The sequence below is a fragment of the Pantoea sp. EA-12 genome, assembly GCF_030053355.1.
In the GTDB taxonomy this organism is placed as follows: domain Bacteria; phylum Pseudomonadota; class Gammaproteobacteria; order Enterobacterales; family Enterobacteriaceae; genus Pantoea; species Pantoea vagans_C.
Genome location: NZ_JASGBY010000001.1, coordinates 519,044 through 575,692, shown reverse-complemented (window position 1 = coordinate 575,692; position 56,649 = coordinate 519,044). Strand labels below are relative to the sequence as shown.

At 55.1% G+C, this 56,649-nt stretch carries 57 protein-coding genes (1 of these 57 running past the window's edge); 21 read left to right on the top strand and 36 right to left on the bottom strand.

What is annotated here, in order from left to right; all coding sequences use genetic code 11:
* Positions 1-826: the 5' portion of an SDR family oxidoreductase gene (locus QMZ30_RS02690; protein ID WP_283226286.1), read on the bottom strand. 242 nt of this gene lie to the left of the window's left edge; only the first 826 of its 1,068 coding nucleotides appear in the window; the start codon lies at positions 824-826; its stop codon lies beyond the left edge, outside the window.
* A 100-nt stretch (positions 827-926) separates the two neighbouring features.
* On the opposite strand from QMZ30_RS02690, the gene QMZ30_RS02685 reads away from it, so the two are divergent.
* Entirely contained in the window at positions 927-1,829 is a 903-nt protein-coding gene (locus QMZ30_RS02685; RefSeq protein WP_283226285.1) for a LysR family transcriptional regulator, read from the top strand.
* A gap of 143 nt (positions 1,830-1,972) precedes the next feature.
* Here the strand turns inward: QMZ30_RS02685 and QMZ30_RS02680 are convergent, their stop codons facing one another.
* From QMZ30_RS02680 to QMZ30_RS02655, 6 genes are read right to left on the bottom strand one after another with little or no spacing between them, the layout of a single operon-like run.
* Positions 1,973-2,623, bottom strand: coding sequence for a methionine ABC transporter permease (locus QMZ30_RS02680; RefSeq protein WP_058973160.1), 651 nt, complete (start codon positions 2,621-2,623; stop codon positions 1,973-1,975).
* The gene (locus QMZ30_RS02675; protein WP_283226284.1) at positions 2,607-3,707 is read right to left on the bottom strand and encodes a methionine ABC transporter ATP-binding protein; all 1,101 of its coding nucleotides are present in this window, start codon (positions 3,705-3,707) and stop codon (positions 2,607-2,609) included. Before QMZ30_RS02675 ends, QMZ30_RS02680 begins: the two co-directional genes overlap by 17 nt.
* A 2-nt stretch (positions 3,708-3,709) precedes the next feature.
* Positions 3,710-4,510, bottom strand: a complete 801-nt coding sequence (locus QMZ30_RS02670) for a MetQ/NlpA family ABC transporter substrate-binding protein (protein ID WP_283226283.1) — start codon at positions 4,508-4,510, stop codon at positions 3,710-3,712.
* 19 nt (positions 4,511-4,529) lie between these two features.
* Positions 4,530-5,891 carry an LLM class flavin-dependent oxidoreductase gene (locus QMZ30_RS02665; protein WP_283226282.1) on the bottom strand — a complete coding sequence of 454 codons (1,362 nt, stop codon included), beginning with the start codon at positions 5,889-5,891 and terminating at the stop codon, positions 4,530-4,532.
* The gene (locus QMZ30_RS02660) at positions 5,888-7,090 is read right to left on the bottom strand and encodes an SfnB family sulfur acquisition oxidoreductase (RefSeq protein WP_283226281.1); all 1,203 of its coding nucleotides are present in this window, start codon (positions 7,088-7,090) and stop codon (positions 5,888-5,890) included. The genes QMZ30_RS02665 and QMZ30_RS02660 overlap by 4 nt, the downstream gene beginning before the upstream one ends.
* Before the next feature lie 9 nt (positions 7,091-7,099).
* The gene (locus QMZ30_RS02655) at positions 7,100-8,305 is read right to left on the bottom strand and encodes an SfnB family sulfur acquisition oxidoreductase (protein ID WP_283226280.1); all 1,206 of its coding nucleotides are present in this window, start codon (positions 8,303-8,305) and stop codon (positions 7,100-7,102) included.
* Between the two features lie 417 nt (positions 8,306-8,722).
* On the opposite strand from QMZ30_RS02655, the gene QMZ30_RS02650 reads away from it, so the two are divergent.
* Together QMZ30_RS02650 and QMZ30_RS02645 are read left to right on the top strand one after the other, a co-directional pair.
* Entirely contained in the window at positions 8,723-10,117 is a 1,395-nt protein-coding gene (locus tag QMZ30_RS02650; RefSeq protein WP_283226279.1) for an amidase, read from the top strand.
* A 117-nt stretch (positions 10,118-10,234) separates the two neighbouring features.
* Complete coding sequence (locus tag QMZ30_RS02645) at positions 10,235-11,170, top strand: helix-turn-helix domain-containing protein (RefSeq protein WP_283226278.1); 936 nt, start codon at positions 10,235-10,237, stop codon at positions 11,168-11,170.
* A gap of 6 nt (positions 11,171-11,176) precedes the next feature.
* On the opposite strand, the gene QMZ30_RS02640 is transcribed toward QMZ30_RS02645, so the two are convergent.
* The 6 genes from QMZ30_RS02640 to QMZ30_RS02615 form a co-directional block, all read right to left on the bottom strand.
* A complete protein-coding gene (locus tag QMZ30_RS02640) occupies positions 11,177-11,764 on the bottom strand; it encodes an ANTAR domain-containing response regulator (protein ID WP_283226277.1) in 588 nt (195 codons plus the stop codon).
* Between the two features lie 148 nt (positions 11,765-11,912).
* Entirely contained in the window at positions 11,913-12,617 is a 705-nt protein-coding gene (locus QMZ30_RS02635) for an ABC transporter ATP-binding protein (protein ID WP_283226276.1), read from the bottom strand.
* A complete protein-coding gene (locus tag QMZ30_RS02630; RefSeq protein WP_283226275.1) occupies positions 12,610-13,341 on the bottom strand; it encodes an ATP-binding cassette domain-containing protein in 732 nt (243 codons plus the stop codon). Before QMZ30_RS02630 ends, QMZ30_RS02635 begins: the two co-directional genes overlap by 8 nt.
* A complete protein-coding gene (locus QMZ30_RS02625) occupies positions 13,338-14,366 on the bottom strand; it encodes a branched-chain amino acid ABC transporter permease (protein WP_283226274.1) in 1,029 nt (342 codons plus the stop codon). Before QMZ30_RS02625 ends, QMZ30_RS02630 begins: the two co-directional genes overlap by 4 nt.
* Positions 14,366-15,235, bottom strand: a complete 870-nt coding sequence (locus tag QMZ30_RS02620) for a branched-chain amino acid ABC transporter permease (protein WP_283226273.1) — start codon at positions 15,233-15,235, stop codon at positions 14,366-14,368. The genes QMZ30_RS02625 and QMZ30_RS02620 overlap by 1 nt, the downstream gene beginning before the upstream one ends.
* 12 nt (positions 15,236-15,247) lie before the next feature.
* Entirely contained in the window at positions 15,248-16,483 is a 1,236-nt protein-coding gene (locus QMZ30_RS02615; protein WP_283226272.1) for an urea ABC transporter substrate-binding protein, read from the bottom strand.
* Positions 16,484-16,903: 420 nt separating this feature from the next.
* On the opposite strand from QMZ30_RS02615, the gene nthA reads away from it, so the two are divergent.
* From nthA to QMZ30_RS02585, 7 genes are all read left to right on the top strand, one after another.
* Positions 16,904-17,488, top strand: a complete 585-nt coding sequence (nthA, locus tag QMZ30_RS02610; protein ID WP_283226271.1) for a nitrile hydratase subunit alpha — start codon at positions 16,904-16,906, stop codon at positions 17,486-17,488.
* A 13-nt stretch (positions 17,489-17,501) separates the two neighbouring features.
* Positions 17,502-17,804, top strand: coding sequence for an SH3-like domain-containing protein (locus tag QMZ30_RS25835; RefSeq protein WP_052206269.1), 303 nt, complete (start codon positions 17,502-17,504; stop codon positions 17,802-17,804).
* Between the two features lie 9 nt (positions 17,805-17,813).
* Complete coding sequence (locus QMZ30_RS25830; RefSeq protein ID WP_052206271.1) at positions 17,814-18,182, top strand: SH3-like domain-containing protein; 369 nt, start codon at positions 17,814-17,816, stop codon at positions 18,180-18,182.
* Positions 18,175-18,627, top strand: a complete 453-nt coding sequence (locus QMZ30_RS02600; protein WP_283226270.1) for a nitrile hydratase accessory protein — start codon at positions 18,175-18,177, stop codon at positions 18,625-18,627. Before QMZ30_RS25830 ends, QMZ30_RS02600 begins: the two co-directional genes overlap by 8 nt.
* A gap of 13 nt (positions 18,628-18,640) precedes the next feature.
* Positions 18,641-19,630: a HoxN/HupN/NixA family nickel/cobalt transporter gene (locus QMZ30_RS02595; protein ID WP_283226269.1), complete on the top strand. Its 990-nt coding sequence runs from the start codon at positions 18,641-18,643 to the stop codon at positions 19,628-19,630.
* A 224-nt stretch (positions 19,631-19,854) separates the two neighbouring features.
* Positions 19,855-22,146 (top strand): TonB-dependent siderophore receptor, encoded by a 2,292-nt coding sequence (locus QMZ30_RS02590; protein WP_283226268.1) that lies wholly within the window; start codon positions 19,855-19,857, stop codon positions 22,144-22,146.
* Between the two features lie 175 nt (positions 22,147-22,321).
* Complete coding sequence (locus QMZ30_RS02585) at positions 22,322-23,137, top strand: alpha/beta hydrolase (protein ID WP_283226267.1); 816 nt, start codon at positions 22,322-22,324, stop codon at positions 23,135-23,137.
* A 64-nt stretch (positions 23,138-23,201) separates the two neighbouring features.
* Here the strand turns inward: QMZ30_RS02585 and QMZ30_RS02580 are convergent, their stop codons facing one another.
* The 5 genes from QMZ30_RS02580 to QMZ30_RS02560 form a co-directional block, all read right to left on the bottom strand.
* Positions 23,202-24,311 carry a lactonase family protein gene (locus tag QMZ30_RS02580; protein ID WP_283226266.1) on the bottom strand — a complete coding sequence of 370 codons (1,110 nt, stop codon included), beginning with the start codon at positions 24,309-24,311 and terminating at the stop codon, positions 23,202-23,204.
* Between the two features lie 343 nt (positions 24,312-24,654).
* On the bottom strand, positions 24,655-25,674 hold the full coding sequence (locus QMZ30_RS02575) for a C45 family autoproteolytic acyltransferase/hydrolase (protein ID WP_283226265.1): 1,020 nt from the start codon (positions 25,672-25,674) through the stop codon (positions 24,655-24,657).
* Between the two features lie 11 nt (positions 25,675-25,685).
* A complete protein-coding gene (locus QMZ30_RS02570; protein ID WP_283226264.1) occupies positions 25,686-26,234 on the bottom strand; it encodes a carboxymuconolactone decarboxylase family protein in 549 nt (182 codons plus the stop codon).
* Positions 26,231-27,559, bottom strand: coding sequence for an aspartate aminotransferase family protein (locus QMZ30_RS02565; protein WP_283226263.1), 1,329 nt, complete (start codon positions 27,557-27,559; stop codon positions 26,231-26,233). The genes QMZ30_RS02570 and QMZ30_RS02565 overlap by 4 nt, the downstream gene beginning before the upstream one ends.
* 129 nt (positions 27,560-27,688) lie before the next feature.
* The gene (locus tag QMZ30_RS02560) at positions 27,689-28,546 is read right to left on the bottom strand and encodes a MurR/RpiR family transcriptional regulator (protein WP_283226262.1); all 858 of its coding nucleotides are present in this window, start codon (positions 28,544-28,546) and stop codon (positions 27,689-27,691) included.
* Positions 28,547-28,702: 156 nt separating this feature from the next.
* Here QMZ30_RS02560 and QMZ30_RS02555 point away from each other — a divergent pair, with 156 nt between their 5' ends.
* On the top strand, positions 28,703-29,341 hold the full coding sequence (locus QMZ30_RS02555) for a LysE family translocator (RefSeq protein WP_283226261.1): 639 nt from the start codon (positions 28,703-28,705) through the stop codon (positions 29,339-29,341).
* Here QMZ30_RS02555 and QMZ30_RS02550 read toward each other — a convergent pair.
* The 5 genes from QMZ30_RS02550 to QMZ30_RS02530 form a co-directional block, all read right to left on the bottom strand.
* Positions 29,312-30,112: an AraC family transcriptional regulator gene (locus QMZ30_RS02550; protein WP_283226260.1), complete on the bottom strand. Its 801-nt coding sequence runs from the start codon at positions 30,110-30,112 to the stop codon at positions 29,312-29,314. The two genes, QMZ30_RS02555 and QMZ30_RS02550, sit on opposite strands and share 30 nt — an antisense overlap.
* A gap of 690 nt (positions 30,113-30,802) precedes the next feature.
* Positions 30,803-31,603, bottom strand: a complete 801-nt coding sequence (locus QMZ30_RS02545; RefSeq protein WP_283226259.1) for an inositol monophosphatase family protein — start codon at positions 31,601-31,603, stop codon at positions 30,803-30,805.
* Positions 31,604-31,617: 14 nt separating this feature from the next.
* Positions 31,618-32,679, bottom strand: a complete 1,062-nt coding sequence (locus QMZ30_RS02540) for an ABC transporter ATP-binding protein (protein WP_058972935.1) — start codon at positions 32,677-32,679, stop codon at positions 31,618-31,620.
* Positions 32,676-34,898 (bottom strand): ABC transporter permease, encoded by a 2,223-nt coding sequence (locus tag QMZ30_RS02535; protein ID WP_283226258.1) that lies wholly within the window; start codon positions 34,896-34,898, stop codon positions 32,676-32,678. The genes QMZ30_RS02540 and QMZ30_RS02535 overlap by 4 nt, the downstream gene beginning before the upstream one ends.
* Positions 34,899-34,991: 93 nt before the next feature.
* Complete coding sequence (locus tag QMZ30_RS02530; RefSeq protein ID WP_283226257.1) at positions 34,992-36,020, bottom strand: ABC transporter substrate-binding protein; 1,029 nt, start codon at positions 36,018-36,020, stop codon at positions 34,992-34,994.
* A 217-nt stretch (positions 36,021-36,237) separates the two neighbouring features.
* On the opposite strand from QMZ30_RS02530, the gene QMZ30_RS02525 reads away from it, so the two are divergent.
* Positions 36,238-37,272 (top strand): LacI family DNA-binding transcriptional regulator, encoded by a 1,035-nt coding sequence (locus QMZ30_RS02525; protein ID WP_283226256.1) that lies wholly within the window; start codon positions 36,238-36,240, stop codon positions 37,270-37,272.
* Position 37,273: 1 nt separating this feature from the next.
* Here QMZ30_RS02525 and QMZ30_RS02520 read toward each other — a convergent pair whose 3' ends face one another.
* Positions 37,274-38,176 (bottom strand): LysR family transcriptional regulator, encoded by a 903-nt coding sequence (locus QMZ30_RS02520; protein WP_283226255.1) that lies wholly within the window; start codon positions 38,174-38,176, stop codon positions 37,274-37,276.
* Positions 38,177-38,308: 132 nt separating this feature from the next.
* On the opposite strand from QMZ30_RS02520, the gene QMZ30_RS02515 reads away from it, so the two are divergent.
* A complete protein-coding gene (locus QMZ30_RS02515) occupies positions 38,309-38,989 on the top strand; it encodes an SDR family NAD(P)-dependent oxidoreductase (protein WP_283226254.1) in 681 nt (226 codons plus the stop codon).
* Between the two features lie 136 nt (positions 38,990-39,125).
* Here the strand turns inward: QMZ30_RS02515 and QMZ30_RS02510 are convergent, their stop codons facing one another.
* The 3 genes from QMZ30_RS02510 to QMZ30_RS02500 all read right to left on the bottom strand — a co-directional run bounded on the left by QMZ30_RS02510 (position 39,126) and on the right by QMZ30_RS02500 (position 41,299).
* On the bottom strand, positions 39,126-39,938 hold the full coding sequence (locus tag QMZ30_RS02510) for a DDE-type integrase/transposase/recombinase (protein ID WP_283226253.1): 813 nt from the start codon (positions 39,936-39,938) through the stop codon (positions 39,126-39,128).
* A 138-nt stretch (positions 39,939-40,076) separates the two neighbouring features.
* Positions 40,077-40,277 carry a helix-turn-helix domain-containing protein gene (locus tag QMZ30_RS02505; RefSeq protein WP_283226252.1) on the bottom strand — a complete coding sequence of 67 codons (201 nt, stop codon included), beginning with the start codon at positions 40,275-40,277 and terminating at the stop codon, positions 40,077-40,079.
* A 98-nt stretch (positions 40,278-40,375) separates the two neighbouring features.
* Positions 40,376-41,299: a LysR family transcriptional regulator gene (locus QMZ30_RS02500; RefSeq protein WP_283226251.1), complete on the bottom strand. Its 924-nt coding sequence runs from the start codon at positions 41,297-41,299 to the stop codon at positions 40,376-40,378.
* An 82-nt stretch (positions 41,300-41,381) separates the two neighbouring features.
* On the opposite strand from QMZ30_RS02500, the gene QMZ30_RS02495 reads away from it, so the two are divergent.
* Positions 41,382-42,203: an MBL fold metallo-hydrolase gene (locus tag QMZ30_RS02495; protein ID WP_283226250.1), complete on the top strand. Its 822-nt coding sequence runs from the start codon at positions 41,382-41,384 to the stop codon at positions 42,201-42,203.
* A 4-nt stretch (positions 42,204-42,207) separates the two neighbouring features.
* Positions 42,208-43,563 carry an amidase gene (locus QMZ30_RS02490; protein ID WP_283226249.1) on the top strand — a complete coding sequence of 452 codons (1,356 nt, stop codon included), beginning with the start codon at positions 42,208-42,210 and terminating at the stop codon, positions 43,561-43,563.
* Between the two features lie 153 nt (positions 43,564-43,716).
* Here the strand turns inward: QMZ30_RS02490 and QMZ30_RS02485 are convergent, their stop codons facing one another.
* From QMZ30_RS02485 to QMZ30_RS02470, 4 genes are all read right to left on the bottom strand, one after another.
* The gene (locus QMZ30_RS02485) at positions 43,717-44,124 is read right to left on the bottom strand and encodes a DUF2000 family protein (protein WP_058972943.1); all 408 of its coding nucleotides are present in this window, start codon (positions 44,122-44,124) and stop codon (positions 43,717-43,719) included.
* Between the two features lie 34 nt (positions 44,125-44,158).
* Positions 44,159-45,016, bottom strand: a complete 858-nt coding sequence (locus tag QMZ30_RS02480; protein ID WP_283226248.1) for an AraC family transcriptional regulator — start codon at positions 45,014-45,016, stop codon at positions 44,159-44,161.
* Positions 45,017-45,050: 34 nt separating this feature from the next.
* Positions 45,051-46,349 (bottom strand): SLC13 family permease, encoded by a 1,299-nt coding sequence (locus QMZ30_RS02475; protein WP_283226247.1) that lies wholly within the window; start codon positions 46,347-46,349, stop codon positions 45,051-45,053.
* A gap of 79 nt (positions 46,350-46,428) precedes the next feature.
* The gene (locus tag QMZ30_RS02470) at positions 46,429-47,331 is read right to left on the bottom strand and encodes a LysR substrate-binding domain-containing protein (RefSeq protein ID WP_283226246.1); all 903 of its coding nucleotides are present in this window, start codon (positions 47,329-47,331) and stop codon (positions 46,429-46,431) included.
* A 98-nt stretch (positions 47,332-47,429) separates the two neighbouring features.
* Between QMZ30_RS02470 and QMZ30_RS02465 the strand changes: the two genes are divergently transcribed.
* Positions 47,430-48,200, top strand: a complete 771-nt coding sequence (locus QMZ30_RS02465) for a HalD/BesD family halogenase (RefSeq protein ID WP_283226245.1) — start codon at positions 47,430-47,432, stop codon at positions 48,198-48,200.
* Here the strand turns inward: QMZ30_RS02465 and QMZ30_RS02460 are convergent.
* Together QMZ30_RS02460 and QMZ30_RS02455 are read right to left on the bottom strand one after the other, a co-directional pair.
* Positions 48,185-49,273, bottom strand: coding sequence for a DUF2817 domain-containing protein (locus tag QMZ30_RS02460; protein ID WP_283226244.1), 1,089 nt, complete (start codon positions 49,271-49,273; stop codon positions 48,185-48,187). The genes QMZ30_RS02465 and QMZ30_RS02460 overlap by 16 nt on opposite strands.
* A gap of 25 nt (positions 49,274-49,298) precedes the next feature.
* Positions 49,299-50,069: a transporter substrate-binding domain-containing protein gene (locus tag QMZ30_RS02455; RefSeq protein WP_283226243.1), complete on the bottom strand. Its 771-nt coding sequence runs from the start codon at positions 50,067-50,069 to the stop codon at positions 49,299-49,301.
* A 251-nt stretch (positions 50,070-50,320) separates the two neighbouring features.
* Here QMZ30_RS02455 and QMZ30_RS02450 point away from each other — a divergent pair, with 251 nt between their 5' ends.
* The 3 genes from QMZ30_RS02450 to QMZ30_RS02440 are packed head-to-tail and all read left to right on the top strand — an operon-like array spanning position 50,321 to position 53,160.
* Positions 50,321-51,082 carry an alpha/beta hydrolase gene (locus QMZ30_RS02450; protein WP_283226242.1) on the top strand — a complete coding sequence of 254 codons (762 nt, stop codon included), beginning with the start codon at positions 50,321-50,323 and terminating at the stop codon, positions 51,080-51,082.
* Positions 51,083-51,109: 27 nt separating this feature from the next.
* Positions 51,110-51,784: a heavy metal response regulator transcription factor gene (locus QMZ30_RS02445; RefSeq protein ID WP_283226241.1), complete on the top strand. Its 675-nt coding sequence runs from the start codon at positions 51,110-51,112 to the stop codon at positions 51,782-51,784.
* Entirely contained in the window at positions 51,781-53,160 is a 1,380-nt protein-coding gene (locus QMZ30_RS02440; RefSeq protein WP_283226240.1) for a heavy metal sensor histidine kinase, read from the top strand. The genes QMZ30_RS02445 and QMZ30_RS02440 overlap by 4 nt, the downstream gene beginning before the upstream one ends.
* A 59-nt stretch (positions 53,161-53,219) precedes the next feature.
* On the opposite strand, the gene nfsB is transcribed toward QMZ30_RS02440, so the two are convergent.
* Both nfsB and QMZ30_RS02430 read right to left on the bottom strand, forming a co-directional pair.
* A complete protein-coding gene (gene nfsB, locus QMZ30_RS02435) occupies positions 53,220-53,873 on the bottom strand; it encodes an oxygen-insensitive NAD(P)H nitroreductase (RefSeq protein WP_039331112.1) in 654 nt (217 codons plus the stop codon).
* A 77-nt stretch (positions 53,874-53,950) separates the two neighbouring features.
* Positions 53,951-54,952 (bottom strand): zinc-binding alcohol dehydrogenase family protein, encoded by a 1,002-nt coding sequence (locus QMZ30_RS02430; protein WP_283226239.1) that lies wholly within the window; start codon positions 54,950-54,952, stop codon positions 53,951-53,953.
* A gap of 130 nt (positions 54,953-55,082) precedes the next feature.
* On the opposite strand from QMZ30_RS02430, the gene QMZ30_RS02425 reads away from it, so the two are divergent.
* Positions 55,083-55,988, top strand: coding sequence for a LysR family transcriptional regulator (locus QMZ30_RS02425; RefSeq protein WP_283226238.1), 906 nt, complete (start codon positions 55,083-55,085; stop codon positions 55,986-55,988).
* A gap of 111 nt (positions 55,989-56,099) precedes the next feature.
* Complete coding sequence (locus tag QMZ30_RS02420) at positions 56,100-56,288, top strand: YjfB family protein (RefSeq protein WP_039331118.1); 189 nt, start codon at positions 56,100-56,102, stop codon at positions 56,286-56,288.
* 107 nt (positions 56,289-56,395) lie between these two features.
* On the opposite strand, the gene QMZ30_RS02415 is transcribed toward QMZ30_RS02420, so the two are convergent.
* Entirely contained in the window at positions 56,396-56,554 is a 159-nt protein-coding gene (locus QMZ30_RS02415) for a hypothetical protein (protein WP_283226237.1), read from the bottom strand.
* Positions 56,555-56,649: the final 95 nt, after the last annotated feature.

Genomic DNA, 56,649 nt, shown 5'->3' with positions numbered 1-56,649 from the left:
CTTCCAGTGGCATCATCTGCGCGGGGTAAGCCGCAGCTTCAACACCGAAGTAAGCAGCCAGACGCGGCCACAGCCAGTTCCAGCGGAACACATCACCGTTAACCGCGTTGAAGTCCTGATTGGCGGCTTCATCCGCTGTCGCGGCCCACAACAGTTGTTCGGCCAGCAAACCGGCATCGGTCACATCAGCTAAACCGTTCCACTGTTCTGGCGAGCCAGGGAAAATAAAGGGCCAACCCTTCTCACGGCACAGCGTGGCATACACCGCCAGGGTCTGCCCCATGTTCATGGCATTGCCTAACGCATACCCAATAATGGTATGCGGACGATGCACGCTCCAGCGGTAGTCGTGCTTTTCGGCCCCTGCAAACACCTCATCCTCCTGCGCGTAATAGAAATTATCGACAGGTTGACGTCCTTGTTCTTCACGGAACGGCGTAACGGGCACCGCGCCTTTGCCGTAAGCTTCGAATGGCCCCAGGTAGTGTTTGAGTCCCGTGACCAGTGCCACATGCGCGCCCTTTAATCTTTCGCCCAATGCTTCGATCACATTGCGCACCATGCCGCCGTTGACGCGAATATTCTCTTTTTCATTTTCCTGACGTGACCACACGCTAAAGAACAGTGCATCGGGCTTCTCCTGCGCCAGTACCGCGCGCACCGCATCAGTATCGGTGAGATCGGCAGTGAGGCTGCAGCACCCCTCAGGGATCGCGCCGCGCCCACGCGATAACCCCGTGACCTGCCAGCCTTCTCGTTGCAGTTTCTCTGCCAATGCGCGACCAATCACACCGCTGATGCCAACAATTAACGCCTGCTTTTGCATTTCAATTCTCCTCAGTTTCAGTGATTATTAGCCTAATAGAGAATTGAATTCCTATCTCTGGCTTTAATTCACATCATTCATAACCTGGATTCACGAATCAATGCACGATCAGCGCCTGAAAGACATCGTTCCCTTTGTTGCTAGTGTGGAAAGCGGAAGCTTTGCGGCGGCGGCAGAGCGTCTGCATCTGACCGGTTCGGCCGTCAGCAAAAGCGTCACCCGGCTGGAGTCGCGCCTGGGTTCGCGTCTGCTGGAGCGCACCACCCGCAGCCTCAAACTGACGGATGCCGGTAACGCCTATTATCAAACCTGCTTGCGCATTATGGAGGAGTTGGCCGAAGCGGAAGCCGTATTGGCGGCACAGCGTACCATTCCTTCCGGACGCCTGCGTGTGGCGGTCCCCAACACCTATGGCCGTTTGGGCGTGATGCCGGTCTTGATCCCCTTTTGCCAACAGCATCCTGAGCTGGAGTTAAATCTCACCTTCTCCGATCGCTTTATCGATCTGTTTGATGAAGGAATTGATGTTGCGGTTCGTATTGGCGGCTCGCCAGATGTGCCCGCCTCTTTGGGGTGTCGTCAGATGGGTCGCGAACGCATGGTGTTTTGCGCCTCACCCGGCTATTTAGCGCGAGCGGGACGCCCGAGCAGCGAAAACGAACTGTTACAGCATCAGGCCATCATGTATGAGCGTGTGGATGGCAGCACCAAACCCTGGCTGTTCACCACCGCCGACGGGCATCCACACTGGCGCAATGTGCCACACCGCATGGCGCTGGGTGATGTGGACGCGCAGGTGCAGGCGTTATGTGGTGGATTAGGGGTGGCGCAAATGCCGTCATGGCTGATCAGAGAACCACTGGCACGCGGCGAACTGGAGATTATCCTGCCCGAACAGCAGCCTGATGGCCTGGCGCTGACCTTGATTTGGCCACGCCGTAAACAACTATTACCGAAGGTAGATGCGCTGTTGACAGCGTTGGAGGGATTACAGATTCGGTGAAAAAAGCGCAATAAATTGCGCAATTACTGGCCCGTGCGCATAAATGCGCACCCTACGAAAACGGTGCATTACCGGTGTAGGGTTGCCATTTATGGCGACCGAAAAGCGTCTGACTGAAATATATTGCGCGATGCTCCTCATCATCAGCGGTGATTCAACCGCCGCGACAGCCGGTCGCCGAAAAATTGCAGCACCGTCACTAACGCCACCAGCACCACAATCACCGTCAGCATCACCTGCATATCAAAGCGCTGATAGCCATAACGGTAGGCAAGATCGCCCAGACCACCGGCACCAATAGCACCGGCCATCGCCGAGGCATTGATCATCGTCACCAGCGTAATAGTGAAACCGCTGACAATGCCAGGCCGCGCCTCAGGTAACAACACATGCCAGACAATATGCCAGCGATGAAAACCCATCGCCTGCGCCGCCTCGGTTAAGCCTTTATCCACTTCACGCAAACTCACTTCAGCGATGCGAGCGAAGAACGGCGTGGCCGCTAACGTCAGAGGCACCACGGCGGCCCATACACCATAGGTGGTCCCGACAATCCAGCGGGTAAAAGGGATCAACGCCACCATCAGAATTAAAAACGGAATCGAGCGGAACAGATTCACCACCCAGCCGAGCACACGGTTGAGCAGCGGATGGGGAAACAGATCGCCGCGTCCTGTCACCACCAAGATCACCGCCATGGGCAAGCCCAGCGCCAACGCAAGGAGCGATGACACCCCCACCATCAGCAAGGTATCCAGCAACCCGGTCCATAAACGATCAATAGTCAGTGACATAGCCTACAACCTCCCGTTGATCCGACTGTGTGGCCAACAGGTCAAGCGCCTGCGAAGCATCATGTTGTGCATCCAGTAAAAGCAACATCTGGCCAATAGGCTTGCGATCAACCCACTCCACCGCGCTGTAGATCAAGGTTAACGCTCCCGGCACGCGCGCACTGATGGCCGCCAAATCCGGTTGCGCCCCCTGTCCGTTGTAGCGCAGCCGCAGCAGCACGCGTGAATCTGCGCGCCGACGGGTGTTGGATAGAAGTGCCTGTAGCCCCTCCGGCAGCGCACTGAACTGCGGATTGAGCAGTTGCCGCGTGGTTTCGTGTTGAGGATTGCTGTACACCTGCCACACCGGGCCACGTTCAATGATTTCGCCCTGGTCGATCACCGCCACTTGATGACAGAGATCGTGCATCACATCCATCTCATGGGTGATCAACACGATGGTGATATGCCGCTGCTGATTAATGGTCTTCAGCAATGCCAAAATCGAGCGCGTAGTTTCAGGATCAAGCGCCGATGTCGCCTCATCACACAGCAGCAACTCCGGGTCATGCACCAACGCACGCGCAATGCCGACACGCTGCTTCTGCCCGCCGGAGAGTTGCGCGGGCCAGGCATGCTGACGCTCCTCCAGCCCCACCAGCGCCAGCAGTTCATCGACTTTCTGCCTGCGTTGCGGTGCAGGCACACCCGCCACTTTCAGTGGCAACTCAATGTTTTCCCGCACCGTTTTCGCCGACAGCAAGTTAAAGTGCTGAAAAATCATACCGGTACGCCGCCGCCACGCGACCAACTCGCGATCCGGCAAACGGCTAAGATCGATGCCATCAATCACTACCGAACCTTGCGTGGGATTTTCCAGCCGATTGAGGCAGCGGATTAACGTCGATTTGCCCGCCCCGCTGCGGCCGATAATGCCGAAGATCTCACCGCGTTTAACCTGCAAATCAACCTCTTTAAGTGCCTCCTGGGTCTGCCCGGCATAGCGTTTACTCAACGCCTTAATCTGGACATGCACCTTGCCGGGTACGTCCTGTTGAGGTGTTAACAGCGCATCATGCTCGCCAGGCAACGTCAGGCTAACCATGGTTACTGACTCCAACCCGGCTGATACAGCTTGCCGTAGAAATCATCCAGTTTGGCGCGCACTACCGGTGAATGCTGATAAATATCAACAAACTTCTTCAAACGTGGATCATCCTGATGCCCCTCACGAATCACAAACTGGATTACATATTCAGGATGTTCGAGACCATCAAATAACAGAGCACTGTTGGGATCGATGGTTTTCGACAGGCGCAGATAGTGCGGATACCCTTGCGCTAAATCGACCTCATCCAGCGACCGCGATAACTGCACCGCCTCCACCTCAATGATCTTCAGGTGCTTGGGATTGCTGGCGATATCATCCACGGTGGATTTCAACCCAGCGCCCGGCTTGAGGGTGATCAGCCTGGCTTTCTGTAACAGCAGCAATCCCCGCGCACCGTTAATCGGATCGTTGGCAATCGCGACCGTTCCACCATCGGGGATCTGGTCAATGGCGGTGTGTTTTTTCGAATAAAGACCGATGTTGTTGATGATGGCCGGTGCATAGGGCACAAGGTGGAAACCGCCCTGCTGATTAGCGTTCTCCAGGAAGGGTTTGTGCTGGAACAGGTTAACGTCGATATCACCGTTTTCTACGCTGACATTCGGCGCAGTCCAGTCAGTAAATTCCACTAGCTGCACCGCCAGCCCCTGCTTTTTGGCTTCAGCGACGGCGGTTTCCAGTGGTGGCGCGAAAGCAGCGGTGGTGCCCACTTTCAACGGGCCGCTGTAATCGTTGGCGGCGAAAACAGTGGTGGTCAACATGGCGGCACTGAGAATCAATAGTTGTGCAATTTTCATGTAAATCCCTGAGGTTAAATTAACGAATATGATTAGACAGCCGCCAGCGTGCCGCCGGATGGCGATCGGGCAGACGGTCATGCTGCTGGAAAATTTTTTGTCTTAAGCTGCCCGGTTGATAGGCGGTTTTATAACGACCGCGCTGTTGTAATTCCGGCACCACCAGATCGATAAAATCGCGGTAGCTTTGCGGATTCAGAATGCGTGTCAGGTTAAAGCCATCGATATCACCTTCATCGATCCACTGGATCAACGCATCCGCGACCTGTGAAGGATTGCCCACAATCAACGGGTAACGACTCCCCATCGCGTGCTGCTCCAGCAAGCGACGGCGCGTCCAGCCACTAAAGGCTTTGCTGACGGATTCGATGGCGCGGGTATCACCGCTCTGGATCGGTTCATCCAATCCAAAAGCGGCCAGATCGAGGCCAATCGAGCTGGAGAAATGGGCGATCCCTGCCTCCGGGCTGGCGTATTCGAGATAGCTGCGATGCTTCTCCTGCGCTTCGCGTTCGGTCGGTGCCACAATCACGCTGACGCCCATAAAAATGCGCAGATCCTCAGCATGGCGCCCTGCCGCGACGGCAGCCTGACGCAGACGCTGAGACTGCTCACGCATCGCGCCGGGTGAAGCGGCATTCACGAACGAGCATTCGGCATGACGCGCGGCAAACTCTACGCCACGCGCCGATGATCCCGCCTGGAATAGCAGCGGCGTGCGTTGCGGTGAGGGGCTGCTCAGGTGATAGCCCTGCACCTGATAAAACTCCCCCTGATGATTGATCGCGTGGATTTTGCTGGCATCCGCATACTGGCGTTTTGCCTTATCGGCTTGCAGCGCATCATCCTGCCAACTGCCTTCCCACAGCTGGTAAGCCACATCCAAAAACTCATCGGCCTGGTCATAGCGGCGATCGTGCGCCTGCAACTGTTGCTGCCCCATGGCGCGCGCCGCACTGTCGAGATAACCGGTGACGATATTCCAGCCAATACGCCCCTGAGTAAGATGATCCAGCGTGGAGAAGCGACGCGCGAAAGGATACGGCGCTTCATAGCTCAGGTTGGCGGTGACACCAAAGCCCAGATGCTGCGTGACGCTGGCCATGCCCGAGATCAGCATCAGCGGGTCGTTAACCGGCAATTGAATCGACTCACTCGCCGTCAAGCCAATCCCCTGCTGGTAGACATCGTACACACCCAGAATGTCGGCAATAAACAGCCCATCAAACAGGCCGCGCTCCAGCAACCGTGCCAGATCCAGCCAGTAGGAGAGTGAGTTGAAATCTACCGACCGATCCTGCGGATGCGTCCACATACCGTGATGAATATGTCCAACACAGTTCATGTTGAACGCGTTGAGCAATATCTGCTTCTGACTCATATCGTCCCCCGGCGCGGCGGCAGCACACCGTTAAGCAAATAGTTGCCGATGGCTGGATATTTCCAGCGCAAGGGATCGTGCAAAGTGTGAGTGCGCGCATTGCGCCAGTGGCGATCGAAATGGTTTTCCCGCAAGCTGGCTCGCGAACCGCCCAGCTCAAACAGCAGGTTTCCGGCTTCCAGCGAGATCTCAGTGGTCCAGGCGCGTGCTTTCGCCACTTCTACTGACGCCTGCGCCACGTTTGCCGCACTGCTGTCGCGCTGCGCAGTGTCTACTGCCTCTCCGGCCATCGCCAGCAGTGCATCCCCTGCGCTCAGCCGTGCCGCCAGCCGTCCAATACGGTCCAGCGTTAAGGGGTCTTCACTGGCGTGCGCAACGCCGCTATCTGGCCACGGACGCGCCCGTTCCCGCACAAACACCAACAGATCATTAAAGGCTTCACGGGCGATACCTTGATCGACCGCCGCATGCATAATCTGGGCAAATGGACCAACGGTGGTGGGACGTTCAAAGGCGCTTTGGAACGGCACCACATCTTCAGTAGCAACCGTAACATCGCGGAACTGCACGCTACCGCTGCCGGTGGTGCGCTGGCCGAAGCCGCTCCAGTCGTCAATCACCGTCACGCCCGCCTGATGACGCGGCACGAACACCAGTTGCTCTTTGCCGTCATCGGCCAGTGCCAACGTCGGAATACGATCGGCGAACAGCGCCCCGGTGGCGTAAAACTTATCGCCGTTGAGGCGCAGCCCTTCAGGCTGCTGCACCACGGCGGTTGAACGTTGATGTGCCGCAGGTGAGCTGAATTCAGCCAGTGCATTGCCCAAATGCACCCCGTCCAGCACTTCGGCATATAAGCGCTGCTTTTGTGCTTCACTGCCGTTAATACGCAGGACTTCCAGCGCGTAAAAATGGTTTTGCGGAACCTGACCGATTGAACCATCGGCCGCACTCAGCACGACAAATATCTCGGCTAAGGCAGCGGTGGAGAGCGCAATGCCACCATACTCATGCGGCACAGTAATGGCTCCGAGACCCGATTGAAAATAACGTTGCAACTCCGCATGCGGTAACCTGCGCTGATGATCGCGCTGTGCTGCACCGCTGCGATAAAGCGATGCCAGTTCTTGTGCCACCTGCAAAGCCTGTGGCGCACTGGTGATGCGCTGGGCTTGCTGTTTCGGTAAAACCTGGGTCATAGCCGCTCCTTAAATCCACGCGTGACGCGCAGGGTGCTCACCGTTGAGGTAGAAATTTCCGATGGCATGCGTTTTCCAGCGGACAGGATCATGCAACGTGTGCGTCCGCGCATTACGCCAGTGGCGATCAAGGCCATGGCGCAGCAGCGTGGCGCGGCTGCCACCCCATTCGAGGAGCTTCTCGCTGGCACGCAGGGCAATCTCCGTGGTGAGCACTTTGGCTTCGGCAACCGCAATCGACGCCTGTGCGCAGTTTTCGGCAGTGAGCGCGCGCGGGTCGATGCTATCGAGCACCCGTGCGGCACGCACTAACAGCGCGTTTGCCGCACTCAGTTCGGTGCTGATCCGCCCCACGTCAGCGAGGATGTAAGGATCATCAGCATTGCGGCTGACGCCCGCATCCACCCAAGGTCGCGAACTGCTGCGGACAAATTCCAGCGCTTCATCCAGCGCCCCTTGTGCAATACCGGCGTCAATCGCTGCCTGTATCAGTTGGGAGACGGCACCACGCAGCGTGGGCTTTTCAGACGCAGGCAATGGCATCGTCAGCGTGTTATCAATCAACACCTGTTGCAGTTTCACCGTGCCGCTGGCGGTGGTGCGCTGCCCGATTCCCGACCAGTCATCGACGATCTCTAACCCTTCGGCAGGCAGCGGGATAAACGTCATCACCGGTTGTTCATCGTCAATTGCGGTGGTGACGAGAATGTCCGCGAACAATGCCCCCGTGGAGTAAAACTTCTCTCCCATCACAACCTTTCCACGTGACGTTGTCACGATAGATGCCTGTACGTCCCGCGTATGCTTGCTGTTTTTCTCCGGCCCGCCGTTTCCAAGACGCTGCCCATTGACCACCGCGCTGAGCAACTGCTGTTGCTGCTGAGGTGTGCCTTCACCGAGGATAAACTGGATTAAACCAAAGTGATTTTGCGGAATTTGGCCCAGTGAAGGATCGCTGGCAGAGATCAGTCGAAAGACTTCCGCCAGGTTCTGGAACGACAATCCCGCCCCGCCAAACTGGCGTGGCACACTGATACTGCCCAGCCCCAATTGCGTGAACTGATTCAACAGTTCCAACGGATAAATACGCTGCTGGTCGCGCTCCACCGCGCCAGCCTTCGCTTGTTCAGCAATATGGCGTGCGGCAGCCAGAGCATCCGCATCGCTGGCCAGTACCGCAGCGCGCGGATTTGCATAATGATTATTTTGCGTCATGGTCAATTTCACTTTTTTACGGCGCAGTGAATAACAAGCCCGCATGAAATGAATCAGCGAGCTGGGGCATAAATAACGAATTGAAAGGGATGATAATCAGCGGGAATAAAACAAGTAAATAGCGTGGTTATGCTATATCCGGCAATCGGTTTCTGTTTATTGGCTAAATAACATTAACCTCAGACCAGTACAGGCATCATGCGAGATAAATAAATAAAAACTCACACCAAATTCTTAATATCAAATAACGCAATAGATAGAGGAAAATAACATTCCTCCCTTATTCCACGCCGCTGGCACATCTGGCACAGCATCTGTCCGCTTTAACACAGCCGGTTAAACGTGAGTGATTTACGTTGTTGATCAACACATTGTCTGCTCAACCGCAGCCCGTCTTTCACCGGAGGTAACGTCGCGATGAACAACCTGCATTACAAAAGCTTGCTGGAAATTGGACGCCTGATTCAATCTGGCGACATCACCTCAGTTGCCGTCACCGAAGCATTGCTGACGCGCATCGACACCCTGGACAGCGACTTGCATAGTTATTTCTATGTGATGCGCGACAGCGCGCTAAAACAGGCGGCAGAAGCCGACGCGGAGATTGCAGCAGGTAAGCTGCGTGGCCCGTTGCATGGCGTCCCGATTGCGTTGAAAGATCTGATCTGGACCAAAGATGCCCCCACCAGCCACGGGATGATCATTCATAAAGATCGCTACCCGACGGAAGACTCCACGGTGGTCGACCGCTTCCGCGCGGCAGGTGCGGTCATTCTGGGTAAACTCACGCAAACCGAAAGCGCCTTTGCCGATCATCATCCGGAAATTACTCGCCCAAATAACCCGTGGGGCAACGCGCTCTGGACCGGGGTCTCCTCCAGCGGTTCCGGCGTCGCGACGGCTGCGGGCCTGTGCTATGGCTCCATCGGTACCGATACCGGCGGTTCGATCCGCTTCCCTTCCAACGCCAATGGTCTCACCGGTATCAAACCTACCTGGAGCCGTGTGACGCGCCATGGTGCGTGTGAACTGGCCGCTTCGCTCGATCATATTGGGCCAATGGCACGTTCCGCTGCCGATGCCGCAGCCATGCTGCAAGCGATTGCAGGACGTGATGACAAAGATCCCACCTCCAGCAGTGAGCCAGTGCCGGATTATCTGGCTTTGATGACGCGCGGTATCAGTAAGATGCGCATCGGGATTGATAAAGCCTGGGCACTGGAAAAGGTCGATGCTGACACACGCGCCGCACTGGAGTCCGCCATGGTGACCCTGACCTCTCTGGGCGCAACCCTGGTGGAGATCACCATCCCGGATACCGAGAAAGCGGCGGCAGAGTGGAGCGCGCTCTGCGCGGTGGAAACCGCCTTAGCCCACGAAGACACCTATCCCGCGCAAAAAGATCAGTACGGTCCAGGGCTTTCTGGCTTGCTGGATTTGGGACATCAGGTGACCGCACTGGAATATCAGCGTTTGCTGTTAAGTCGTGCGGCGCTGCGTGGCGATATCTCGGCGCTGTTCAGTCAGGTTGATTTGATTCTCGCCCCCGCCACCGCCTATGCCGGATTAACCTGGGACACCATGACCCGTTTTGGTACCGATCAGGCACTGTTTAACGGCGTGCTGCGCTATACCAGTGCATTTGATGCCAGCGGACACCCCACCATTACCTTGCCCTGTGGTATGACTGCCGCCGGTGCGCCCATTGGTTTCCAGTTAGTCGCCGCGCATTTTGATGAAACCGCCATGATTCAAGGCGCCTGGGCTTTCCAGCAGGTCACTGACTGGCATAAAAAACATCCCACCCTTTAACCCCTCTCGCCAGCCCGCATCTATAGCCCGGTGCGGGTTCACCACCCATTTATGGCCTGATAATTGCTTAATTTGTGGTGATTTCGCCCTTTTTCGCCATGTTTAGGGGACGTAGCTATGAAAGAAAATTTCACCACGGATCATTTAGACAATCGTCATCGTTTTGATGCCTGGCGCGATGCGGTGTGTTCACGCTTAATTAAAGCTGAAGCCCGGCAGGTACAGTCCGGCGCGTTTTCCGGCAGTTTTGGCTATTCGATGCTGGGACACGTTGATATTGCGCATCATGTTTCGCAAACCGCCCTGGTGTGGCAACGCACGCCAGAGTGTATCCGTCGCCATCCTAACCATGACTTTTACCTGGGATATGTACGTTCCGGTCACGGCACCTTGCGGCAGAACGATAATCAGTCCCGTGTTAGCGCCGGTGATGTGGTGATTTACGATGCCGCCACGCCGTTTGATTTCGCCATGGAAAACGTGGCCATCAATATTGTGCATTTACCGCGTCAGATGATTGAGAAAGAGGCACCCGCGATTGCCAAACTGGCAGGCAAAACGCTGGACCTCAGCCGCCCCGGCATGACCTCGCTGAAGCAACTGCTGCAGGAGGCGTTTATCTTTAACGCCGAATGTGAGAACCCTTTCCTTGCAGAGCAGTTCGCCAACACGCTGATCAATATGATTTCGGTGAGTGTGAATCTGCAGAAAGGTGATGACGCCTTGAAACCGGATCTCTATTCACGGGTAGTGAGCTATTTGCGGCAAAACTTGCAGGAGGCCGATTTATCGATGGTGCAGATCGCCAACGCCCACCATGTCTCACCGCGCACCATCAGTCGGGTTTTTGCAGCGCACGGGACGACCCCGATGAATTTTGTCTGGCAGGAGCGTCTTCTGGCGTGTCGTAAAGCGCTGGCAGAGGGGAAAGCCCGCAACATCACTCAAGTGGCGCTGGATCATGGTTTTAGCGATATGTCGCACTTCAGTCTGGCATTCCGCAAAGCCTTTGGTTGCACCCCCAGCAGCTTGCTGCGCCAGACTGAGAGCTGAGGTCGACTATTTCTGCAACTGATTGATCACACGTTCAGCAGTAAATTCCAGACTGCTGCGCGTGTTCATCGCCTCTGTGCGCATAAAGCGATACGCGCCTGATTCATCCAGACCAAAGGCTTGCATCAGCACGCCTTTCGCCTGCGCCAGTCGGTCATGCCTCAGCTGACGCTGCTGACGTGCTGACAGTTCAATGCGCAATTGCGCGCTCTGCTGTGCGGCCTGCCAGGTTCCAGTCATCTGCACAATCAACGCAAAAGGGTTGAGGGCGCGTTCAGCGATGGCGTTGGGTTGAAGCTGCAATAGCAGCGGAAACAGGCGTGCATCCTGGCAATTTGCCAGCGCAATCGCGGGGATATGGTGCTGTTTCAGGGATTTGAATAAGCGTACAAGTGGTGCCTGGTGTTGCGATTCAATCGCCACCAGCAGCATTTGCGTACCCGCAGGGACGTCCGCTTCAGGTGGCCAACTGTGCTGCGCCTGGCATCCCAGCTGCGTCAGCGAGGCGCAAAACGCCCGCACGCTCTGAGAATCAGGATGGAAAATATGCAGCCGAACGCCAGAAAGTGTTGCCAGCAATGATTGCTCGTTCATGTTTCACCTGTGTGCCACCTGATAAGGGAAGCATCACAGTAGAGCAGTCCCGTTTGATCTGCTGTGTTGTTACAGTCGGGTGCTGTGTCGGTAGGGACAGAGTGCGAGCGGATGCCCACACTTTGCCCCTCTTCCGCCTAAAGACAATCTAAGCATGAAAACCCAAAAACTGTTCCGCGACGCTGGCGCTGGGCTGCGTGCGCGGATCAATCTGCTGCACGATCTGCCCCTTCTCAATCACATGGATCCGATCCGACAGCGCGTAGAGAAACTCAATATCCTGCTCCACCAAAATAATCGAAATATCCATTTCATGGCGCAGACGCTGCAAGGTTTCAATGATCTCCTCACAAATGTTGGGCTGTATCCCTTCCGTTGGCTCATCTAACAGCACCAGTTGAGGTTGCCCACATAAGCAGCGTGCCAGGGCCAGCAGTTGCTGCTCGCCGCCGGATAGCGATCCTCCCGGCTGCGCCAGCAAACGTTTAAGCCGAGGGAAAATTTCCAGCATCTGCTCGATAATCTGCCCCGCTCGGGAAAAATGCTTCACACAGCCCATACGCAGATTCTCTTCCACCGTCAGCAGCGGGAAAATCTGCCGCCCTTGCGGCACAAAGCCAATACCGGCCGCCGCCCGCTGGTGCGCCTGATAGCGAGTAATATCGATGCCGTTCAGCGCAATCGAACCCTGCCATGCTGGCAACTCCCCCATTATCGTGCGCAATAAAGTCGTTTTCCCCATGCCATTGCGGCCCAGCACGCCGGTGAAGGATTTTGCGCCGACAAACAACTCGGACAGGTGCAAAACTGGAATTTTGTTGTACCCCGAGACCATCTCTTTTATTTCAAGCATGTTTAATCTCCAGATTGCCGAGATACGCCTCTTTGACCAATGGATTCTGCGTCACCTCGCGGAAACTCCCCTCCGCCAGCACCGCGCCCTGATTAAACACTGTGACCTGCTGTGCAATCATGCTGATGAACTCCATGTCGTGCTCCACCACCACCACTGTACTCTGCTGGTTGATGGCTTTAATCAGTTGCGCAGTTTTACGCACTTCCTGATGCGTCATACCCGCTGCGGGTTCATCCAGCAACACCAGTTGCGGGCGGGAAATCAGGATCATCCCCAGCTCCACCCACTGACGCTGACCGTGTGCCAACTCCGAAAGCACGGCATCCTGAAGATCCACCAAACCGATATCCACCAGCACCCGATCAATCGCCTTCGGCAGTTCAACCTTCGTTAGTTTGTTCGCCGCCGCCTGCCAGAGATTTTCCCGCACGCTTAACCCTTCAAAGACGCTCGGTACTTGGGTCTTGATGCCAATCCCCAGCCGGGCAATATCCCAGGGGCGCTTGCCCGAAATCACCTGATCGCGGTAACGACACTCACCCCGCGTGGGCGTCACCTGACCACTGAGCATTTTAAAGAAGGTACTTTTGCCCGCGCCGTTGGGGCCAATCAGGCAGCGTAGTTCACCTTCATGCAGCGTGAAATCCACCTCTTTCACCGCATGCACGCCACCAAAGCTGACGCCCATTTTGCGCGTTTCCAACAAGATGTTAGCCGTCATTGTTTCACCTCACTCACCTGCGCCGCACGCGTCGTCGCCATGGGGCGCTTACGCCGCCACAGTCGTTGCAGCGTTGGCAAAATGCCGCCGGGGATTAGCAGAACAAACGCCGCCAGAATCACGCCGAGTACCAGGTTAACGTCAACGGTTTGCTGCGCGCCCAGGCGTGTGACCATCCACTGCAACAGCACACAGCTGATCACCGGACCGACCAACGTGCCGCGACCGCCGACAATCACCCAAATGATGATCTGCGCCGACTGGCTGATGCTGAACACGCCGGGGCTGACAAACGCGCCCCAGTTGACATAAAGACATCCCGCCAGACCGGCAATCGCCGCCCCGATGGCAAAGGTACCCAGCTTGTGGGCGGGCACGTTATAGCCGAGCAGACCCGCACGCTGTTCGTTTTCACGAATCGCCACCACCGTTTTGCCAAAACGACTCAGCAGCACGAACTTCAGTAGCGCATAGCACAGCGCCAATGCCCCGGCGGTGACCATAAAGATCGCTTCCGGCGAGAGGATCGCATCGGGCTGGAACGGCATGTTAAGCGTTGGCACCGAGGGTATTCCGTTAAAGCCGCCCAGCAGCGCGTCACCGATATGGTATTCACTGCCGGAGGTCGAGTTCACCCAGTTGAATAACACCAGGCTCACAGCTAAGGTGATCGCCCCAAGATAGACGTCGCTGACGCCACCATAAAAAATCACGTAGCCCAGCAGCAGCGAGAACAGAGTTGGCAGCAAAATCGCCATTACCACCGCCCAGGTGGAATCCCCCCAGTTAATAGCGCACACCGCGTAGGTATAGGCACCCAGGCCAAAAAAGGCCGCCTGCCCAAAACAGAGGATCCCGCCATAACCCCAGATAAACGCCAGGCTCAGTGACAGCAGCCCCATCACCAAAAACACGGTAATCGACAGCAAGGTGTACAGCTCAATGGCGCCAGAGAGCCACAGCGCCACGAATACAAACGCCAACGCACCCAATAAGATGCGCATTTTTTCCGGTAACAGTTTCATTACAGCGATCTCCTGAAGAAGCGACCGGTGATGCCCTGCGGTAACAGACGAAGCAGTACAATGGCGCTCAATAGCAGCGCCACCGCGCCAAACACCGGTGTGGAGAGATAGGTCACCAGTTGCGAGATGGTGCCAAACAGTGCAGAGGAGGAGAGTGTGCCAGCGATGATCGCGCTGCCGCCACCAATCACGGTGATAAAGGCTTTGGCGATGAAGCTCACGCCGATTGTCGGGATCACCCCGGTGATGGGGGCCAGTAGTGCGCCACCCAGCCCCGAAAGTGCGGCACCCAACCCAAAGGTTAAGCTGTAGATTTTGCCGGGATTACTGCCCAACGCTGCGGCCATGCGCGCATTCTGCATGGTGGCGCGGGCGCACAGCCCCAGCGTGGTAAAACGCAGTAGCAGCCACAGGGCAGTCACCAGACAGAGCGCAAACACAATCATAAACAGCGAGTAGCCGCTGGTACTGTAGCTGCCGACGCTCACGCTTGGCAGCGGCGAACTGATGCCCAGCGTGGTGTTGCCAAACAGCATGGTGGCCGCGCCAATCAGCGCCAGGCTTAAGCCCCACGTCGCCAGCATGGTGTCGATCATCCGGCCATACAGATGGCGAATGATGACGCGCTCAATCACCATGCCGAAAACGCCAACGCTGATCGGTGCAATCACCAGCATCGAAATCCAGATCGGCACGCCAAAGTGGTTCGTCGCCAGGATGGCACTGTAGCCACCCAGCATCATAAATTCACCGTGCGCCATGTTGACGATTTTCATCATGCCAAACACCACCGCCAGGCCCAGGCTCATGATCACCAGCACCGCGATGGCATTGAGCACTTCAATGCCGTAGATAATCGACAGATCCATAAATGACTCCTGTTACAGCTCGATCTGATACTGTTTGGTATCACGCGGATTTTTCTTCAAATCGCACACCATGGCGGTATCAACCGGGGCTTGATCGGTGAAGGTCTCGAGGATCTTCATCTGGTGGTTCTCCACCTCGGCGATATGCACATCCAGCGAACAGTGGTGCGTGGCGGGGTCGACGGTTAATTTACCGCTCGGTGAGGTCAACGAAACGCCCGACTCCAGCGCTTCAATCACCTTCATGCGATCGATATCCCCGGCTTTGCGCACCCCTTCGGCCCAGATCAGCATGCCCTGATAAGCCCCCATCGCCAGATCGCTGATGTAGATGTCGCCGTAGCGCGCATGGAATTTGTCCACGAAGGCTTTGTTTTCTGCCGAAGGGATCTCCTGCATGTAGTTCGCCGCCACCAGGATGCCGTTGCTCTCTTCAGGTGACAGGATGATATGTTCGTTGCCGCCACCAAACACCGTGGACGCAATCGGGATCTTGCCGCTCATCCCCGCCGCGTGCCATTGGCGATAGAACGAGATATGTGCGCCGCCCACCAAGGCTGACCACACCATGTCGGGTTTAGCGCTCTGGATTTTGGAAATCGCCGCGCCAAAATCGGTGACGTCGAGCGGGAAAAACTCCACCGTCATCACTTCACCGCCGTTGTCATGCACCGACTTTTTCACCCATGACGAAACGATCTGCCCGTAGTTGTAATCGGCGGCCAGCACATAGACTTTTTTGCCCCACTTTTTCATCGCATAAGGCACCAGCTTCTCCACCGTTTGTGCCGGTGTGGAGCCGGATGAGAAGTAGTTGCGGTCGCACACGCCGCCTTCGTATTGCGCAGGATAGAAGTAGAGTGAGCGGAAACGATCTAACACCGGACGAATCACTTCGCGTGATGCAGAAGTAATCCCGCCATGTACCACCGCCACTTTGTCTTTCAACGCGGCCTGTTGCGCGTATTGTGCATAGAGTTGCATGTTGGACTGCGCATCATAGTTGATGATTTGCAGCGGTCGGCCCAACAACCCTCCGGCAGCATTGATCTCTTCGGCTGCCAGATTGATGGCGTCCGACATCGGTTTACCGTAAATATCCAGCCCCCCCGAAAGATCGAGAATACTCGCCACTTTGATGGCGTCTTTACTGTCGGCGGCAAACGTCAATTTTGGCGCCACGCCCGCCGCTAAACCCAACGCTGAAACAGCTGATCCCTGAAGAAAAGAACGACGACTAATAGCCATAGCACCCTCGCAATGAAGTTAAATTAAATAGCAGGTATGGGAATAAAAAACAGAAGAGAACGGCAGACAGCGTTGTCTGCAGGAGTGCGAGAAAAGAGCCACGACACTGGGGCTTGTAATTTAGATTAGCAATAAGCGGGCCAGATTTAAGGTTTGTAGTGATATTTAAGCTAAAAGCAGTCCGAAGGCCTATCCCTATACCTTTTTGCACGCTTTAATTTCACGACCAATATTAACCCCATCTGGATAAATGCACTTTAAAATAGCAATCAGCACTATTTAAGTGCAGAAAGAGTGAGCTGCCACACCTGTCCGATATAACACAGCAGATGGCAATATCAACAAAGAGTAAATTATAAAATTAGTTAACGTCATTAGCGATGGCTGTTTTTCCACTCACCTAAATATTGAGGAGTCGCTATGTCAGACCATTCGGTATTACCCGCTGATGCCGCGTTGAAAATTCGGGCTATCCAGTCGCTGCTGGCAGAAAAAGGGTTTCTGAGCCAGGAGGTGACAGACACTATCGTGGACTATTTTGAGACCAAAGTCGGCCCACGCAACGGTGCGCAGGTGGTCGCCAAAGCCTGGCGCGACCCCGAATTTAAAGCCCGCCTGCTGGCTAATGGCCGCGATGCCGTTAATGAATTGGGTTTTTCCGGTTTCGAAGGCGCCACCCTGCATGTGCTGGAGAACACTGCCAGCGTGCATAACGTGGTGGTGTGTACGCTCTGCTCTTGTTATCCCTGGCCGGTACTCGGCCTGCCGCCAATCTGGTTTAAATCAACCCCCTATCGCTCACGCGTGGTGATCGATCCGCGCGGCGTCTTGGCCGAATTCGGCACCGATATTCCCGCCAACAAAGAGATTCGCGTGTGGGACAGCAACGCCGAAATTCGTTATTTCGTGCTGCCGGAGCCGCCCGTCGGCTGCGAAGGGTTAAATGAAACCGAACTGGCCGCGCGGGTCACACGCGATTCAATGATTGGTACACGTCTTCTTTAAACGGAGCATAGCCATGAATAATATCCATGATTGCGGCGGCATGCAGAATTTAGGCCCAATAGACATTGAAGCAGACGAACCTAATTTTCACAGCGATTGGGAAAAAGATATTTTCGCCACCACGCTGGTGTTTTTTATGAGCGGAAAAATCGTGCTTGATGATTTTCGTTACGAGATAGAGAAGATGACGGTGACGGAATATCTGCAATCCAGTTATTACGAACACTGGCTGTTCGCGATTGAACAATTAATGTGTAAGACCGGTGTCTTCACCGAGCAGGAATTACAACAGCGTCTCGCCGAACTCTCCGCCTGAGGACACAAGATGAATACATATACTCCACAGGGTTATCTTGATTTAATTACCACCCCTCCTAACTATCATCGCCCGGTCGAGGTCGCGCCTGAATACCAGCCTGGCGATACCATCATGACGCACAACTTGAATCCGCTGAGTCACACCCGCCTGCCCCGCTATGCGCGTGGTAAGAAAGGAGTGATCGTTGAGAATTACGGCGCTTGCGTATTCCCTGACGCACTGGTTGCTGAACAGCAGGAAAAGCCACAATACGTTTATCTGGTGAAATTCAGCGCCAGCGAGTTGTGGGGGGAGACGCATGAGAATTTCAGCGTCCATCTCAGCGTCTGGGCCGATTATATTCAGGGCAAAATCGAGGATGCGCCACATGGATGAATTAAACGCCATCATTGCTCAAGTCAGCGAAGCCGATCCGTCCTTTGCCCAGCCTTGGGAAGCGGATGCTTTTGTGATTGCTGTTGCCCTGTCACAGCGCGGTTATTTTAGTTGGCCGCAATGGGTAGAACAATTTGCCAGCGAGATCCGCACGGCCCCACAGCGCAGCGATGAAAGCGCGCACACCGCCTACTATCGCCAATGGTTGAGCTGTCTGGAAAAAATGCTGTCACAACACCAGTTGATCCCAATGTCGGAACTGTTGGTGCGTGAAGAGCAGTGGCGTCAGGCTTTCCTCAATACCCCGCACGGCAGCCCGGTGGAGTTAGCCGCCGCGGCATGCCCGCCCGACCATCCACACCATCATGATCACCACCACCATGATCATCATCACGACGCGCAGCCGGTGATTGAACCCCTGCGCGTGTTTGCTGCCCTGAGCTGATGAAGGAGCTTGTATGAAGGTGCTGAGTAACAAGCAAAAAGGCGGTGCGGTGATTGGCGGTGCGCTGCTGTTTAATCTGCTGGTGATCGGGACAGCCCTGGTCACCTTTCAACACTCACCCGCTGCTTTAAGCGTGGCGCTGCTTGCCTACCTGTTTGGTTTGCGGCATGCCGTTGACGCCGACCACATCGCCGCCATCGACAATGCCACGCGCAAGTTGAGTAATGAAGGCAAAAGCCCTTTTACCGCAGGCATGTGGTTTTCACTCGGCCATGCCTCAGTGGTGTTGGTTGCCTGTCTGATCTTTGCCTTAACCACCCAACCGTTACAGCAGATGTTTCCCGGTGTGAAAGAGATAGGCGGCATGGTCAGCACGCTGATCTCAGGCGCATTTTTACTGCTGCTCGCCTGGGCTAACAGCCGGACCCTGTGGCAATGCTTTAAAAAACGCCAGCGGCTACTGCAGGGCCATACCGCATTGCAGCCCGAGGAAGGTCATCATCATGGGGTATTGACCCGACTGTGCGCGCCGCTGTTTCGCATGGTCAGCAAGAGTCATCATCTGTTCCTGATCGGTTTTCTGTTCGGCATCGGCTTTGATACGGCGACCGAAGTGGCGATTTTCGGCATGTCCGCCAACCACGCCGCAGGCGGTGAGGCCATGCTCCACATCATGCTGATGCCACTGCTGTTTACCGCAGGCATGATGCTGATCGACACCACCGACGGCGTGATGATGTTGAAGCTGTATCGCTGGTCGCAGTTTGATCCGCTGCGCAGCGTTAACTACACCATCGCCATCTCCTCACTGTCGATCATCGTGGCCTTCGCCATTGGGTGTTATGAGGTCTCGACGGTGTTGCTATTGAATACCCTGCTTTCACCCGCACTGGATGGCGTGATGGAAGCGGTCATCAGTCAGATGGGTTGGGTGCTGATCGCCAGTTCGATTGGCGTGTGGCTGCTGTTTTCCCAGCGTGCCCGGCGGCGAGGCGTCGCTTAAAGATTGATTGTCATGCTGGGGTACATATTCTTGTGCCCCATTCACTAAACTCTCCTCTCCACCGAAGGTGTTAATGAATAATCACCTTCGCGACCAAGAATATTCTGAGCATCACTCCTTTTCCAAAATATGCTGCCAAAGTGCAAGCACCAAGTTGAAACTAAGAATCATTCTCACTAAGGTGTTTCCACTTTTTCTCCTCTACAAGGAAGTGGTTGAATACCATGGCAAAGCCTCACTACGCCCGTTCTCTGCTGAGCACATTAGTCACAGCAGCACTCTTCATTCCTGCGGTTCAGGCCGAAGAGAACCCGATTAATGACGCCACACCCAATGCGTCAGGTCAGCAGAAAGCACTGACTATTTCGGATAAGAAAAGCACAAGCGATAACACCATGGTGGTGACCGCCCGAGAGCAAACTTTACAGGCACCCGGCGTCTCCACCATTGACAGCTCGGCGATTAAAAAGCACCCCATCCAGCGTGATGTCGCGGAAATTATTCGCACCCAACCGGGGGTGAATTTGACCGGCAATTCGAACAGTGGTCAGAGAGGTAACAATCGTCAGATTGATATTCGCGGCATGGGACCGGAAAACACCCTGATTTTAATTGATGGCATGCCGGTCAGCAGCCGTAATTCAGTACGCTATGGCTGGAGCGATGAACGTGACACCCGTGGGGATACCAACTGGGTGCCGCCCGAGATGATTGATCGTATCGAAGTGATTCGCGGCCCAGCGGCAGCGCTCTATGGCAATGGCGCGATGGGTGGCGTGGTCAATATCATCACTAAGCCCGCCACCGATGAATGGCATGGTAATTTCAATACCTACTTCAATGCGCCAGAACATAAAGATGAAGGGGCTACCAAGCGTTATAACGCCAGCCTCAGCGGCGCACTGGCCGATAATCTGACATTGCGGTTATACGGCAACTGGAATAAAACCCAGGCCGATGCGCAGGACATTAACGAAAGCCATACCACACCGCGCATTGGGGCTTATGCTGGTAGTTATCCTGCGGGGCGAGAGGGGTTTATTAATAAAGATATCCACTCTGCCCTGCGCTGGGAATTTATGCCACGTCAGGCGCTGGAATTAGATGCCGGTTTTAGTCGTCAGGGCAACCTGTATGCGGGTGATACCCAAAACACCAATACCAATGCGTTAGTACAAAAGTATTACGGCAAAGAGACCAATGTGCTTTATCGCCAAACCCTGAGCCTGAAATATACCGGTGCCTGGGATAACGGCGTGACCACCAACAACTATGTGCAGTTTGAAAAAACGCGCAATACCCGACTCAATGAAGGTTTGTCGGGGGGGATTGCCGGGATCTTCAATGCCTCCGATGAAGGCTTCTCCACTATTACGCTGTATGACACTAACCTACACTCAGAGGTCAACATTCCGCTTGATGCCTGGGTGAGTCAGACGCTGACGTTTGGTGCGGAGTTGAATCATCAGGCAATGCGCGATCCAGCCTCCAATACAGAAACCACCACCACCGGTGGTGCAGTGAACGGTATATCCAGTGATGGCCGCAATCTTTACAGCTCCGCCGATATTTATGGCATCTACACCGAAGACAATATCGAACTCACCGACTCCACACGCCTGACACCAGGCATTCGTTTTAATCATCAGAGCATCAGTGGCAGCAACTGGAGTCCAGCACTGAATCTGTCGCAAGAACTCGGTGATGACTTCACGCTGAAACTCGGCATCGCACGCGCCTGGAAAGCCCCTAATCTGTATCAAACCAATCCCAACTACCTGCTGTTCAGTAAAGGCCAGGGCTGCTATGCCAGCGCCAGCTACTGTTATTTGCAAGGTAACAGTGATTTAAAAGCAGAGACCAGCGTCAATAAAGAGATTGGTATTGAGTATCACCATGATGATATTCAGGCCGGATTGACCTGGTATCGCAATGACTACCACGACAAAATTGAAGGCGGCTATAACCCCGAATACAACAACGGCACCTCCGATGTTTATAAGTGGGAGAATGTGCCAAAAGCCGTGGTACAGGGTCTGGAAGGTACGCTGAATTTCCCAATCAGCGATGCGTTATCCATGAAGAACAACTTCACCTACATCATCGATAACGAGAATAAGACCACGGGCGACTATCTGTCGATCATCCCGAAATATACCATTAACTCCACGCTGGACTGGCAGGCAACCAACGATCTGTCCGTGCAGGGCACGCTGACCTGGTATGGTCGCCAGAAACCTAAGAAGCTTAACTACAAAGGCGAAGCCACTTCAGGCAGTGAAACGCGTCAGGTTTCCCCTTATGCGCTGGTCGGCATGAGCGCCACATATAGCGTGACCAAGTATCTCGATGTCACGGCAGGTATCGATAATCTGTTCGATAAACGTCACTTCCGTGAAGGCAATGCGCAAAGCACCGGCAATGCTACCACCGGGGCTTATTTGTGGGGTGCAGGCGCCAATACCTATAACGAGTCAGGACGGACGTACTATATGGAACTGGGCATGCATTTCTGATTGAAACATCGACGGTCATCGCCATTAGGTGACCGATACCTTTGCAAGGTGCGTAAGCATGCGCACCCTTTAACCCGCATTTAGGATCTCAATGTACCTGCGATTTTTATCAGTTTTTCGGCCATTAACATTGCTGCTCTTGTTTATTAGCAGCAGCTCGTTCGCTCGCCCGGATATGACGCCACTCGGACCCAACATTGCCGATAAAGGCTCGGCCTTTTACCATTTTTCTACCCGCATGTTCGATTCTGCCGATGGCATGCGACACTACAAAGTGTGGATCGGCGTGCCTGACAAAGCCCCGCCGCCAGCGGGCTATCCGGTGATCTATATGCTAGATGGCAATGCGGTAATGGATAAACTGCAGGAGCCGCTGCTGGAGAAACTGTCAGCAGACCATCCGCCGGTGTTAGTGGTGGTGGGCTATCAAACCACACTGCCGTTTGATGTGAAGTCTCGTACCTTTGATTACACGCCGCCCGATAAAGAGCACGGCGAGGCTGGGTATACCTTTAGCCGAGGTCGTACCGGCGGCGGCAGCGTGGCGTTCCGCACTCTGCTGGAGCAGCAGATCGCCCCCGCAGCGGAGCACGGTTTAGCGATTAACACCCAGCAGCGCGCGTTGTGGGGCCACTCGTACGGGGGATTGTTTGTGCTGGACAGTTATCTCTCGTCGCACTTCTTCACGCGTTTCTATGCCACCAGCCCTTCCATCGGTCAGGGCTATTTTTCATTGCTGAGTCAAATGCAGGGGCTGGAGCCGGACCAGGCTCAAGCAAAAGATCTGACGCTGATGGAAGGGAACGGCGACCGCCGTCGTGACAGCAATACCGCCGAACCCGACGTGCTGCGCGCGGTGCGTTCGACCATCAATCGCATGGCCTCAAACGGCATTGCGGCACGCTATCAGCTTTATCCGGGACTGACGCATGGGCAGATGTTCGGAGCCTCGCTGGAAAATACCCTGAGCAAGGTTGCTCAGGATAAATAATTACTGGCTGGCATAGACGGCGTTAACTTCCGTTATTTCGGTGCGCATTTCTGCGCACCTCCCATCAATTAAAAAACTTAATATCCGTTGGCGTGGAGATTTTCGCCGCATCGCCAGCCGCTTTTAACTCACCGCTATTCTCATTGAAATGGAACAGGGAAATATTGTTAGTAAACACATTGGTCACATAGAGATATTTTCCGCTGCCATCAAAAGCAAAGGCGCGGGGTTCAATGCCGTTGACCTGATAACTCACCGGTTTGCCTGGCATACCATCCGCCTCAATTTTAAACACCAGCAACTTATTATCAGAACCACGATTCGCCGCGATAATATATTTACCGTTCGGGCTGAGAATAATCCCGCCACCGCTGCGATATTCCGCACTGCTGTTTTCGCTGTTCAGCTTAATATGAGCAGCCGGTTCCAGACGATCGTCCTTAACCGTAAACACCACCAGTTCACCGGCCATCTCGGTGGTGACGTACGCATGCTTACCATTCGGGGCAAACACCATATGACGCGGCCCGGACCCGGCAGTGAAATTCACATCGCGGGCGCTGTCCGCTTCCAGCGGCTGGGCCTTATCGGCGTGATAACGGTAAGCGTGCAACTTATCTCCACCGAGATCGGCTGCGTAGAGCACCTTGCCATCATGGGTAAAGGTGGTGGAGTGCGCATGACCGCCATCCTGACGCCCTTTTACCGCACCGGTTCCGTGATCAAACGGGAAATGCTGTACTTGCTCGCCCAGCTTGCCATCGTGATGAATTGGGAACACTGACACCCCCGCACCGCCCTTCGCCACCGAATAGTTCGCCACAAACAGGAATTTACCGTCTGGGCTAATGGTCGCATGGGTTGGCTGCTGGCCGTGGCTATCCACCACATTCAGCACCTGCACCTTTCCGTCTTTGGCCACACTCAGTGCGGTAACGGCCCCGGCATTTTCTTCATTGGTGGTGTAAGCGAAACGTCCATCATGCGATTTCACAATCCATGACGGACTTTTCATTTTGATCACCTCCACAGGCGTCAAGGTGCCGTCACTGTTCACTTTCAGACGATATAAACCTTCGCTGGGATGATCCGGTTTTTGCTCTAAAGGCGCATCAGGAATCGACGTCCAGGTCCCCACTAATGCTGTTTGATGATGTTCCGCGGCATTTGCCATAGCGCTCCCCGCCAGTGAAAAAACAGCTAAGGATAATGCCATGGTTATGTTTGTGGCTAAACCGCTGCGTACGGCTTTTTTATTTCTATTCATGTGAATACCCCACCATAATCGGAATGTTTAACGACTATACCCAAAATAATTCGAGTCCCCTCATGGGGCCTACTCTTGGTTCAGGAAGGCGGCAAGTGCATGAATCCTCAGGAGCTTACTGAAGTAAGTGACTGAGGTGAATGCACGTAGCCAACGCACCTGCAACTTGAAGTATGAAGGGTATATAGTGGGATTAATTTGAATAACGCCCGGCCAGGGTGACCGGGTTCACAATAACGCAGATTAATATTTAGGAAATCGTGCCATTTAATTCTGGCTCATCGCGAACCAGGGTAAATATCTGCCAGTCAACCTGTTCAGCCTGCAGCGTAAATAGCGCGGTCGCCAGCGTATTCTCGTCATCGGGGTCCTGCGGCGAGAGCCGATAAATCGGCAGCACGGCATCATGCTGGTCAGAAAGAATCGCTTTCGCTGCAACACCATCAAGCTGCATTTGCGTCTCTAGCCACTTAATTAAACGTTGCTGGCGTGAACCTGAGCTTGCGGTAATCACCTGCTCTACCGCAGCCAGTTGCGGATGAATGAGATGGTTGGCATGGGCAAATACCCCGGTCAACGGCATCACGGAACATCCTGACCCCGTTGCTTCCACACTGAACAGGCGGCTATCGCCCCTTTGTCCCAGCGTATGATGGAATGCCCCGGCACGCGGTTCGGTGGTAAGGATGGCAATCGCCTCGTCCAGGGTGGTCGCATTGAGCGCTGCGCGCGCCAGAATCTGGCGCGGCATGCCGTCAGGACGGTGCAGCGCACGAATATTATTGACCGTGTTCACCACTCCCTTCTCGTTTACCGCAACGGTGTGACCGCAGATCGATCCCGGATAGGCAAAACTGGTGAAGGCGAGCCCCTCATCAGGTGTAATGCTGACAATGGCACAGTCATCACGCAGTTGCGGGAAACCGTCTTCATTGTGCGCGATAATCAACTCGCCATTAGCGCCTTTCCCCGCCACCGTGGTACAGCCATCCGAGGTGGAACGTACCAGATCGCCACGACAGTTCCAGGCAAACACCTCATCAATCGGCGCCTGTAAACCTTCAGCCAGCCCGACCAACTCTTGCCAGATGAGTGGATACTGTGCCTCAACCTGCTGGCGCATATTGACGGTCTGCGGCGCATCTTTCATGGCGGTAACGGTTTGCCACAGCGCCGTTTGCGTCAGTTTTTGATGCCAGGCCGTGCGGCCAAATTCACCCAGTTGCTGACCCACAGCGAAGGCGGAACCACGAATTGCGAGTTTTTTCATATTGTTGGTTTCTATAAAATGACGTCAGATGAGTCAGGCGTTGGCGTCTGCGCGCCATTCATTATCATCGAGAGAAAACTGTAATAACCGTTAATGCCGATCAAATCCACCACCCCTTTTTCGCCCCATAAATCGATGGCTTGCTGCCAGGTGGCGTCACTGACCTTCTGCTGCTGATGCAGTTGCTGGCAAAAGTGGTAAATCACCCACTCATCCGGCTGTAAATCTTCCGGCAGCTGTTTTGCGTTAATCGCCTGTACCGCTGCGGCTGAAATCCCTTTTTCACGGGCAATCGGTGCATGAATCGCCCACTCCACCGGCTGCGACCAGTGGCGCGCCGTCATCAAGATCGCCAGTTCTGATAAACGCTGGCCAAGCGCACTGCGGTAGCGCAAATATTCCCCCATGCGCTGCGCGTGTGCCATCAACTCAGGGCTACGCAACAGCGGTTCAAACGGGGGCAACAGCGCACCGCGCGGCCCATTGATGATCTCTTGCGCCAGCGGACGTTGCTGATCGTCCCACTGGTGTTCCGCCAAAGGCGGTAAGCGGTTAGTCATAATTTGCCGGTCTCTTCACGAATCACCACCCTCAGGGTATCGACCACAAAATCGAGCTGGCTCGGGGTGATAATAAACGGGGGGGCGATCAGAATATGGTCACCATATTGTCCGTCAATCGTTCCGCCCATCGGATAAACCAGCAATCCGCGTGCCATGCAGTTGGCCTTGATTGCCGCATGAAGTTTCAGTGCGGGGTCAAAGGGCGTTTTGCTCTCTTTATCGCGCACCAATTCAACCCCGGCGAACAAGCCACGACCGCGTGTGTCACCCACGTGTGGTAAATCACCCAAAACCTCACGCAGTGCGTTTTGCAGATATGCGCCCTGTTGTTTCACCGCATCTAACAGGTTATCGCGCTCAATCACCTGTTGTACGGCCAGTGCAGCCGACGCGGCGGTGGCGTGACAAATATAAGTGTGCCCATGCTGGAACAGTCCGCTGCCCGCTTGCAGCGCTGACACAATCTTTTCGCTCGCCAGCACGGCGCCAATGGGTTGATATCCGCCACCCAATCCTTTAGCGATGGTGACCAAATCGGGAATCACGTCGTCTTGCTCAAAAGCATGCAAGGTGCCGGTACGTCCCATACCGCACATCACCTCATCCGCAATGTACAAAATGCCATATTTGTCACAAAGCGAACGCACTCCTTTCAAATAGCCTGGCGTGGGTGGCGTCGCGCCGGTGGTGGCACCGACCACCGTCTCTGCACAGAAACCAATGATCGTTTCCGGGCCGGCATCCAGAATTGCCTGCTCCAGTTCGTTTAACAGACGTGTGGTGTATTGCTGTTGACTCTCGTCCGCACGGCGATCGCGATACTCATTGCAGGCCGACACGCGAATCACATCAATCAAAAGCGGCGCGAACTGACGACGACGCCATTCGTTGCCGCCCACCGCCAGCGCCCCCAGCGTGTTGCCGTGATAGCTCTGCTTACGCGCGATAAATTTGGTGCGTGACGGTTGGCCGATCTCAACAAAATACTGACGGGCCAGTTTTAGCGCGGTTTCAACCGCTTCCGAACCGCCAGACACGAAGTAGGCATAGTTAAGATCGCCCGGTGCGGTGCGGGTCAACTGTTCGGCAAGTTGTTCGACCGTGTCACTGGTAAAGAAACTGGTGTGGGCATAGGCCAGTTGATCGATCTGGCGATGCATCGCCGCCAGCACATCAGGATGGGCGTGCCCTAAGCAAGAAACGGCAGCGCCACCGCAGGCATCAAGATACTGTTTTCCCTGTGCATCGAAGATGTACGCCCCTTGTGCGCCTTTCGCCACGGCGGGCGTGGTGCGCAAACTGCGGTGGATGATGTGGCTCATAACTGGGTCCTGCTCCTGAATACGCTACGGTAGTTAAGCGCATCTTGCAGGATCCATTTGAATCACGTCAACGCATTTATGATTCAAATGCATTCTATTTTCTTATGACAGATGCAAATGAATCATTTATCAGGATTTACCGGGCACCACGTAAGCACCTGAATCGATCAGATAGCGTTCGGCACTTTCGATTTTGTTGACGGCCTCACGGCCATGACGAGCGACCAGCATCGCCAGTAAACACTCTGCCAGCCCCATGCCAGAGACCACTGAAGGGAAAAATGACGGGCTATCAATGGAGAACAGCAGCGTACAATCGGCAGCTTGCGCCAGAGGTGAAACCGGGGAATCGGTGATGGCAATAATCTTAGCCCCCGCATCTTGAGCTGCGTGTAAAACGTCCAAAGACTCACGTGAGTAAGGCGCAAAACTGGTCAACAGCACGCTATCTTTTGCCGTCAGTTCACGGGTGAACACTTCAATATTGCTCGCCAGGCCATCAATCAGTGACACCTGACGATTAAACAGCCGATAGACGTAAAACAGTGACCAGGCGATAGGGAAACTGGCGCGAAAGCCACAGATATAGACATTGTCTGCCGCATCCAGCAGCGTCACCGCCTGCTCCATCGCCTGATGATTCTCATTGCGCGTATACGCCAGGTTGGCTTGATGCGCCTGGAACACCTCTTCATATAGTTGCGGCTGAGTGCCTTTGGCGATCAGTTTCTCCGCTTTGGATACGTATGTATCATTGCGCAGACCGATGTCATCGATAAAAGCATCTTTGAGTTCACCCCAGCCGTTGTAGCCTAGTCTCTGCGCCAGTCGCAGCAGCGTCGCGGGTTTGACACCCGCCTCACTGGCAAAGGCACGCATTGATTGCACCACCAGTTGATTGGCATTTTGCAGTGAGAATTCGGCGGCGCGTTGCAGTTCAGGCGACAATACACTGAACTGGCTGACAATATTTTCCCGAAGATTCATGGCGTTTGGTCATTGGTAACGGATGGATGCATATAATCATAATTGGGACGATGAGAAAACAGCGTGCAAAGAATTGCGCAATTCTTTCCAATACCACTTTCCTCACCACGTGCTTTAATGCCGTCAACACAATAAATACAGAACGGATTGTTCGCTATGCTTCAGTTTTCAAATGGTTTTTTACTGAGTTTATCGCTGTGTCTGGATATTGGGCTGGCCAATATCGCCATGATCACCCTGGCGATGCAAAGAGGTTACTTTCACGGCTTCTGGCTCGGCATTGGGACCTGCGTAGGCGATCTGATTTACGCCTTGCTGGCGCTGGCGGGTATGGCCGTGGTGCTGCAGTTCACCGCCGTGCGCTGGGTGTTGTGGATTGGCGGGGGCGTCTTGTTGCTGTGGTTCGCCGCAAAGATGCTGATCGCCGCACTGCGCAAAGATGCCACCCTACCGCAGGCAGAGCAGCAGCCCTATCGTTCGCTACTGCGTGAATTCCGTCGTGGTGTGGTACTGGCGATGTCATCACCGACCGCCATCCTGTGGTTTGCCAGTGTTGGAGGCGCATTGATAGCGCGCATGGGGCACGGCAGCGTGAACGCGACATCATCGTTCCTCAGCGGATTCTTTATTGCGGGTGTGGTCTGGACCTGCGTGCTGTGTCTGGTGGGTAGCATGGGAGGGAAATTGCTGGGTCAGCGCCTGCTGAAGTATTCGTATCTCGCTTCGGCGCTGATTTTTTGCTACTTCGCTGCCTATGTGATGGTTTCAGGCTATCGGGAATTTATCCTGCGCTGAGGCGATCTGTTGCGCATAGTGATGCGGTGTGGTGCCCATCACTTTGCGAAACGCGTTGATAAAGTGGCTCTGATCGTAGAAACCTAGCTGCAGTGCCGCCTCCTGCGGATGCACCCGCTGACGCAGCAAATCGCGGGCCTGATGCAAGCGCAACTGCATGTGATACTGCAACGGCGGCATGCCGGTTAGTTGGGTAAATCGACGCACCAGATGGTATTTACTCAACCCAGCTATCTGCGCCAATACCTCTAGCTGAGGCTTCTCGTGCAGATGCTCACGCAGAAACTGTTTTACCTGCTGGATAATCTGCACATCTCCCTGCTGCAAACTGGCCTCATCATCCAGCAACTCTCCACACAACCACAGCAGTTGCTGTTCCAGCAAGGTCTCATCGGCCTCACGAGCCAGTTCGTCAAAGCGACAAATGGCTTGAAACAGGCGAGCGTCGTTGAACACCCCTTCACGCAGTGCAGGCGCTTCTGCTGTTCCCAGCAGATTGCTTAACGTCGATTGCGTCAGGTGCAGGCTAATGAAGCTCACCGCCTCAAGGCTAAACTGAGAGGACTGAATCGAACTCGGGTTATACAGGGTGACCTGTCCGGCGAACACTTGTTCGACTTTGCCATCCAGCCAGATCTCTTCACGCCCGCTTAGATTGGCGCACATCACATATTCATCATGCAGATGGCGTGGAAAGCGACTGCCGCTGGCACTGACACGCGAAGATTCAATGCCGTTACGGCTAAACCAGTCAGAAGAGGTGAGCGACACGTAACCACCAAGAGCAAGGAGGAGTGCGTTATAACAGCATCGCCAGGAGGAAATTGCAAACTGATGTGGTTGCCATAAATGGCTTAATGATTGTTAGTTAAGCGACTGACGATAACGCCGTCTTGGGCCACACCGGGGCTGGCGGTCCTCGCGCCGCTACGCGGTGCCTTCACTTCGCTCGTCTGCCTTAACGGACCGGTGCCGATGGAACATCCATGTTCCAGCGCCACCTTTCGCCCGCGTCCTGCGGGCTCTCCTGGCATACTCGCTCAGCTCAGCGCTGCGGAATGCCAGCCCCGGTGCGGCCCCAGCCAGCTCATTAGCTTCAGTGCGCGTTGTCAAAAAGGGCACATTGTATGAGGCCATGACGCCTCTACTGCCCCCTCAGGGTTATCCGCAGCGCTGAGACTTTTACGTTGGGCCAGGAGCCCCACGCGGGGAGGCGTGGGGCAGTTCGCGGCCGACCATGGATGGTCATCCGCGAACGGTCCGTCCGGCACGACGTGGAAGTCGAAGGTACCGCTTTAGCGGCGCGAGGACGGCCCAGAGGGGGCAGTAGTGGCGGCAGAGCCCGCACAGAAAAGAAAGGCCACTTAGCAATGAGCAGCCTGAGTTCTTAACTGACGCGCATGCCCCTACAAGAATGGAGGTAGTTTTTCTAGAGGTGCGCATGAATACGCACCTGATGACCTAAATACCGGCAATGCGCTTTAAATCCGCTTCCGCACCCGGCGCAACCGCCAACACTTTAGCTCCTTTCAGCAGCCGTTCGCCTTCGGTGTTGAACGGGTGATACCAGCCGCCCGCCTCTTTCACCAGGCAATAGCCTGCCAGGCAATCCCAGGCATGCATATAGGGTTCGAAATAGCCCACCACACGGCCTGCAGCCACCCATGCCAGCATCAATGCACCCGAGCCGATGCGGATAAAGTTGCCACCGGCTTCCAGCAGTGACGCCAACAGCTTGCCCACTTCCTCGGGACTGACATAGCTGTTGGCACCAAATCCGGTGACATGATTTTGCAGCGTACGCGAAGGGTCGACCTGCAAGCGACGACCGTTCAACGTCGCCCCCTGACCCAATGCCGCCACATAACACTCCTGATAGGTCGGCGCGTAAATCACCCCAATCACCGGCACGCCATCGTGCAGTACCGCCACTGACACGCACCAGTTTGGCATCCCGTTGAGGAAAGGGCTGGTGCCATCAATCGGGTCCACCACCCAGGTATAGCCCGATGTACCCGCCTGCAAACCGTACTCTTCACCCAGAAAACCATCGTCGGCAAACTGTGCACGAATCTGCTGGTCGATCATCTGTTCCACTTCACGGTCTGCGCGTGACACCACATCCTGCAAATCATGTTTGGTTTCCACCACCAGCGTGTCGCGATGATGGAAATACTCCAGTGCCTTCTCGCCGCCTGCGCGTGCCACTTTCTCTGCCAAAATCACACGGGACAGCAAAGCTTCATTTACCGAGTCGCTCATTATTCATCCTTAACTTAACCGGCAATCAGGGCTAATCCCTGAGGTTTAAAATCAATCGCTACCGTTGAGGTCAGGGGCAGTTTCTGCTCCATCTGCGCATCAACAATAAACAGCGAACCCAATTCCGTTGCCACTTCATACTCAATGTGATCGCCCAGCCAGGTACTGTGCGTCACTTCACCTTGTAGCGCGCCGCTGCCCGCTTCATGCAAGGTAATAAACTGCGGGCGCACCGAAAGTTGTGCCGCCCCTGGCTGCACGCCGTTACTGCGCACGCGGTAACGTTGGTTGCCCAACTTCACCAGCGCATCGCTGCCCTCAAGCTGCTCGACTTCGCACGGCAGGATGTTGGCTTCGCCCATAAAATCAGCGATAAACACCGAATTCGGGGCGTGATAGAGGCTTTCTGGCGCACCCTGCTGGGCAATATCCCCCTCTTTCATGACAATAATTTTATCAGACACCGCCAAAGCTTCTTCTTGATCGTGGGTGACATATACCGCGGTGAAGCCAAGCCGTTGTTGTAAGTCGCGAATATCGGTGCGCACCCGACGGCGCAACCGTTCATCCAGATTGGATAACGGCTCATCCAACAGCAGCACTTGCGGCTCGAGTACTAAGGCGCGTGCCACGGCGATACGCTGCTGCTGCCCACCAGACAGCTCTGACGGCAGACGATTACCCTGTGTCTCCAGTCCGACTAACTTCAACCCTTCACGCGCGCGGTCTTGCGCTTCCTGCTTCTTCATCCCGGATGACTGCAATCCATACATGATGTTGTCGAGCGCACTCATATGGGGGAACAGCGCATAGGATTGAAACACCATCGCCACATCACGCTCGTTAGCGGGAAGGTTAGTCACGTCCTTGCCACCAATCAAAATACGTCCTGAAGTGGGGTGTTCAAGACCCGCTAACAAACGTAGCGTGGTGGTTTTGCCACACCCCGAAGGACCGAGCAGCGTCACCAACGTACCCGGCTCCACGGTCAGCGAGAGATCCGGCAACGCATTAAAACCTGCAAAACGTTTTGTCACATGTTCAAACACCACCGAACCGGCTTGAATGCGGGTCATAGGGCTCTCTCCTGAGTTAATGACGTCGAGGATGGGATAGCTGCCACGTCGACAGGACGTGCCACGCGACGCAAGCGACGCTCGCCAACCAGCCACTGGAACACACCAATAATCAGCAACATCACCACAATCAGTACGGTGGAGTAGGCAATCGCCACACCGTATTCACCGTTCTCGACCAATCCCACGATGTAGGATGTCGCCATGTTGTACTGCGCGCTGACCAGGAAGATTACTGCGCTGATCGAAGTGATCGCGCGTACGAAGGCGTACACCAGCGCCGCGCTGATGGCCGGTTTCAGCAAAGGCAGCACCACTTTACGTAAGGTGCGGAAACTGTTGGCACCCAGCGTTAAAGAGGCTTCATCAAGACTTTTATCAAGCTGACTCATGGCCGCAATGCCCCCGCGCACGCCGACCGGCATATTGCGGAACACAAAACAGGCAATCAGGATTAACGCGGTGCCGGTGATCTCCAGCGGTGGCAGGTTATAGGCCATCACATAACTCACCCCAATCACCGTGCCGGGGATGGCAAAGCTGAGCATCAGCAAGAACTCAAACGTCTGGCGACCGGCAAACTTCTGTCTGACGATAAGCCAGGCGGTCAAGAGGCCAACTATGGCGGTCAACGGTGCGGCAATCAGCGCAATCTCTAGCGTGGTCCAGAATGAGTTCCATGCCACCCCGCTCCACAACAGATGCCCCTCACTAAAGCTGACACGGAAGGCGCGGACATAGTGTTCGATGGTTAACGCATCGTTTAATCCCCACGACTGCACGAATCCCCCCACCACGATCATGCCGTAGATGACTAAGGTGAAGATCCCCCACGGAATCACCATGCCGTACACGCTGTAACGCAACACACGTGGGAGCTGTCCATGTTTTCCACCGTCACCTTTACCAGTGACCGTGGCAAAGTTTTTGCCGCCCAACCACCAACGTTGCAGGACAAACGCCGCCAGGGTGAAGCACAGCAGGATCATCGCCAGCACCGCCGCACGACTCGGATCGTTCTGTGCGCCGACTACCGAGAAGAAAATCTCCGTGGAGAGGACGCCATGGCTGCCGCCTAATACCATCGGATTGCCAAAGTCGGCCATGCTTTCGATAAAGCTGATCAGAAAAGCGTTCGCTAATCCCGGAGCCATCAATGGAAGAGAGATGCGACTGAACGTGCGCCAGCGGTTAGCGCGCAAGGTTTGTGACGCCTCTTCCAGCGAGGGACTCACCCCTTCCACTACGCCAATCAGCACCAGAAACGCAATCGGGGTGAATGACAAGACTTGCGCAATCCAGATGCCGGTCATTCCGTACAACCAACGCCCGGGCTCGATACCAAACAGTGTCGCCAGATGTTCCGTCACTACGCCAGAACGTCCAAACAGCAAGATCAACGCCAGACCAATCACAAACGGCGGAGTAATGATTGGCAGGATGGTCAGCATGCGCAGCGCTTTTTTGCACGGCAGCGGCGTGCGCGTGGCGGCGAGGGCAAAGGCTAACCCGAGCAAGGTCGAGCCGCTGGCCGTCATCAACGCCAGCCACAGCGTACGCCACGCCGTACCACAGGTGCCGCCCTTGAGGCAGGCTAAGCTCCAGATTGAGGGATCCTGGAGATTGCTGATCAGCCCATCGGGTTTAAAACTGCCGTCCACATCCTGCACCGACACCACAAACATGCTCAGTACCGGATAGAGTACAAACACGCTGACCAGCGCCGTCAGTAGCACCAGCGATGCGACGACAAAGGCATCGCCCTTGAGTACGCCACGTTCGGCAAGGGCAAAGGAGAACAGCAGCAGGAAGGTGGTGAGCAGCACGATCGCACCGGCACCCATAGCAGGTTGACCCTGGGCCAGTGCGCCAAAGTGGTTTTCCAGCCACATCCAACTCCAGCCGCTGTACCCGATGGCGTGGCCTTCGATGACCAAAAAGATCACCCCTAAAGCGCTAAACAGCAGCAGTAATCGGCTGCGCGCACCCTGGGGCAATATGCCGCACGCGGTACACAGCCCAAACAACGCCAGCGCCATCACCAGCCACGGATGTTCACCCAACTGCCATAGCATGGGTGCATTGGCGGCATCACCCCATAAATTGAACAGCCAGCCGCCATCAAAAAAACCGCTTTCAAGGCTGTACCACGGCAGCAGTAACAGTGCCGTTGCGCCCAGTAATAGCGCAGCCGAGAGACGACGATTATTTGCGTTCATAAATACCTCGATCGGAGGATCCGGTGCGCATAAAAGCGCACCCTACGACAACTTCAGCACTATTGTTTTGAACCGAAGTCATGACGAACGACATCACTGTGCGCTCGCACCGATCTCTTTATCCCAACGGCTCAACAAGGCTTTGCGTTTTGCCGAGTCACCGTAGGTTTTGAAGTCATAATCGATCAACTTAATGTTCTCGAAACGCGGCGCGTATTCAGAGATTTCAGCGTTGCGGTTTGACGGTAACTGGAAGGATTTCGCCTCTTTCATGTGCGACTGCGCTTCAGCACTCAGCGCCCAGTCGTACCAGACTTTGGCGTTTGCCAGGTTGCGCGCGCCTTTCACGATCGACATCGATCCAATCTCATAACCGGTGCCCTCACACGGCGCCACGGTCTTTATCGGGAAGCCATCCACCTGCATCGCCACTGCATCGTGCATAAACACAATGCCGACCGTGGTTTCACCGCGTGCCGCCGCTTTCACTGGCGCCGATCCCGACTTGGTATATTGCGAAACGTTAGCATTGAGTTTTTTCAGGTAATCAAAGGCTTTGTCTTCACCCATGATTTGCACCAGCGTGGCTAAGGTGTTGTAAGCCGTGCCGGACGAATTGGGATTGGCGATCTGAATTTCCCCCTTGAAGCCAGGGTCCAGCAGATCGGCCCAGCAGGTGGGTTCTTTGAGCTTTTTATCCGCCAGTAACTTGGTGTTGTAACCCCAACCCAATGCTCCGGCATAAATCCCCACCGTGCGATAGCCCGAATTTTCAGCCTGCTTCTGCGCCCAATCCTGCTGCTGATCCAGCAGTGGCGATTTATAGACCTGGGTTAACCCCTCATCGGCTGCCTGCATATGCGGATCGCCCGTCCCCGCCCACCAGATATCGGTACGCGGATTACGTGCTTCACTGCGCAGACGTGCATAGGCTTCCCCGGCGGACAGGCGCACCATGCTGACATTAATGTCTGGATGCTCCTGGCTGAAGATGCGGGTCATGTGCTCGCACACCACCACATCTGCCGAGCAGACCATATTAAGATTGCCCGCGGCGGACGCGGCGAAAGGGACAGCGGTGGAACAGAGGGACAGCGCAACGGCGATAGAGGTGGCTCGCATGGTGTTCTCCTTGGGTTGTAGGGTGGTGCTTCACTGGCACCTTGTATTGCACGTGTGTGCAAAGTAGTAATGAACAAAAAATCAGCTGTCAAATAGCTTGCTGCGCAATTGATTGCCTATGTCACAAAAATGCAACAAATGAGATCTTGAACAGATTGCACAGCTTTGCAATCTGAGGCAGACTCATTTTCAGCCATAAGTTGGGGAGGAAGGCAGCATGCAAAATGAGAAAGCGGTGGTCAGTGCGCAGGATGTTGCCGAACGCGCCGGCGTGTCGCGCTCCGCTGTTTCTCGGGCATTTACCCCAGGCGCCAGCGTGTCACCTGCGATGCGCACGCGCGTGATGAAAGCCGCAGAGGAGTTGGGTTACCACGTCAACCACTTGGCGCGTGGGCTGGTGCGCAATCGTAGCGGTATCGTCTGTCTGGTGGTTTCGGAGATCGCCACCCCCTACCGCGCCAGCCTGGTACGCTGGCTGACACAATATCTGCAAGAGGCGGGTAAAATCGCCATGCTCATCAACACCGATCGTTCCGATAACAGCGTGTCAGCGGCGTTGCAGCAAGCGATCAATTTCCGCGCCGATGCCTCCATCATTCTCTCGGGCATGCCGGATCGCACCATTACCCGACAGTGTTTCCAGCACGGCCAGCGCATTATTCTAATTAACCGCGATGAGGATCTGCCTGGCTCACTCAGCATCCATCTTGATGCGCAGCGTGCTGCGGCGACGGCAGTAATGGCATTCCAGCGCGCCGGTTGTCGGCATCTGGCATTTGCCAATTCACTGGCGGGTACGCCGAGCCTGATGAAGCGCGAAGCTGCGTTTATTGCGGAGGCTGAGCGTGTGGGATTGAGCGTCACGGTGGAGCGGTTTGGCACCACTTCATATGAAAGCGGTCAGATTCTCGCGCATCGTCTGCTGACGCAGCCTCAACGCCCGGATGCGATATTTTGCGTCACTGACCTGGTGGCATGTGGATTGATGGATGAGGCGCGGCATCGCTTTGCTCTGCGCGTACCGGACGATCTCTGTTTGATCGGTTATGACAACATCGCCCAGGCGGGTTGGTCCTCTTACAATCTCACCACCTTTGCCCAACCGGTGGAGCAGTTTGCGCGGGATGCAGTGAACTGGTTGCAACGTACCGAAGCGGAAGAGCACGGTCTGACGCCGCAAAATGACCCACAGCATCACAGCCTGGTTTATCAGGCTGATGTGGTGTGGCGGGGATCGGTGCGCGGCGGATAATTTATTGCTGGCAGCTTGCCTTAATGACGCCACGCAGCCAGCGATGCGCGGCATCGTTCTCCAGCCTTGGATGCCACAGTTGTGACACTGTCATTTCGGGTGTGGCAAACGGCAGTTCGAACATCGCCAACCCTGGATGGTTTTTAATCAGCGGATGATGCTGTACCAGCGAATATGGCACCAGTGCCACCAGGTCAGAGTCTATCGCCAGCGCGACCGCCGTCGAGAATGCAGGCACCACCGACACCACTCTACGGCTCAGCCCGGCCTGTTCAATGGCGTCATGAATGGGCCCACCCAGTTCGATTCGTCTTGAAGCGACGATGTGACCGAACGCCGCCAACTGGCTAATATCTACCTGCTTTGTCAACGGATGCCCGCTTCGCACCACCCCCACAAACCGGTCGCGAAACAGCGCCTGTAAGCGGACTTCCGGGCCCATATTGCCTAACACGCCGATTTCCAGATCGATATTACCTGCGCGCAAATCACGATCGCTTTTCTCCGGCTTACTGAGGAAAACCAGCTGTACGTTTGGCGCTTGCACCGCGACAGCGGCGATGAGTTTGCAGCCAAAGGCTTCAACAAACCCCTCGTTGGTGCGCAGGGTGAAACGACGACCCAGTTGTGCCAAATCGAGTGTTTCGGCATCAGGGCTTAACACGGCACGCGCTTCTCGCAAGGTGAGATGGGTGCGTTCGCGCATCGCCTCTGCGTAAGGGGTGAGCACCATATTGCGCCCCGCGCGCACCAGCAGCGCATCTCCGGTGGTGGCACGCAAGCGCCCCAATGTGCGGCTCATCGCCGATTCACTGAGGTTTAAGCGTCGTGCAGCCCCTATCACACTGCCTTCAATCAGCAGTGCATCCAGTGCAATCAGTAAATTCAGATCGGTATCATTCATCTTCGCTATCCTGCTTGATGGCTGTCCCTGTGACAAGGCGTTTGATGCAGGTTATCAATGCAAAGGCTGCGCGTTCCGCCTTCCCTCTCCACGCGCTAGACTTTTTCCTCATCGCATCCGGAGGAATACCTTATGAGAATATTACTGATTGGCGCATCACGTGGACTGGGCTTCGCTCTGGCGGAAAATATGCTGAAACGCGGAAACCAGGTGGTGGCCACGGGCCGCGCCCACTCAACAGACAAGCTGGCGCTACTGGCGGCGCAGTATCCGCAACAGTTAATCGTGGAGAGCGTGGACATCACCGAGCCACAACAGCTGGACGCGCTGTCTCAGCGGCTGGATAACGCCCAGTTTGACATGCTGTTTGTGAATGCCGGGGTGAAAAATGATGACCGGGAAACCATTGCCGACGTATCCACCGAGGAGTTCATCCGCGTGATGGTCACCAACGCCCTCAGCCCGCTGCGCGTGATTGAGACCTTTAAAGATCGTGTCACGCCTCACGGCACCATCGCGGTGATGTCTTCGGGCCAGGGCAGTATTACTAATAACACCAACGGCAATTACGAGGTTTATCGCGGCAGTAAGGCGGCGTTAAATATGTTTATGCGCAGTTTCGCCGCGCGCAACCTCGACGAACGCACGTTGTTATTAATGGCACCGGGTTGGGTTCAGACCGATATGGGCGGGCCAGAAGCGCGGCTGACCATCGACGAAAGCATTCCTAATCTGTTGGATACCATGGAGGCCTATGCCGGTCGCACCGGATTACATTATCTGGATTATCTGGGGCGCTTGGTGCCGTGGTGAGGCCGCCTACGTGGCGCTGTCGCCATAAATGGCGACCCTACAATGCATTGGCGCGTTTTAAGTAGGGTGCGCATTGAGGTACAACCGGGCACATGGGTAACAGATCAGACCGGGCACATAGGTAACACTTTTGTGCTCAGTCGATTCGAATAATACTTTTTTCTGCCCGGTCATAATACGCCAGTATCACCCTGTCGAAGAGGATGACGTCAACTCCGTCATCCACTTCCAGGAACCTTACGTACTCACCCCGTAATGCCGAACTCAGGAACGTGCGCCCGTTCAGGCTCAGGTCACCTTTTTCTCCGACTTTATATAACTTTGCCCCCTCCGGATAGTTCACCTCAGGCACTTTTCCATCCCAACTTCGCGGTGAGGGCACCCATATTTTTGCGGGCGGTACCTGTCCATGAGCCTCATGCGGCTTCTCCTGATTGAACTCATTACGCCATCCGTTACACCACTCCCGCTGTTCCAACAGCGAGCCGAACACATCATGGTGGCTCATCGCGGTTTTCATCGAGAGATGCATGCGCTCGTGACGGGCATTTTGCCCCGGACATCCCGGCGTGGTTCTTTCTGTTTTAATACCCAACTTCATCAGCCACACGCTCCACTGTGTCAGCGCCAGAATGCCCGGCGCGACGAAGGGAGAGCCGTTATCGGTGCGGATAATGTCGGGGAGTCCACCTTCGCGGAAGGCGGCTTCCATACAGCCACGCACGAATGTCGTGGTCTCTGACGTGCCGGGCTCACAGCACAGGAGGTAGCGGCTGTGGTTGTCGGTGAGGGTGAACGGGCGGCACCAGCTGCCGTCTTTCAGGCGAAAGCGGCCCTTAAAGTCAGCGCTCCAGACGTGATTGTTCCTGTTCGCATCGGTGAGTTCGTTCAGATTTCCCGGCGTACGCTTGCGCCTTATCCGTGGAGACACCAGCCCTTCTTCTTTCAAAAGGTCCCCTATCGTGCTGGCCGCGGGAACGATGAAGTCAGCGTTGTTGTTGAGGAACCAGTGGCGAATTTTTTTAGGCCCCCAGTCGGGATGCTGCTGGCGAAAGAGGACGAGTTGTTCGGCGATATCCGGAGGGATTTATCCTGGCTGCGTGAGACGGGCACGGGAGCGATTTTCAACGGAGGAGAGCTCTTCAGCATTAAATCGCTTAAGCCATTTATAGCCGGTTTTTCGACTAATGCCGTGAAGGAGGCAAAGCTCGGTCATGGATTTCTCGCCTGCCTGGCAGGCGAGGATGAAGTGAAGGCGTTGCATGGTAACAGTCTCAGTCCAGGGCATAGTGAGTCTCCTCTGCTATGCCAATTTATAACTGTTACCCATGTGCCCGGTCTAAAGTGTTACCTATGTGCCCGGTTTGCACCTTGATGCGCACCTGGCTAGCATTTGCGTCGCAGCAATGCGCGCAGACGCTCACGCAACCAGACATTCGCAGGGTCATCCTGCTGCACATTGTGCCACAGCAGCGATAACTCATAATCCGGCATGGCAATCGGTACGGGCGCGGCTTCGAGGCCATACCGTTCACGCCACACAGGCTCCAGCCCTTGCGGTACGGTGGCGAAGATCGGCAATTGTTGCAACAGCAGCGGCAAACTGGCGAAATGCGGCGTGACGTAACGCACGCGCCGGGATTTGCTTAACCGCTGCAACTCACGGTCTAGCGCACTTTCACTCGCCCCACGATAGGACACCAGCGCATGGTCGTGGCGTACAAAGTGCGCCAGGGTGAGCTTTTTCACAGCAATCTGCTGTTGGCTCCACAGGGTACGAAACCCTGCACGCGCGATTCTCTCCCGCGTCAGATCGCGGCTCACCTCATTGCCCACCGTCACCACCACATCCGCTTGCTGCTGCTCCATCAGCGGGATCGCTTGCCAGGGATCGGCCGCCACGACGTTGATATCAATATTTGGCGCTGTGCGGGCCAACTCAACCAGTAAATCCGGCATCAGCCACTGCTCCAGCCAGTCACTCATGCCGATGCGGAACGTACGGCTATCCTGCAGCGGATTAAATGACTGAGGCGTAAAAATCACCCGATGCAGATCCTGCATCAGCGGCGCAAATTGTTGTACCAATTGTTCAGCGCGCGGCGTGGGCGTCATGCCCTGTGACGTCCGCACAAACAAAGCATCGTTGAACGTTTCGCGCAATCTTTTCAACGCGGCGCTCACGGCCGGTTGTCCGAGGTAAAGCCGGTTCGCCGCCAGCGTCACGCTACGCACCTCAAACATCACCAACAGCACAATCACCAGATTGAGGTCGATACGCGAAAAATCATTTTCATTGATAGGCCGCATGATTTTAATCGATTTAATTAATGAAATTGCGCTCAGTATAGTGGTTTTCATCTGAAGTGATGAACGCTTAACTGGAGCCAGCATGAACATTCGCGTAGGCGATTGCCTGATTGAAAAAGTTTCTGAACAAACCGGCAGCTTCCCTTTCGGCGCACTCTATTCCGCACACCGCGCGGAGATGAGTGATGACTTTGCTGCACAGCTAGCTGAGGTATCCATTCACAGTTGGGTGGTGCGCGCGGGTGAGGACGTCATTGTGATCGATACCGCCACCGGCAATGGGCGCAACCGCGATAACAAGCCGCTATTCCACCAGCTCAATACCCCTTATGCCGAGAATTTAGCGCGTGTGATTGTCGATCCAGCATCCGTGACCCTGGTGTTGATGACACACATCCACACCGATCATGTCGGCTGGAACACACACTGGCACAACGGTGAGTGGCAGCCGATGTTTCCTAACGCGCGCTATATCTGCTCGGCCGATGAGTTAAAACAGTGCCTGCAGACGCCCGCGATGCAGGAGTTGTATCGCGACAGTATTCTGCCGTTAATTGAGCGCGGCCAACTGGAGACCATCAATGTTGATCACTCCCCGCTGTTTGCAGGCGTACTGCGCTATATCGCCACACCGGGCCACAGTGTCGATCATGCCTCTATCGTGCTGGAAAGCGGCGGAGAATCGGCGATTTTTGCCGGGGATGTGATGCATCATCCGGTGCAGTTTCAACACCCACACTGGAACTCGCTGTTTTGTGAGGATTTACCGCTGGCCATCGCTTCGCGTCAACGCGTTATAGACTGGTGCCGCCAACATCAGGCAATCTGGTTCAGTTCCCATTTTCACAGCAGCTCGTGCGGTCGCGTGGCACCCGACGGGCACTGGATACCACTGGAGGATTAACCGGATGCAATACGCTGACTATCTCATCGCGTCACTCAGCAGCTTACAACAGGCACTGCAAAGCGGCGCTGTCACTTCGCGCCAGCTGACAGAGTTTGCGCTGCAACGCATCGCGGAGGTGGATCAACCCCGTTACAACGCCATCACCTGGTTGTTTGCCGAGGAAGCGTTGGCAGCAGCCGATGCCAGTGACGCACAGCGCCAGCGCGGAGAAGCGTCAGGGCAACTGACCGGTATTCCTGTGCTGATCAAGGACAATATTGAAGTCAAAGGGTGGCCTACCAGCGCCGGCTCGGTGCTGCTACGTGACGTTATTGCCCACGAAGACGCGCCGCTGGTCACCACGCTGCGCCAACAAGGCGCGATCTTAATCGGCAAAACGGCAATGCATGAACTGGCGGCAGGAATCACCGGTGCCTCATCGCTGAGCGGATTCACCCATAACGCCTGGCGCGAAGGTCGAGCGCCGGGCGGATCGAGCAGTGGTTCGGCGGTGGCCGTTGCTGCTGGCTATGTGCCGCTGGCGATCGGCAGTGATACCGCAGGTTCGGTACGTATCCCCGCTGCGTTTAATGGGTTGTTCGGCTTGCGTATGACGCGCGGCGCACTCAGCACTCAAGGTATTGTGCCGCTCTCGCCGACGCAGGATATTCCTGGTCCGCTGGTGCGCAGTGCCGCCGACCTGCGCATCGCCAGTGAAATCTTGAGCGGACAGCACTTTGCGCGCGAAGGTGAAAAGCTGCGAGTGGGCATCTGGCAGGAAGGATTTGCCACCGATGAGCACGAAATTAACCAGGCCGTTTATGCAGCGGTTAACGGGTTCTCACCGGAGACGGTCAGCTGGCCACAGCTGGAATCCCTTGCTGCAGAAGCCAACATTATTGGCTATGAGTTTGCGGAAGCCCTGGCCGGATACCTGGCGGACAAACCGCGCGCGCAGTTTCATACCTTGCAAGAGATTGCCGCCTCAGAGCTTTACCATCCTCAGTTGACCAACGTATTTAAAACCCGCGCCGCACACCCGGGCACGGACAGTGCGGGTTATGCCACTGTGCAGCAACGCCAGCGCGATGTGTATCAGCAGCTGGAAGCAATGTTCACACAGCATAATATCAACCTGTTGGCCTACCCGGTGGTACGCCGCGCCCCGGTCAGGCATGGCGAGATGCAGGAAGGCAGTAATGCGCTGGTGTCGGCAGTGACCGGTGCACCCGCCATCAGTATTCCCGCCGGATTGAGTGATGACGGGATGCCGATTGGCGTCGAGTTGCTGGCACTGCGTGGCCGGGAGGATTTGCTGCTGCGGGCAGCGGAGCAGATTGAGGACGCCCTCACCCCACCCCTCTCCCGCATGCGGTAGAGGGAGTCGCTCGAGCGTTGAATAATAGTGGTGTACTACTTCAACACTCTGGAAACTACAATTATTTCGAGAACGATAACGGGTCCAAAACGTCACCGAACGGTCCCCTCTCCCGCTTGCGGGAGAGGGTTAGGGTGAGGGTAAAACCCAGCATTACCCATGCAACTTCAACCCTTTAATCGCCTTATCAACGGCCTTCTTCGGGCCACGGATTGCGATCCCCACCAGGTTCAGATTGTCGGCATCCTCCGCCATAAACACCTCGCGGTTGGCCGCATCATGACCAGTCGAGAACATCGCTTCCACATAAGGGATCAACGTCAATTCCCGCTCCAGCCCCTGCCGATGCGCGCGCTGTAATCCAGCTAAATCGCCAGCAAACACCAGCATCGGTTGGCCAGCCATATTGCCATACTGACGCCCATCGGCATCGACATAAGGCTCGCCCATCATCTCGGGCGCGGCGGACGCCACACCGGTGGCGAGAAACGCCACCACATTCAGGCGCTGCCAGGTGGCTAAATCATCACGAACAATCAGGGCGATTTTGGTATCAAACATCTGCAACTACTCTCTGCTAAGGTCGAAAACCTTATCATCGATGAGTGGGTACTGCAGGAGATAGAACGTTTGTGCACTGGCGTTGATAAGATGCAGGCGTCATACGATAGGCACGCTGGAACCAGCGGCCCAGATGGCTTTGATCGGCAAAACCCACTTGCGCTGCCACATTCACCGGTTCAATGCCCTGCGCCAGTAACATGCGCGCGCTACGTAGGCGAAGGCGCACCAGATAAGCATGCGGTGATTGACCAAATGCCTGCTTAAACTGGCGCGTCAACTTGAAGCGATCAATCCCTGCCAGACGTGACAGCTCATCCAGCCCGACATCCTGCGCCATAAAGTCATGCAGGTAATCGCGCATCAGCTGCATCTGCTGCATCGCTTCGCCCTGCTGCGGGCTGGGCCGGGTATCAAGATGGCGGGAAAGCATCGTCATCAGATGATCAAGGCTCTGATCGCGTGCCAGTCGCCCTTCATTGTGATGCACCGTAAACCAGGCTTGCTGGATGGCGCTGGCCAACAACGCATCATCGGTGAGCGTATGGCGGAACGCCCCTTCTATGTTCGCCACATCACCCAGCCCACGTTGCTGCATCATCTCCGCCACCCAATGCTGAGGCAGATACAGCATCACGTAAGTAAAACCTGCCGCATCCGGTGCGTGACCATCATGAACCGCGCCCGGTTCAATAAGAATGGCGCGACCTGGTGAGCTGGTATGTAGTGAACGATGGCAGTTAAAGCGCTGTAAACCCTGCTGCGTCACACCGACCAATAACTCGTCATGATCGTGCGGATCGTAAGCGTGCCCGCGAAAATGCGCGTTTACGCTTTCGATTCCGGTTTCATCATCACGACGAAAATCGACCCAATCGTTGTTGGCTGGCATGCAGGGATCTCAAGGCTTTAATGGTCGGGAACTATCAGGCATAGCCTAGCAGCCAAAACCATCCATAATCCAGCGGTAACAGCACCAGCACGCTAAAGATAAACACCAGCACGCAGAGTGATAATCCGGCTTTGGCAGGCACGTTACCCAACCCCATCGCCACCACCACAGGCGAAGCCTGATAGGGCAATAAGGGCGTGGCGTAAGCGAAGACCTGCAACATCACCACACTGATCAGTGAAAAGCCGGAAGCGGTTGCCAGTTCTTGTGCCATCGGCGTCACCATCGCTGGCACACCGTTTGCCGTCAGCACAAAGTTGAGTAGAGAGACCAGTGCGTTGAGCACTGCAAAATTACTGAATGAGGGATGGTCCTGCAGAGGCAAAACGCTAAGTAATGCATTGGCGATCAGACGCCCGAGCCCTGAATCCACCACTACCGTTGCCACCCCGAGAATGCCGGCAATATAAATACAGGTACGGAAATTGACGCCACTGGCGAACTCATCTCCAGAGAGAAAACCTATACGGGGCAACAGGCAAATACAGGCGGCAGCCAGCCCGACCCAGGCCGCGGATAACCCATGCAGGCTGTCGGTCATCCACAACAGTAAGGTTACGGCGAGCAGCCCGATAAGCCGCCATTCACTGGCGCTTAGAGGTTTAGAGGGATCGCGATGGTTGACCGGCTGCGGCCTGGCACGAAACAGCAACAGGATACAGCCAATCAGCACTAGCGCCTTACCCAGCCCCACCACCGGCATGTGCAGCAGCCACCACGGCATCCATTGCAAATGGAGTTGCCAGGCGCTCTCGGCGGCCCCGCTCAGCACCAGATTAGGCACATTGGCCGGGAGAATACTGGCCGAGAGCTGGAAAGTACCGAATCCGACGGCCAGCGCCAGCCCGATACTGCCACGGCTGCCGGGCGCAATCCCCGCCCGCTCACCCAGCGCCAGCACCACCGGCATCAGCAGGGCGATACGCCCCATGTTAGAGGGCATCACCAGCGCCAGTAAATAAGTCAGCGCGATGGTGCCCGCCACCATACGCGGCCAACTCTGACTCAGCGGCACCACCAGCCAGTTAGCCCACCGCTGCGCCAGACCGACTTTACGAATCGCGGCACCCAGCACAAAACCGCTCAGTACCAGCCAAAAGGCCGATGAGGCGAAACCGCTAAAAATGGTGCGCGTAGGCGCGATGTTGAGTAGCGTGGCCGCCGCGAAAAACAGCAGCGCCGTTAGATATTCCGGTAAGCGCGCACTGGCCCACAACAAGATGGTGATGCCTACCACTGCTGTGGTAAGCCAGAAATGCAGATCTACGGCCATAGACTGAACTCCCTTTCATTAAACCGTCTCACAAAGCCGCTAAGCATAGTGCAATTCCCTCTGCACAACGCGGTAACAGTTAACAGTTTGTTAAATTACTCAGCCAGTTTATCAACGCTTCGCTACCCGGCTGGCTACGCGACCGCTGCGGCCAGGCGAGGAAGTAGGGTTTGCTCAGTGGCAGGCTAAGTGCATCCACTACCACTAAATCGCCACGCGCCAGTTCAGCGGCGATCAGCCTTTTCTGCCCCAACAGCAAACCTGCACCGCTGACAGCGGCATCAATCGCCAGAGAAGTCAGATTGAAACTGAAGGCAGGTTGCGCTGTAGGCTCTGTGATCCCTTTGGCCTGATACCAGCTGCGCCAGTCAGGCAAAAAACGCCCTTCGTTGCCCCAGTCAAGATGGATCAGTGGCGCATGCGTCAGTATGTCGCCCGCTGGATAGCGTTGGATTAACGACGGGCTTGCCACCGGTACGACCTCATCCAGAAACAGCCGCTGTTTATCGAGTTGCGGATAGCGATCTTCGCCGAAACAGATGACAAAATCCGCGGGTGTGGCATTGAAATCAACCTGCGCGTGGGTGCCGTGCAGGGATAAATCGATATCCGGGCAGAGCGCGCGCCACTGCGCCAAATGGGGTAACAGCCACTTTGAGGCCAGTGCAGGCAGTGAGTAGAGTGTGAGTTTTGGCATCGAGGCAACGTGACGCAAGTTCTGCTGGCCGAGATGCAAAATATCAAAGGCTTCCGTCACATAGCGCAGATACTCTTTGCCGGTGTCGGTGAGCATCACTCCACTCTGCGTGCGCACAAACAGCGCGCTGCCGAGTTGCTCCTCTAATTGGCGGATCTGCTGACTCACGGCTGCGGGCGTCAACGCCAGTTGCGCAGCGGCCTTCGCCAGACTGCCCAATTCTGCCGCCACCTTAAATGACTGAATAACGCTAATTTTAGGTAACCGCGGTGACTGAGCGGGCATTAAGGTTTCCTTAGCAGGTCGTTAAATTTATATCGTTACGCAGTAATTTATCAGCGAGTTACAGTCTAAATACACCTGTCATCATGAGAACCGCTGCTATGTCTGCATTGATCCGTTTCGATTTACACCCGTTAAACAACGCCGACTGGCGACGCGCTTGTCGCGATCAGCTTAACCAACAGGGTGCGCTGGTGTTACGCCAGTTTCTACAACCTGCGGCGCTGCAGGCGATTATTGCTGAGGGTGATGAACAGCGCCACCTGGCCTATCACACCCTCAGTAAGCACAACGTTTACCTGATGAAAACAGATGAGGCTTATAGCAGCGAACATCCCCGCAATCGCGATGTGATCAGCACCAAAGGTTGCATCACTGATGATGTGATCGCCGCCGAATCGCCGCTGCGCCAGTTGTACAACGACGCCTTGTTTAAAGAATTCCTGTGCGATGTGCTGGGTGAAACCGCGCTCTATCCTTACGCCGACCCGCTCTCATCCATCAATTTGCACTACGCGCCCGATGGACAGGAACTCGGCTGGCACTTTGACAACTCATCCTTTGCCATCACCCTGTTGGTGCAGAAACCACGCGCGGGCGGCGTTTTCCAGTATGTGAAGGATTTGCGCGACGCCGATGCCGGAGAGATGAACTTCGACGGCGTCGCTGCCGTGCTGGACCAGCGACAGCCGGTGGATGATCTGGCGATCGAAGCAGGCGATTTGGTGCTGTTCCGGGGGCGTAACTCGTTACACCGCGTCACGCCTACCGAAGGCGACATCACGCGGATGCTGGCGGTGCTGGCCTACAATACGCAACCCGGCATCGCCCTTTCCGAGACCGCCCGCATGACGTTTTACGGACGCTTATGATGTTCAGCTAACAGCGCTTTCCAGCCGCGCACAAAAATTTGCTGGGTGCGAAACGCCACCAGATCGCGCCAGTCGCGGTCTGCGGGCCAAAACCCCTCCACCAACTGTTGTTTGATGGCGATCCCTTCCTCGCTGGCGGGGTCACCTTGCAAATGTAGCCAGTGATCATCGCGCACCCGGCGATGCATCTCTTCACCCGCATAGGTGCCGCACTCCACCACCAGCGGCAAGAGGTGCGTGTGTGGCAACGCATCCAGCAGATACTGAGAAACATAGCCTGTGGCAGTGGCCGTGACGCCGGTCTCACTGTCTTTTCCTGCGCCCGTAAACAGCAGCGTCAGCCATTCGCCATACAGGCTTTTTCCCCATTGATGGGCAGCCACAGCCTGTTCCGCAATCGACAGCAGCATTGGATGGCCCCAGGCACCCGCGCCGGTGTGCAAATCAAAGCTCAGAATGGTTTTCGCCCGCGACAAGTGGCGGGTGATGATGGTTTGCAGGGTGAGATGGGACCAGCTCGGTTGCTTACCGCCATAGAAAAAACCGTCAGCCGAGTGATATTGCCCGGCTTCCACCACCCGCTTCATTGCTAACCACCCAGCACTGTTGAGGGTCTCTTGCAGCAGTTGGTCGGCTTGCACACGATCGCCGTGATAGATGCCGTGCCAGGCGGCATACTCCGGATTTGCCGGTGTCGCCTGGCTGAAATCAATGAAGTTGCGGTTCAGGTCGATATTGTCTTCATTGACGCGACGCAGGTGGGCCGCACCCCACGGGTTTAGCAGATGCAAAAGCACTATCGCGGTGTCATCGGGTAGCGCGGTGAGGTTGAAGCGATTGAGCCAGTCAATCTGACTGTCAGAACCGTAGTAGCCTTCCACTCCGTGGGTGCCAGAGATCACCAACATCAGCTTAGTGGCGTTGGCATCCCCTATCACGGCAACATCGGTGTAAAGCGCTTCACCTTGTGGGCCGGACAGAGGATGTTTGTACGAAGTTAACGCGCCATTTTGACGCTCGACGGCGGCGAGAAAACGGGCGCGTTGTGATGCGTAGTGCGGTAGTGCTGGCATGGATTTTCCTGTGAAGGTTTATCGCTTACGGATACACCTTGAATTTAAAATACTTCTTCGCTAACTGATCGTAAGTGCCATTGGCGTGCAACGCTGCCAGCGCGCTATTAATCTGTTTCAGGTTAGCTTCATCGTCCTTACGTAAGGCAATCCCAACGCCATCACCAAAGATGGTTTTGTCCACCAACGTGGCTTTGATGGTAAAGCCTTTACCTTCGGGGCTGCCTAAGAAGCCCTGCTCGGCTGAAACGGCATTGGCGACGCTGGCATCCAGACGCCCCGCCACCAAATCTGGATAGACTTCCATCTGATTAGGATAGGACACCACATTCACCCCCTGCGAAGCCCATTTGGTTTTGGCATAGGTTTCCTGGATGGTGCCTTGTGCGACGCCAATGGTTTTGCCGCGCAGCGTGGAGATATCTGCGGTGAGCTTGCTGTCTGCGGGAGTCAGTAATGCGCTGGGGGTGTTGTAAAGCATGTCACTGAACGCGACCTGTTCACGACGTTTGTTGGTCATCGACATCGCGGAGAGAATCGCATCAAATTTCTTCGCCTGCAGCGCCGGAATGCTGCCATCAAAGCCAATCTGCACCCACTGACACTTCACTTTGGCCTGAGCACAAATCGCATTACCAATATCGATATCAAATCCCTGCAGTGAACCATCGCTGGCTTTAGATTCAAACGGTGGGAAGGTCGGATCGACACCAAAACGCAGCGTCTGCTCAGCGAAAGAGAGTTGGCTGAACGCGCTGAGTGAGAGCAGTAAGGCGAAGGACAAACTCTTTTTCATGGTTATCTCCAGCAGGCAGGTTAAGGCATAACAGCATGCAGAGTTAATACCATGACGGGCGGATTACCACCACTGAAATAGCGGGTTTATGTAGAGTAAATTCTTATATTCGTTAATAGGTTAGCGGATTTTTATTCCCCGTTAAGATTTACTTAACCCTCCTTGTCATTCTTTTGTCATGATTCGCTCACCCTGATGTCAGAGCGCTTTTCATATCCTGTGCCCGAACCTTTCTTATCTGGAGCACACTGATGAAACTGAAAAAATTAACCCTGGCGGCGGGCATCTTGTTAGCCATGGCAAGCGGCGTAGCGCAGGCTGAAGCGCAACCGGTCAAAAATATCGTGTTAGTTCACGGTGCCTTTGTGGGCGGAGCGGGCTGGCGTCCGGTGTATGACCGCCTGACTCACGACGGCTACAAAGTGACGCTGGTGCAGGAGCCGTTGACCGGTTTTCCTGAAGATGTCACAGCCACCCGCCGTATCATTGATCAGCAGAATGGCCCGGTGATTCTGGTAGGTCACAGCTATGGCGGCGCGATCATCAGCGAAGCGGGTAACGACAACAAGGTGGTGGGTCTGGTTTACATCGCTGCCCATGCACTGGATAACGGCGAAACTGAAGCCAGTAACGGCAAGAAATTCCCGAATAGCGCGCATCCTTTTGCCAAATCAACTGATGGCTACCTGACCATTGCGCCGGAAAATTATCACAGCGATTTCGCTGCAGATTTACCGGCTGCCGAAGCGGATTTCGAAGCGCATGCGCAGATGCCAACCAATGCTGCGGTGTTCACCGCCAACATCCCAGACCCGGCGTGGAAAACCAAGCCTAGCTGGTACATGGTGGCGAAAGCTGACAAAATCATTAACCCCGATCTGGAACGTATGTACGCGAAACGCGCGCACAGCCACACCGTTGAAATTGCCGGTGCCAGTCATTCGGTGTACGAGTCACACCCTGCTGATGTGGCAAAACTGATTGAACAAGCCGCTCAGCAGGCACAGCCTTAATATCCCCTATCCCGCCCGGAGATGCGCATGAAGATTTTGGTGATTGAAGACGAAGCCAAAGCGCGCGATTACATGCGCAAAGGATTGACGGAAGCGGGATTTATCGTGGATGTGGCGGAGAATGGTCAGGATGGTTTGTTCTATGCGCAGGAGCATCATTACGACCTGATTCTTCTCGACGTGATGATGCCCGATATGAGCGGCTGGGACGTCATGACCGCGCTGGACAAGCAAATTCATACCCCGGTGATTTTCCTCACGGCGAAAGGCACCGTGGAAGATCGCATCAAAGGTCTTGAATTGTGTGCAGATGATTATCTGGTGAAACCCTTTTCGTTTGCTGAACTGCTGGCGCGCGTCCGCACACAACTGCGACGCGGCGGCCAGCAGAAATTACCCGATGTGCTGACGCTTGCCGATCTGCAACTCGATATCCTGAAGCGCCGGGTTGAACGCGCGGGTCAGCGTATCGATCTCACCAACAAAGAGTTCAATCTGCTGCATCTGTTCATGCTGCATCCCGGTGAAGTGTTGACCCGCACCGTGATTGCTTCTCGCGTGTGGGACATGAATTTTGACAGTGACACCAACGTGGTGGACGTGGCGGTTAAACGTCTGCGACAGAAGATCGACGGTCCATTTTCTCAACCGCTGATTCACACCGTGCATGGCGTGGGTTATCGCTGCGAAGCAGAATCATGAAACAGCGCTCGCTGGCCACGCGTTTATCGCTGCTGCTCAGTGTCACGGTGATGGTGATCTTCGCCCTGAGTGGCTTTGCACTTTATCACTCTCTGGCGAAGCAGATTGGCGTGCGCGACGACGCGGCATTGCTGACGCGCATCGATCAGATTCGCACCCTGCTGCGAGATGAAGATGCCATAACCCTGATTCAGCAAAAACCGCGCTTGTTTGCCAATATGCTCGGCAATACCGAATCCCTGCTGGTGTTGCGTTTTCCTGGCCAGCCACCTTTGATTGTGGTGAACCCCGGTGCACGCCCGGTGCCTGACATCCTCCCGGTACCGGCCGATCAACCTCTGGGTCTGGCATCCGTTCACCATCAAACCTCCCAGGACGGCACCCCCTTTATTTCCGCGGCGGCGTTAGTCACCACCCGTGATGGCAGCGGGCAAATTGAGGTCATTACCGGCCGTTTAATGAGTGACCGAACCCAAACGCTGAATAGCTATCGAGACCAGATCATCCTGTTTACCGCTCTGGCCGCGATGTTGGTGGCGGGGATCAGTATTTGGCTGGTGCGGCGCGGTCTGTCTCCTCTACGCCGGTTGGCAGCAGAAACCGATGCCATCGATGTCCGACGCTTGTCACACCGTATTCAGTCAGACGATGTGCCAATGGAGCTGCAACCGCTGGTGGCCGCCTTTAATCAAATGCTCACTCGCCTCGAAGGAGGCTATCAGCAACTGAGCCAGGTTTCGGCGGACATGGCGCACGATCTCCGCACACCGATTGGCACCCTGATAGGCCAGACCGAAGTGGCGCTGAGTCAGCCACGCAGCGTGAGTGATTATCAGGCCTTGCTCGGCTCCAATTATGAAGAGCTGGAGCGGCTGGCGAAAATGATCGATAACATGCTGTTTCTGGCGAAAGCTGAAGATGCCAGCCAGGTCATGGACTGGCAAATCATCGACCTGGCGCAGTTGGGGGAAAAATTGCAGGATTACTTTGACGGCATGGCAGAAGAGCACGCCATGCGGTTAGAGATGAGGATGCAGGGTGAGCTGCGCGCCGACCCACAGTTGCTGCAACGCGCACTGGCCAATCTGATCGCCAATGCCCTGCGCTATGGCGAGGGTGGCTCCACCATCAAAGTCGTGAGCACGGAGCAGGGTGAGAGTCTTGAGTTAATAGTAGAGAACCGAGGTGCGCCGCTCAGTGTCGAGCAGCAGTCACGTATTTTTGATCGTTTCTGGCGCGCCGATGCCTCACGACATCAGGGCAGCAGCGGGTTGGGCTTGTCAATTGTACGCAGCATCATGCGTTTGCATCACGGCAGTTGTGCGGTAAGTAGCGAGCACGGGGTGAACAGCTTTAGTTTACGCTTTCCGCGTTAACTATTAGTCAGGTGTTCTAGTGGCGCAATTTACTGCGCCACTACCTTTTCATGCATTTATCAAATAAACGTGAAAATCTCGTCACGCGGCAAACGCGATTTTGGCAGCGCAGCATTGAAATCATCTTCACTGCGATAGCCAAGCGACACCAACACCACGCTAGTGAAACCCTTTTCACGCAGGCCCAGTGCCTGATCCAGCGCGCGCTGATCAAAACCTTCCATCGGTGTGGCATCGATACCTAACATCGCCGCACCCAGTAACAGGCCGCCCAGTGCCAGGTAAACCTGTTTCTCCATCCACTGTGGGATATCACGTTGTTCATAGCGATGCATATCAACATAGCCACGGCGGCTCTTATCCTGCCCGGCTTTACCTTCAGGTTTGGCAAAGCGACCGTCTTGCTCTTCCTGCGCCAGCACATTTTGCAGATGCGCTTCATCCAGATCGGTGCGCATGCAGAGGGCAATCACATGAGACGCGTTGAGCACTTTAGGGCCGTTATAGACAAAGGCACCGGTAGTGGATTGCGCAATCTGCTCACGCCCTTCTGCTGTCGAGGCCACCACAAAGTGCCATGGCTGGGAGTTTACCGAGGACGGGCTGTTACGCAGCACGTTCAACAGCGTGTCGATCTCTTCTTGCGGCAAACTTTTACCGGCTGCAAAGGCTTTTACGGTGTGGCGGCTCGCCACTGCGTCATTAAGAGTCATGTCATTCTCCTGATTTACGTTGTGCAATAAATTACGCCACGGCAGCAGCATCCATAAACCAATTGTGTTTCAAAAGGTTAAAAACCACTGAGTACAATCTTGCCGCGTGCCCGACCACTCTCAATCAAGGCATGTGCTTTGCGCAAATTAGCGGCATTGATTTGACCATGATGTTCGCCAGCGGTGGTTTTCAGGGTCCGATCATCAATCAGCTGGCTGACACGTTGCAAAATATCATGCTGGCGCTGCATATCGGCTGTCTGGAACAACGAGCGGGTAAACATCAGCTCCCAGTGCAGTGAGATGGCTTTGCGCTTCAGCGGCACCACATCCAGCGTGTCAGGATCGTCAATCAACGCCAGCTTGCCCTGCGGTGCCAGCACATCCACCAGCTGCGTGTAATAGCTGTCGGTGTGGGTCAAAGAGGCGACATACCGCACCTGCGGATGGCCAATCGCGGCGAGCTGTTCAGCCAGAGGTTGCTGATGATTCACCACATGATGAGCCCCTAATTCACGCACCCACTGCGCCGTCTCTGGGCGTGATGCCGTACCAATCACGGTAAGGTTGGTGAGCTTGCGCGCCAGCTGTGTCAGGATCGATCCCACACCGCCGCCAGCACCAATAATCAGCAATGCCGCGTTGTCTTCAGCCTCAATCGCTAAGCGATCAAACAGCAGTTCCCACGCAGTGAGTGAAGTGAGCGGTAATGCAGCTGCATCGGCATCATCCAGTGAACGCGGTTTAACGCCAGCGATGCGTTCATCCACCAGACCATATTCCGCATAACTGCCGGCACGGGTGATATCCCCGGCGTAGAACACTTCATCCCCTGGTTGGAACAGAGTGACGTCACTGCCCACCGCCTCCACTACGCCCACGGCGTCCCAGCCCAAAATACGCGGTTTATCGGTGGGCGCGCCGTGACGCACTTTGGTGTCCACCGGATTCACCGCAATAGCACTGATCTTGACCAGCAAATCACGCGCACCGGGCTGTGGTTTGGCAACATCCAGATCGTACAGTGCATTTTCATCGAAAATCGGTAAACCGTTTTGGCTATAGACGATGGCTTTCATCCAGCAGTTCCTCAATTCATCAGCAAGTTAGGTCAGTTGTCTGCAGAATAACGTGGCGATTGCAGTTGAAAAATGCCCACTGTAGAGCAACACTTTCACTCTCAGAGTGAAAATCAGCGATAGTGATGAAATGATCCGACTGGAAGATGTCACCCTCTTTGTCCGTTCCGCCGCGTTAGGCAGTTTTTCCCGCGCTGCGCGCGAGGTGAATTTGCTGCCCGGCCAGGTCAGCGCGGCCATTCTGCGACTGGAACGCGAACTCGATCGCCGCCTGTTTGCGCGATCCACGCGCAGCCTGCGCTTAACCGCGGAAGGCGAGAAGTATTTGCCTTATGCCCAGGAGATGCTGGCACTGATGCAGGCCGGTGCCGACAGTTTGCAGAGCCATGAAGATGCATTAAGTGGCGAGTTAAAAATCGCGCTGCCCTCAGATATCGGTCGACATATTTTACTGCCACTGATCACGGACTTTTGCCGTGAACACCCTGCTCTCTCGGTGCGTTTGTCGCTGTCCGACCAAATCAGCGACGTCTTCCGCGATCCGGTGGATATCGCCATCCGCTATGGCAAGCTGGAAGACAGCAGCTATGTCGCGCTGCCACTGGCCGAAGATAACCGTCGAGTGATGGTGGCCTCTCCCGCTTACCTCGATCTAAATGGGCGTCCTGAAACGCTGGAAGAGCTGGCAAGACACCACTGTCTGCCGTTTGTTATGGGTGGTCACGTCTATGATAAATGGACGTTTCCACAGGAGGGCATGCGTAGGCAGATTACCGTAAAAAGCCGCTTACTGTGCGATGACGCTGAAGTCGCGCGTCGCTGGGCAATTGCTGGCATGGGAATCGCGTATAAATCATGGATTGATGTCTGTGAGGATATCCAGCATGGCCGCCTCGAAATTGTGCTGCCACAACTGCCAGGCGAAAGCACGCCGTTGCATTTAATCTGCCCCCATCGCAAACAGTTTTCCCCCGCGATTCGCGCTTTGCATGCAATATTAAGAACACATCTTCGTGCAATTACCGCTCGGTTGTGATCGCTGATGCAGTGCTAAGCGGCATTGAAGATTTATGCCGCACTGCCGATAGTCGTATCAGGCTTTTTCAAAGCCGTTCAAGCCCCTGTTTGTCGTTTAAAGGAGAGCAAGATGGATGTATCACAAATCGTTTCACTGGCGACCGGCCTGGATAACATGGAGCTCAGCAGCAAGGTGAGCACCTTGGTACTAAAGAAGACGCTGGATAATCAGCAATCGATGGCGGCCGGGATTTTGGATTCAATTCCACAACTGCCTGCCAATCCGGCGATTGGTCGCAATATCAATACCACTGCCTGATTCGTTATGACGTTGCCAGTACAGCGTTGAGGACAACCTCGTTTATACACTCCCTACTCAGGGAGTGATTTAAACGGACGTGATGTGTTTATGTTGTAACCCGCTTGTCAAAGCCCCGCCAGCCCCAGAATCACGTTGACGAAGCCTGCAGCGAGAAGAACACCAGCGGGTATCAGGTAATTTTTATCTTTCTTGATACGAGCAATATAAACCATTGCCATAGATGTGGTGATCATCGGAATGCCGATTTTTATAAATATAGACATAGTATACCTTCTCCCTGGCAATATCTTAATAGCTTATCAATTGTTCACAACAGACTATACAAAATCCCGCGCTATCTTAATAGCCCTTTTCGGTG

Coding starts and splice junctions, on each gene's coding strand:
- QMZ30_RS02460 (WP_283226244.1), bottom strand. CDS start 49,273: ATGCCAGCACTACCGCACTACGCATCACAACGCGCCCGTTTTCTCGCC.
- QMZ30_RS02470 (WP_283226246.1), bottom strand. CDS start 47,331: ATGCCCGCTCAGTCACCGCGGTTACCTAAAATTAGCGTTATTCAGTCA.
- QMZ30_RS02570 (WP_283226264.1), bottom strand. CDS start 26,234: ATGACTAACCGCTTACCGCCTTTGGCGGAACACCAGTGGGACGATCAG.
- QMZ30_RS02590 (WP_283226268.1), top strand. CDS start 19,855: ATGGCAAAGCCTCACTACGCCCGTTCTCTGCTGAGCACATTAGTCACA.
- QMZ30_RS02445 (WP_283226241.1), top strand. CDS start 51,110: ATGAAGATTTTGGTGATTGAAGACGAAGCCAAAGCGCGCGATTACATG.
- QMZ30_RS02600 (WP_283226270.1), top strand. CDS start 18,175: ATGGATGAATTAAACGCCATCATTGCTCAAGTCAGCGAAGCCGATCCG.
- QMZ30_RS02420 (WP_039331118.1), top strand. CDS start 56,100: ATGGATGTATCACAAATCGTTTCACTGGCGACCGGCCTGGATAACATG.
- QMZ30_RS02575 (WP_283226265.1), bottom strand. CDS start 25,674: ATGAAAAAACTCGCAATTCGTGGTTCCGCCTTCGCTGTGGGTCAGCAA.
- nfsB (WP_039331112.1), bottom strand. CDS start 53,873: ATGACTCTTAATGACGCAGTGGCGAGCCGCCACACCGTAAAAGCCTTT.
- QMZ30_RS02620 (WP_283226273.1), bottom strand. CDS start 15,235: ATGGATCTGTCGATTATCTACGGCATTGAAGTGCTCAATGCCATCGCG.
- QMZ30_RS02580 (WP_283226266.1), bottom strand. CDS start 24,311: ATGGCAAATGCCGCGGAACATCATCAAACAGCATTAGTGGGGACCTGG.
- QMZ30_RS02500 (WP_283226251.1), bottom strand. CDS start 41,299: ATGCGGCCTATCAATGAAAATGATTTTTCGCGTATCGACCTCAATCTG.
- QMZ30_RS02555 (WP_283226261.1), top strand. CDS start 28,703: ATGCTTCAGTTTTCAAATGGTTTTTTACTGAGTTTATCGCTGTGTCTG.
- QMZ30_RS02660 (WP_283226281.1), bottom strand. CDS start 7,090: ATGACCCAGGTTTTACCGAAACAGCAAGCCCAGCGCATCACCAGTGCG.
- QMZ30_RS02440 (WP_283226240.1), top strand. CDS start 51,781: ATGAAACAGCGCTCGCTGGCCACGCGTTTATCGCTGCTGCTCAGTGTC.
- QMZ30_RS02565 (WP_283226263.1), bottom strand. CDS start 27,559: ATGAGCCACATCATCCACCGCAGTTTGCGCACCACGCCCGCCGTGGCG.
- QMZ30_RS02655 (WP_283226280.1), bottom strand. CDS start 8,305: ATGACGCAAAATAATCATTATGCAAATCCGCGCGCTGCGGTACTGGCC.
- QMZ30_RS02535 (WP_283226258.1), bottom strand. CDS start 34,898: ATGAACGCAAATAATCGTCGTCTCTCGGCTGCGCTATTACTGGGCGCA.
- QMZ30_RS02415 (WP_283226237.1), bottom strand. CDS start 56,554: ATGTCTATATTTATAAAAATCGGCATTCCGATGATCACCACATCTATG.
- QMZ30_RS02675 (WP_283226284.1), bottom strand. CDS start 3,707: ATGGTTAGCCTGACGTTGCCTGGCGAGCATGATGCGCTGTTAACACCT.
- QMZ30_RS25835 (WP_052206269.1), top strand. CDS start 17,502: ATGAATAATATCCATGATTGCGGCGGCATGCAGAATTTAGGCCCAATA.
- QMZ30_RS02560 (WP_283226262.1), bottom strand. CDS start 28,546: ATGAATCTTCGGGAAAATATTGTCAGCCAGTTCAGTGTATTGTCGCCT.
- QMZ30_RS02495 (WP_283226250.1), top strand. CDS start 41,382: ATGAACATTCGCGTAGGCGATTGCCTGATTGAAAAAGTTTCTGAACAA.
- QMZ30_RS02685 (WP_283226285.1), top strand. CDS start 927: ATGCACGATCAGCGCCTGAAAGACATCGTTCCCTTTGTTGCTAGTGTG.
- QMZ30_RS02425 (WP_283226238.1), top strand. CDS start 55,083: ATGATCCGACTGGAAGATGTCACCCTCTTTGTCCGTTCCGCCGCGTTA.
- nthA (WP_283226271.1), top strand. CDS start 16,904: ATGTCAGACCATTCGGTATTACCCGCTGATGCCGCGTTGAAAATTCGG.
- QMZ30_RS02640 (WP_283226277.1), bottom strand. CDS start 11,764: ATGAACGAGCAATCATTGCTGGCAACACTTTCTGGCGTTCGGCTGCAT.
- QMZ30_RS02515 (WP_283226254.1), top strand. CDS start 38,309: ATGAGAATATTACTGATTGGCGCATCACGTGGACTGGGCTTCGCTCTG.
- QMZ30_RS02645 (WP_283226278.1), top strand. CDS start 10,235: ATGAAAGAAAATTTCACCACGGATCATTTAGACAATCGTCATCGTTTT.
- QMZ30_RS02540 (WP_058972935.1), bottom strand. CDS start 32,679: ATGACCCGCATTCAAGCCGGTTCGGTGGTGTTTGAACATGTGACAAAA.
- QMZ30_RS02455 (WP_283226243.1), bottom strand. CDS start 50,069: ATGAAAAAGAGTTTGTCCTTCGCCTTACTGCTCTCACTCAGCGCGTTC.
- QMZ30_RS02545 (WP_283226259.1), bottom strand. CDS start 31,603: ATGAGCGACTCGGTAAATGAAGCTTTGCTGTCCCGTGTGATTTTGGCA.
- QMZ30_RS02480 (WP_283226248.1), bottom strand. CDS start 45,016: ATGCCAGCCAACAACGATTGGGTCGATTTTCGTCGTGATGATGAAACC.
- QMZ30_RS02490 (WP_283226249.1), top strand. CDS start 42,208: ATGCAATACGCTGACTATCTCATCGCGTCACTCAGCAGCTTACAACAG.
- QMZ30_RS02475 (WP_283226247.1), bottom strand. CDS start 46,349: ATGGCCGTAGATCTGCATTTCTGGCTTACCACAGCAGTGGTAGGCATC.
- QMZ30_RS02485 (WP_058972943.1), bottom strand. CDS start 44,124: ATGTTTGATACCAAAATCGCCCTGATTGTTCGTGATGATTTAGCCACC.
- QMZ30_RS02525 (WP_283226256.1), top strand. CDS start 36,238: ATGCAAAATGAGAAAGCGGTGGTCAGTGCGCAGGATGTTGCCGAACGC.
- QMZ30_RS02520 (WP_283226255.1), bottom strand. CDS start 38,176: ATGAATGATACCGATCTGAATTTACTGATTGCACTGGATGCACTGCTG.
- QMZ30_RS02615 (WP_283226272.1), bottom strand. CDS start 16,483: ATGGCTATTAGTCGTCGTTCTTTTCTTCAGGGATCAGCTGTTTCAGCG.
- QMZ30_RS02680 (WP_058973160.1), bottom strand. CDS start 2,623: ATGTCACTGACTATTGATCGTTTATGGACCGGGTTGCTGGATACCTTG.
- QMZ30_RS02585 (WP_283226267.1), top strand. CDS start 22,322: ATGACGCCACTCGGACCCAACATTGCCGATAAAGGCTCGGCCTTTTAC.
- QMZ30_RS02530 (WP_283226257.1), bottom strand. CDS start 36,020: ATGCGAGCCACCTCTATCGCCGTTGCGCTGTCCCTCTGTTCCACCGCT.
- QMZ30_RS02595 (WP_283226269.1), top strand. CDS start 18,641: ATGAAGGTGCTGAGTAACAAGCAAAAAGGCGGTGCGGTGATTGGCGGT.
- QMZ30_RS02450 (WP_283226242.1), top strand. CDS start 50,321: ATGAAACTGAAAAAATTAACCCTGGCGGCGGGCATCTTGTTAGCCATG.
- QMZ30_RS02670 (WP_283226283.1), bottom strand. CDS start 4,510: ATGAAAATTGCACAACTATTGATTCTCAGTGCCGCCATGTTGACCACC.
- QMZ30_RS02635 (WP_283226276.1), bottom strand. CDS start 12,617: ATGCTTGAAATAAAAGAGATGGTCTCGGGGTACAACAAAATTCCAGTT.
- QMZ30_RS02505 (WP_283226252.1), bottom strand. CDS start 40,277: ATGCCCTGGACTGAGACTGTTACCATGCAACGCCTTCACTTCATCCTC.
- QMZ30_RS02625 (WP_283226274.1), bottom strand. CDS start 14,366: ATGAAACTGTTACCGGAAAAAATGCGCATCTTATTGGGTGCGTTGGCG.
- QMZ30_RS25830 (WP_052206271.1), top strand. CDS start 17,814: ATGAATACATATACTCCACAGGGTTATCTTGATTTAATTACCACCCCT.
- QMZ30_RS02650 (WP_283226279.1), top strand. CDS start 8,723: ATGAACAACCTGCATTACAAAAGCTTGCTGGAAATTGGACGCCTGATT.
- QMZ30_RS02430 (WP_283226239.1), bottom strand. CDS start 54,952: ATGAAAGCCATCGTCTATAGCCAAAACGGTTTACCGATTTTCGATGAA.
- QMZ30_RS02465 (WP_283226245.1), top strand. CDS start 47,430: ATGTCTGCATTGATCCGTTTCGATTTACACCCGTTAAACAACGCCGAC.
- QMZ30_RS02665 (WP_283226282.1), bottom strand. CDS start 5,891: ATGAGTCAGAAGCAGATATTGCTCAACGCGTTCAACATGAACTGTGTT.
- QMZ30_RS02630 (WP_283226275.1), bottom strand. CDS start 13,341: ATGACGGCTAACATCTTGTTGGAAACGCGCAAAATGGGCGTCAGCTTT.